The 57,671-nt window shown below is 37.7% G+C and carries 59 protein-coding genes, 1 pseudogene, 1 riboswitch and 1 other annotated feature; of the genes and pseudogenes, 42 read left to right on the forward strand and 18 right to left on the reverse strand.

All coding sequences use genetic code 11. From position 1 onward, the window contains the following. Positions 1-64: 64 nt before the first annotated feature. Positions 65-490 (reverse strand): hypothetical protein, encoded by a 426-nt coding sequence (locus TR08_RS02820; RefSeq protein WP_045515606.1) that lies wholly within the window; start codon positions 488-490, stop codon positions 65-67. Positions 491-655: 165 nt separating this feature from the next. Between TR08_RS02820 and coaW the strand changes: the two genes are divergently transcribed. Together coaW and selB are read left to right on the forward strand one after the other, a co-directional pair. Beyond that, complete coding sequence (gene coaW / locus TR08_RS02825) at positions 656-1,462, forward strand: type II pantothenate kinase (RefSeq protein ID WP_045515608.1); 807 nt, start codon at positions 656-658, stop codon at positions 1,460-1,462. Positions 1,463-1,533: 71 nt separating this feature from the next. Next, the gene (gene selB / locus TR08_RS02830; RefSeq protein WP_081954325.1) at positions 1,534-3,420 is read left to right on the forward strand and encodes a selenocysteine-specific translation elongation factor; all 1,887 of its coding nucleotides are present in this window, start codon (positions 1,534-1,536) and stop codon (positions 3,418-3,420) included. Positions 3,421-3,461: 41 nt separating this feature from the next. Here selB and TR08_RS02835 read toward each other — a convergent pair whose 3' ends face one another. Next, on the reverse strand, positions 3,462-4,934 hold the full coding sequence (locus TR08_RS02835) for a TerD family protein (protein WP_045515610.1): 1,473 nt from the start codon (positions 4,932-4,934) through the stop codon (positions 3,462-3,464). 304 nt (positions 4,935-5,238) lie between these two features. On the opposite strand from TR08_RS02835, the gene TR08_RS02840 reads away from it, so the two are divergent. The 14 genes from TR08_RS02840 to TR08_RS02905 all read left to right on the forward strand — a co-directional run bounded on the left by TR08_RS02840 (position 5,239) and on the right by TR08_RS02905 (position 20,741). Beyond that, a complete protein-coding gene (locus TR08_RS02840; protein WP_045515612.1) occupies positions 5,239-6,063 on the forward strand; it encodes a M55 family metallopeptidase in 825 nt (274 codons plus the stop codon). A 13-nt stretch (positions 6,064-6,076) separates the two neighbouring features. Beyond that, on the forward strand, positions 6,077-7,009 hold the full coding sequence (locus TR08_RS02845) for an ABC transporter permease (protein WP_045515614.1): 933 nt from the start codon (positions 6,077-6,079) through the stop codon (positions 7,007-7,009). Continuing rightward, on the forward strand, positions 7,009-7,962 hold the full coding sequence (locus TR08_RS02850; protein WP_045515616.1) for an ABC transporter permease: 954 nt from the start codon (positions 7,009-7,011) through the stop codon (positions 7,960-7,962). The genes TR08_RS02845 and TR08_RS02850 overlap by 1 nt, the downstream gene beginning before the upstream one ends. Before the next feature lie 4 nt (positions 7,963-7,966). Continuing rightward, positions 7,967-8,965 (forward strand): ABC transporter ATP-binding protein, encoded by a 999-nt coding sequence (locus tag TR08_RS02855; protein WP_045515617.1) that lies wholly within the window; start codon positions 7,967-7,969, stop codon positions 8,963-8,965. A gap of 28 nt (positions 8,966-8,993) precedes the next feature. Further along, positions 8,994-10,625 (forward strand): peptide ABC transporter substrate-binding protein, encoded by a 1,632-nt coding sequence (locus tag TR08_RS02860; RefSeq protein ID WP_045515619.1) that lies wholly within the window; start codon positions 8,994-8,996, stop codon positions 10,623-10,625. Between the two features lie 81 nt (positions 10,626-10,706). Continuing rightward, on the forward strand, positions 10,707-11,630 hold the full coding sequence (locus TR08_RS02865; protein WP_045515620.1) for a S66 peptidase family protein: 924 nt from the start codon (positions 10,707-10,709) through the stop codon (positions 11,628-11,630). Positions 11,631-11,643: 13 nt separating this feature from the next. Then, positions 11,644-12,744, forward strand: coding sequence for a mandelate racemase/muconate lactonizing enzyme family protein (locus tag TR08_RS02870; RefSeq protein ID WP_045515621.1), 1,101 nt, complete (start codon positions 11,644-11,646; stop codon positions 12,742-12,744). Further along, entirely contained in the window at positions 12,737-13,651 is a 915-nt protein-coding gene (locus tag TR08_RS02875) for a C40 family peptidase (protein WP_045515623.1), read from the forward strand. Before TR08_RS02870 ends, TR08_RS02875 begins: the two co-directional genes overlap by 8 nt. Before the next feature lies 1 nt (position 13,652). Beyond that, entirely contained in the window at positions 13,653-14,657 is a 1,005-nt protein-coding gene (locus TR08_RS02880; RefSeq protein WP_045515624.1) for an ABC transporter ATP-binding protein, read from the forward strand. A 3-nt stretch (positions 14,658-14,660) separates the two neighbouring features. Further along, the gene (locus TR08_RS02885) at positions 14,661-15,470 is read left to right on the forward strand and encodes a serine hydrolase (RefSeq protein ID WP_045515625.1); all 810 of its coding nucleotides are present in this window, start codon (positions 14,661-14,663) and stop codon (positions 15,468-15,470) included. 115 nt (positions 15,471-15,585) lie between these two features. Continuing rightward, complete coding sequence (locus TR08_RS02890) at positions 15,586-16,308, forward strand: sigma factor-like helix-turn-helix DNA-binding protein (RefSeq protein ID WP_045515627.1); 723 nt, start codon at positions 15,586-15,588, stop codon at positions 16,306-16,308. A gap of 30 nt (positions 16,309-16,338) precedes the next feature. Next, a complete protein-coding gene (gene clpP / locus TR08_RS02895; protein ID WP_045515628.1) occupies positions 16,339-16,923 on the forward strand; it encodes an ATP-dependent Clp endopeptidase proteolytic subunit ClpP in 585 nt (194 codons plus the stop codon). A gap of 201 nt (positions 16,924-17,124) precedes the next feature. Continuing rightward, positions 17,125-17,592: a MarR family winged helix-turn-helix transcriptional regulator gene (locus tag TR08_RS02900; RefSeq protein WP_045515630.1), complete on the forward strand. Its 468-nt coding sequence runs from the start codon at positions 17,125-17,127 to the stop codon at positions 17,590-17,592. Then, complete coding sequence (locus TR08_RS02905) at positions 17,589-20,741, forward strand: MMPL family transporter (RefSeq protein ID WP_045515631.1); 3,153 nt, start codon at positions 17,589-17,591, stop codon at positions 20,739-20,741. Before TR08_RS02900 ends, TR08_RS02905 begins: the two co-directional genes overlap by 4 nt. A gap of 44 nt (positions 20,742-20,785) precedes the next feature. Here the strand turns inward: TR08_RS02905 and TR08_RS30140 are convergent, their stop codons facing one another. Both TR08_RS30140 and TR08_RS33520 read right to left on the reverse strand, forming a co-directional pair. Continuing rightward, positions 20,786-21,673: a cupredoxin domain-containing protein gene (locus tag TR08_RS30140; protein WP_052427324.1), complete on the reverse strand. Its 888-nt coding sequence runs from the start codon at positions 21,671-21,673 to the stop codon at positions 20,786-20,788. A 160-nt stretch (positions 21,674-21,833) separates the two neighbouring features. After that, entirely contained in the window at positions 21,834-21,968 is a 135-nt protein-coding gene (locus tag TR08_RS33520) for a hypothetical protein (protein ID WP_274520989.1), read from the reverse strand. A gap of 151 nt (positions 21,969-22,119) precedes the next feature. After that, positions 22,120-22,336, forward strand: a binding site (T-box leader). 47 nt (positions 22,337-22,383) lie between these two features. Here TR08_RS33520 and proS point away from each other — a divergent pair. The 7 genes from proS (at position 22,384) to TR08_RS02945 (ending at position 29,528) form a co-directional block, all read left to right on the forward strand. Then, complete coding sequence (gene proS, locus TR08_RS02915) at positions 22,384-23,814, forward strand: proline--tRNA ligase (protein ID WP_202964958.1); 1,431 nt, start codon at positions 22,384-22,386, stop codon at positions 23,812-23,814. Positions 23,815-24,014: 200 nt separating this feature from the next. Further along, positions 24,015-24,587 (forward strand): GNAT family N-acetyltransferase, encoded by a 573-nt coding sequence (locus TR08_RS02920; RefSeq protein ID WP_045515632.1) that lies wholly within the window; start codon positions 24,015-24,017, stop codon positions 24,585-24,587. Between the two features lie 276 nt (positions 24,588-24,863). Further along, positions 24,864-25,286, forward strand: coding sequence for a hypothetical protein (locus tag TR08_RS02925; RefSeq protein ID WP_045515633.1), 423 nt, complete (start codon positions 24,864-24,866; stop codon positions 25,284-25,286). Between the two features lie 232 nt (positions 25,287-25,518). Continuing rightward, positions 25,519-26,760, forward strand: a complete 1,242-nt coding sequence (gene hmpA, locus TR08_RS02930; protein ID WP_045515634.1) for an NO-inducible flavohemoprotein — start codon at positions 25,519-25,521, stop codon at positions 26,758-26,760. Between the two features lie 93 nt (positions 26,761-26,853). Continuing rightward, positions 26,854-27,630: an SGNH/GDSL hydrolase family protein gene (locus TR08_RS02935; RefSeq protein WP_045515635.1), complete on the forward strand. Its 777-nt coding sequence runs from the start codon at positions 26,854-26,856 to the stop codon at positions 27,628-27,630. 13 nt (positions 27,631-27,643) lie between these two features. Continuing rightward, entirely contained in the window at positions 27,644-28,555 is a 912-nt protein-coding gene (locus TR08_RS02940) for an ABC transporter ATP-binding protein (protein ID WP_045515636.1), read from the forward strand. Further along, a complete protein-coding gene (locus TR08_RS02945; RefSeq protein WP_045515637.1) occupies positions 28,548-29,528 on the forward strand; it encodes an ABC transporter permease in 981 nt (326 codons plus the stop codon). Before TR08_RS02940 ends, TR08_RS02945 begins: the two co-directional genes overlap by 8 nt. A gap of 154 nt (positions 29,529-29,682) precedes the next feature. Here the strand turns inward: TR08_RS02945 and TR08_RS02950 are convergent, their stop codons facing one another. Further along, the gene (locus TR08_RS02950; protein ID WP_045515638.1) at positions 29,683-30,906 is read right to left on the reverse strand and encodes an NAD(P)/FAD-dependent oxidoreductase; all 1,224 of its coding nucleotides are present in this window, start codon (positions 30,904-30,906) and stop codon (positions 29,683-29,685) included. A gap of 291 nt (positions 30,907-31,197) precedes the next feature. Between TR08_RS02950 and TR08_RS02955 the strand changes: the two genes are divergently transcribed. Further along, positions 31,198-31,794 carry a hypothetical protein gene (locus tag TR08_RS02955; RefSeq protein WP_045515639.1) on the forward strand — a complete coding sequence of 199 codons (597 nt, stop codon included), beginning with the start codon at positions 31,198-31,200 and terminating at the stop codon, positions 31,792-31,794. A gap of 29 nt (positions 31,795-31,823) precedes the next feature. Here the strand turns inward: TR08_RS02955 and TR08_RS02960 are convergent, their stop codons facing one another. Beyond that, positions 31,824-32,249 carry a hypothetical protein gene (locus TR08_RS02960; RefSeq protein WP_045515640.1) on the reverse strand — a complete coding sequence of 142 codons (426 nt, stop codon included), beginning with the start codon at positions 32,247-32,249 and terminating at the stop codon, positions 31,824-31,826. Positions 32,250-32,444: 195 nt separating this feature from the next. On the opposite strand from TR08_RS02960, the gene TR08_RS33525 reads away from it, so the two are divergent. Further along, the gene (locus tag TR08_RS33525; RefSeq protein WP_274520990.1) at positions 32,445-32,570 is read left to right on the forward strand and encodes a hypothetical protein; all 126 of its coding nucleotides are present in this window, start codon (positions 32,445-32,447) and stop codon (positions 32,568-32,570) included. A gap of 31 nt (positions 32,571-32,601) precedes the next feature. On the opposite strand, the gene tatA is transcribed toward TR08_RS33525, so the two are convergent. Together tatA and TR08_RS02970 are read right to left on the reverse strand one after the other, a co-directional pair. Beyond that, positions 32,602-32,817, reverse strand: a complete 216-nt coding sequence (tatA, locus tag TR08_RS02965; protein ID WP_045515641.1) for a twin-arginine translocase TatA/TatE family subunit — start codon at positions 32,815-32,817, stop codon at positions 32,602-32,604. A 29-nt stretch (positions 32,818-32,846) separates the two neighbouring features. Beyond that, positions 32,847-33,869, reverse strand: a complete 1,023-nt coding sequence (locus TR08_RS02970) for a M42 family metallopeptidase (protein ID WP_045515875.1) — start codon at positions 33,867-33,869, stop codon at positions 32,847-32,849. 236 nt (positions 33,870-34,105) lie between these two features. Between TR08_RS02970 and TR08_RS02975 the strand changes: the two genes are divergently transcribed. After that, positions 34,106-34,417 carry a hypothetical protein gene (locus TR08_RS02975; protein ID WP_045515642.1) on the forward strand — a complete coding sequence of 104 codons (312 nt, stop codon included), beginning with the start codon at positions 34,106-34,108 and terminating at the stop codon, positions 34,415-34,417. Positions 34,418-34,585: 168 nt separating this feature from the next. Here the strand turns inward: TR08_RS02975 and corA are convergent, their stop codons facing one another. Together corA and TR08_RS02985 are read right to left on the reverse strand one after the other, a co-directional pair. Then, a complete protein-coding gene (gene corA / locus TR08_RS02980) occupies positions 34,586-35,536 on the reverse strand; it encodes a magnesium/cobalt transporter CorA (RefSeq protein ID WP_045515644.1) in 951 nt (316 codons plus the stop codon). Positions 35,537-35,813: 277 nt separating this feature from the next. Beyond that, positions 35,814-36,992, reverse strand: coding sequence for a TIGR04053 family radical SAM/SPASM domain-containing protein (locus tag TR08_RS02985; protein ID WP_045515645.1), 1,179 nt, complete (start codon positions 36,990-36,992; stop codon positions 35,814-35,816). 349 nt (positions 36,993-37,341) lie between these two features. Here TR08_RS02985 and TR08_RS02990 point away from each other — a divergent pair, with 349 nt between their 5' ends. Then, entirely contained in the window at positions 37,342-38,124 is a 783-nt protein-coding gene (locus TR08_RS02990) for a C40 family peptidase (RefSeq protein ID WP_045515646.1), read from the forward strand. 145 nt (positions 38,125-38,269) lie between these two features. Next, positions 38,270-38,899, forward strand: a complete 630-nt coding sequence (locus TR08_RS02995; RefSeq protein WP_045515648.1) for a TVP38/TMEM64 family protein — start codon at positions 38,270-38,272, stop codon at positions 38,897-38,899. Here the strand turns inward: TR08_RS02995 and TR08_RS03000 are convergent. Beyond that, positions 38,896-39,243: a hypothetical protein gene (locus TR08_RS03000; RefSeq protein ID WP_045515652.1), complete on the reverse strand. Its 348-nt coding sequence runs from the start codon at positions 39,241-39,243 to the stop codon at positions 38,896-38,898. The genes TR08_RS02995 and TR08_RS03000 overlap by 4 nt on opposite strands. A gap of 107 nt (positions 39,244-39,350) precedes the next feature. Here TR08_RS03000 and TR08_RS03005 point away from each other — a divergent pair, with 107 nt between their 5' ends. The 3 genes from TR08_RS03005 (at position 39,351) to trhA (ending at position 41,575) form a co-directional block, all read left to right on the forward strand. Beyond that, positions 39,351-39,794 (forward strand): GNAT family N-acetyltransferase, encoded by a 444-nt coding sequence (locus tag TR08_RS03005; RefSeq protein ID WP_045515654.1) that lies wholly within the window; start codon positions 39,351-39,353, stop codon positions 39,792-39,794. Between the two features lie 171 nt (positions 39,795-39,965). After that, positions 39,966-40,571, forward strand: a complete 606-nt coding sequence (locus tag TR08_RS03010; protein WP_045515655.1) for a LysE/ArgO family amino acid transporter — start codon at positions 39,966-39,968, stop codon at positions 40,569-40,571. Between the two features lie 356 nt (positions 40,572-40,927). Then, entirely contained in the window at positions 40,928-41,575 is a 648-nt protein-coding gene (trhA, locus tag TR08_RS03015) for a PAQR family membrane homeostasis protein TrhA (protein WP_045515656.1), read from the forward strand. A 48-nt stretch (positions 41,576-41,623) separates the two neighbouring features. Here the strand turns inward: trhA and TR08_RS03020 are convergent, their stop codons facing one another. Further along, positions 41,624-43,693 (reverse strand): peptidoglycan D,D-transpeptidase FtsI family protein, encoded by a 2,070-nt coding sequence (locus TR08_RS03020; RefSeq protein WP_045515657.1) that lies wholly within the window; start codon positions 43,691-43,693, stop codon positions 41,624-41,626. Between the two features lie 227 nt (positions 43,694-43,920). Here TR08_RS03020 and TR08_RS03025 point away from each other — a divergent pair, with 227 nt between their 5' ends. The 4 genes from TR08_RS03025 to TR08_RS03040 all read left to right on the forward strand — a co-directional run bounded on the left by TR08_RS03025 (position 43,921) and on the right by TR08_RS03040 (position 48,430). Continuing rightward, positions 43,921-45,453: a carboxypeptidase M32 gene (locus TR08_RS03025; protein WP_152597323.1), complete on the forward strand. Its 1,533-nt coding sequence runs from the start codon at positions 43,921-43,923 to the stop codon at positions 45,451-45,453. 302 nt (positions 45,454-45,755) lie between these two features. Then, complete coding sequence (locus tag TR08_RS03030; RefSeq protein WP_045515658.1) at positions 45,756-46,544, forward strand: TerC family protein; 789 nt, start codon at positions 45,756-45,758, stop codon at positions 46,542-46,544. A 166-nt stretch (positions 46,545-46,710) separates the two neighbouring features. Next, the gene (locus TR08_RS03035) at positions 46,711-48,033 is read left to right on the forward strand and encodes a hemolysin family protein (protein ID WP_045515661.1); all 1,323 of its coding nucleotides are present in this window, start codon (positions 46,711-46,713) and stop codon (positions 48,031-48,033) included. A 136-nt stretch (positions 48,034-48,169) separates the two neighbouring features. Next, positions 48,170-48,430 carry a hypothetical protein gene (locus TR08_RS03040; protein WP_045515663.1) on the forward strand — a complete coding sequence of 87 codons (261 nt, stop codon included), beginning with the start codon at positions 48,170-48,172 and terminating at the stop codon, positions 48,428-48,430. A 28-nt stretch (positions 48,431-48,458) separates the two neighbouring features. On the opposite strand, the gene qoxD is transcribed toward TR08_RS03040, so the two are convergent. From qoxD to qoxA, 4 genes are read right to left on the reverse strand one after another with little or no spacing between them, the layout of a single operon-like run. Next, positions 48,459-48,740 (reverse strand): cytochrome aa3 quinol oxidase subunit IV, encoded by a 282-nt coding sequence (gene qoxD, locus TR08_RS03045; protein ID WP_045515664.1) that lies wholly within the window; start codon positions 48,738-48,740, stop codon positions 48,459-48,461. A gap of 1 nt (position 48,741) precedes the next feature. Continuing rightward, entirely contained in the window at positions 48,742-49,338 is a 597-nt protein-coding gene (qoxC, locus tag TR08_RS03050; protein ID WP_045515665.1) for a cytochrome aa3 quinol oxidase subunit III, read from the reverse strand. 3 nt (positions 49,339-49,341) lie between these two features. Next, entirely contained in the window at positions 49,342-51,285 is a 1,944-nt protein-coding gene (gene qoxB / locus TR08_RS03055; protein WP_045515666.1) for a cytochrome aa3 quinol oxidase subunit I, read from the reverse strand. 40 nt (positions 51,286-51,325) lie between these two features. Next, on the reverse strand, positions 51,326-52,243 hold the full coding sequence (qoxA, locus tag TR08_RS03060) for a cytochrome aa3 quinol oxidase subunit II (protein WP_045515667.1): 918 nt from the start codon (positions 52,241-52,243) through the stop codon (positions 51,326-51,328). 314 nt (positions 52,244-52,557) lie between these two features. Here qoxA and TR08_RS03065 point away from each other — a divergent pair, with 314 nt between their 5' ends. From TR08_RS03065 to TR08_RS03075, 3 genes are all read left to right on the forward strand, one after another. Next, the gene (locus tag TR08_RS03065; RefSeq protein WP_045515668.1) at positions 52,558-52,863 is read left to right on the forward strand and encodes a hypothetical protein; all 306 of its coding nucleotides are present in this window, start codon (positions 52,558-52,560) and stop codon (positions 52,861-52,863) included. Between the two features lie 101 nt (positions 52,864-52,964). After that, complete coding sequence (locus tag TR08_RS03070) at positions 52,965-53,714, forward strand: Cof-type HAD-IIB family hydrolase (protein ID WP_045515669.1); 750 nt, start codon at positions 52,965-52,967, stop codon at positions 53,712-53,714. A gap of 195 nt (positions 53,715-53,909) precedes the next feature. After that, positions 53,910-54,110, forward strand: a complete 201-nt coding sequence (locus TR08_RS03075) for a cold-shock protein (RefSeq protein WP_045515670.1) — start codon at positions 53,910-53,912, stop codon at positions 54,108-54,110. A gap of 156 nt (positions 54,111-54,266) precedes the next feature. Here TR08_RS03075 and TR08_RS03080 read toward each other — a convergent pair whose 3' ends face one another. After that, a complete protein-coding gene (locus TR08_RS03080; protein ID WP_045515671.1) occupies positions 54,267-54,467 on the reverse strand; it encodes a YwbE family protein in 201 nt (66 codons plus the stop codon). Then, positions 54,467-54,670 carry a hypothetical protein gene (locus tag TR08_RS03085; RefSeq protein ID WP_045515672.1) on the reverse strand — a complete coding sequence of 68 codons (204 nt, stop codon included), beginning with the start codon at positions 54,668-54,670 and terminating at the stop codon, positions 54,467-54,469. Before TR08_RS03085 ends, TR08_RS03080 begins: the two co-directional genes overlap by 1 nt. A gap of 181 nt (positions 54,671-54,851) precedes the next feature. Between TR08_RS03085 and TR08_RS30690 the strand changes: the two are divergent. The 4 genes and pseudogenes from TR08_RS30690 to ribE form a co-directional block, all read left to right on the forward strand. Further along, positions 54,852-54,971 (forward strand): annotated as a pseudogene (locus tag TR08_RS30690) (catalase-related domain-containing protein); the annotation flags it as partial. Between the two features lie 181 nt (positions 54,972-55,152). After that, on the forward strand, positions 55,153-56,001 hold the full coding sequence (locus TR08_RS03090) for an oxidoreductase (protein WP_045515673.1): 849 nt from the start codon (positions 55,153-55,155) through the stop codon (positions 55,999-56,001). A 115-nt stretch (positions 56,002-56,116) separates the two neighbouring features. Further along, the gene (locus TR08_RS03095; protein WP_045515675.1) at positions 56,117-56,587 is read left to right on the forward strand and encodes a GyrI-like domain-containing protein; all 471 of its coding nucleotides are present in this window, start codon (positions 56,117-56,119) and stop codon (positions 56,585-56,587) included. Positions 56,588-56,677: 90 nt separating this feature from the next. Continuing rightward, positions 56,678-56,824, forward strand: a riboswitch (FMN riboswitch). A 175-nt stretch (positions 56,825-56,999) separates the two neighbouring features. Further along, a complete protein-coding gene (gene ribE, locus TR08_RS03105; protein WP_045515678.1) occupies positions 57,000-57,659 on the forward strand; it encodes a riboflavin synthase in 660 nt (219 codons plus the stop codon). Positions 57,660-57,671: the final 12 nt, after the last annotated feature.

Genomic DNA, 57,671 nt, shown 5'->3' on the forward strand with positions numbered 1-57,671 from the left:
TAAACGTGGAGGAGCCGTATGCGATGACCCGCACGTACGGAACTGTGAGAGGCGCATGAATTTTTCATGCGCCTACTCTATTTGAATTATTTTTTTCTAGATAAGTTGTTAACTCTTTAAGATTCTTTCCTTGAAAAGCAACCCCAGCTTGGTCAAATAGGATATAAGCCGGTTCTGTCTTAATTTTAAGCTCTGGATATGCCTTCTGAGCCATTTCGAGCTCAGGTAGACTCAAAATATCATTCACTTTTTCAATGATCTTTTTGTTATCTTCAATTGGATTTTCATTATCCCCGATAACTAGAAGTGAATAGGATTTTTTACTATCAGATAATAGATTAGGATAAGGAAAAGTAGTATTCGTTTCCGTTTTTGTTGATGCCTTCTGTTGATTTTGTTCAGTTGGTTTTGATTCTTCTTTAGTTTCAGTGTTTTGACATCCGACTAACAGGATCAGTCCGAAAACAATAGTCCAAGCGATTCTCTTCATTTGAAATCTTCCTTTGTTGTAATAGAATTCTTTTCTACAACATAGCACAAAATTAGTGCCTTTGTACCGTCTGAATATGGAGGATTGATGAAAAGAAAAGCAGGATAAAATCGTTTCATGTCAAATTAGTAATGAAACTAGCACTTTTGAAGGAGTGGGGAAGATATGAAACAGAGTACTGCAGGAATTGATGCTGGAGGTTCGTTAATCAAAATTGTTTATCAGGAAAATGAGAGAATGCATTTTAAAAAGTTTTCAATTAACCAATTGGATTCAGCCATTTCGTGGATAAATATATCTGCTCCTTCCTTAAAGGTCTCTTTAACTGGTGGAAAAGCAAGTGTGATACAAAAAAAGCATTTTCAAGGAAGTATCGTTATTCCTGAATTTCAAGCAACCTGTGAGGGTGCACGCTTTTTACTGGCACGTGAGAATAAAAGTATCGAAGAAAACTATTTAATCGTAAATATTGGAACAGGGACTTCGTGGCATATAGTGAATGGGGAAAAGGTGGAGCGAATTCTAGGCAGTGGTATAGGTGGAGGCACATTTACCGGTCTTGGTTCATTTTTAACACAAGCACAGGGCTATCAACAGCTTACAATCCTCGCCAATGAAGGAAATAAAGGAAATGTCGATTTGCTTGTTAAGGATATTTATGAATCGTCTGAGAGTCCCATTAATGGTGACTTAACAGCGGCGAACTTTGCAAAAGGTAAAAAACTGAACCATACAGAAGCAGATCGATTGGCATCACTATCTAATATGATAGCTGAAACCATTGTATTGTTAACCTCACAGGCAGCTGCTATTCATCAGGTAAAAAGTGCTGTGATTGTTGGTAGTGCAGTTGTTGGCAATCCTTCATTAAGAATATCTCTAGATTTTTATATGAAAATGGTAGGTTTAACCCCTGTATTTTTAGAAAAGGGAGAATATTCCGGTGCGATTGGGGCCTATTTAACTGTCTAAAAATGTTCTCTTGAACTATGAGATCTTTAAAGATAAAGTAAGAAGGAAGACCCAAAAAAGTAGGTGTAACGGTGGAAAAACGATATTTTACAATTGGCATGGCTGGACATATAGATCATGGTAAAACCTCATTGACGAAAGCATTGACCAATGTGGATACTGATCGATTAAAAGAAGAAAAAGAACGACAAATCTCGATTGAACTCGGATTTGCCCCATTATATGAGGATCAGGAAATTCAAATTTCAGTTATCGATGTACCAGGACATGAGCGCTTTATCCGGCAAATGATTGCTGGAGTTGCTGGAATTGACCTTGTTGTACTGGTTGTTGCAGCAGATGAAGGCGTAATGCCGCAAACAAGAGAGCACCTAGACATCCTAAAATTCTTAGGTGTAAAAAACGGGCTGGTTGCGATTTCTAAAATTGACCGGGTCGATGAAGAATTTATTGAGCTTGTAAAAGATGATATCTTAGAAGAACTAACAGGCAGCGTCTTTGAGTGTGCCCCGTTTGTACTTGTGGACAGCCTATCAAAAAAGGGTATAGAGGAATTAAAAGATTTAATTATCAAAAAGCTCAAAGAACAAGAAATGAGAGATGCAAAAGGGGCTTTCCGCCTCCCCATTGACCAGGTATTTACCGTAAAGGGTCAAGGGACAGTTGTTCGTGGAACGGTTTATGAAGGAACTGTGGAAGAGGGAAAAACGCTTAAGATCATGCCAAAAGGTCTGGAAGTTAAAGCGAGACAGATTCAGGTTCATCATAAGCAAGCACAAAAGGCTTTTGCGGGGCAGCGTACTGCCATCAATCTTGCGGGAGTCTCGAAGGAAGACCTAGAACGCGGAGATGTTTTGGTTTCGTCGGAGCACTTTATTGTTACTAAAACAGTGGATGTAGCGATAAGAGTTGTTGAAGATCTCGATTATTTGGTTAAACAAAGAATGCCAATTAAGCTCCATATTGGAACCACAGAAGTAATGGGACGTATTGTCTTTTTTGATAGAAACGAGATTAAGGAAGAAAACGGTGAAATACTATGTCAGCTTCGTTTGGAGGAAGAAATTCTTACTAAACGAGGTGATCGCTTTATTTTACGACGTCCGAGCCCACAAGAAACGATTGGTGGCGGCTGGGTTATCGATCCGAGAGGAAATAAATATCGATTTGGTAATCAAACGATTGAAGATTTGGAAAAGAAAAAGGTTGGATCACCAAAGGAACGGATTACCGCTGCCATTTTTGAAACAAAAAGCTTAACCTTAGGGGAATTAATAAAACGCACTGCGCTGGATGAAGAAACATTGAATGAGTTTTTGAAAGATGACGATTTTGTTTTATTTAATACGAAAGAGTTTACACTCAAAATGTTAATTAACTCGATCGAAGAAGACATCTATGACCGCCTGCAAGAGTTCCATAAAACACACTCAATGAAACAAGGTATTAATAAGGCTGAGCTATTGCAATCCATGCAAAGGAGGTTCCCAAAATCGCTACTTGATTTCGTTGTTGAAAATGGGATCGCAAATGGGGTATTTAATCGAAAAGAACAGTTTGTTTCGTTACCAAGCTTTGTTCCGGAAGTACCGAAAAGCTGGCAAAAACGGGCTGAAAACATGCTTATGGAATTAAATAAGGACGCGCTAAAGGTTCGTTATTATAAGGACTATTTTTCGGATTCAGGAATACCAGACCATTTAGAGGCGGACCTGAGACGTTTTCTTGAAGAGCAAGAATTAGTAGTCCATTTGGATGAACAATTTGCATATCACGGCGAGGTCTTTAAAGAAGCTGTCGAGAAACTTCGAAGTGGTACCGGAGAAGAGTTTGAGGTGGGCGCTGCGAAAGAAATTCTAGACCTTTCGCGCAAATATATGATTCCATTTTTAGAAAGATTGGATTCTAAGGGGATTACCAAACGAGTTGAAAATAAACGAGTCTGGCAAAATAAGTAAGAAAAACCTCAATCCCGAGAATGGATTGAGGCTTTTTTCTTTTATGAAAGGAACTCCCCAGGATTTAATCCTAGCTCGCGGCAAATATCACTGACCATTTGCATTTCATTGTGGTCAAAATTGCCGTCTGCATACCCAATGGCAATACAGTAGCGAGCAACTAAACGGGCTATTTCTGGTTTTGATCTTATTTTTCCTAATGCTCTGAAGGCTTCCGCTCTGCCAATCATCCGATCTGCTTCGATACGTGAAACAAAGTAATTAAATCTTTGGATGACTTTGGTACTATCAAATACGCGTAGCTCTTCACTGGAATTTACAAATTCAATCATTTTTTGTCGTTCCGTAGCGTCCAGGTACCCGTCTGCCATGGAGACCAATGCACATGCTGCTACCACTGCCTCTAAAACATCCTGGCTCTTGTAACGATTAAACAATTCCTGAGCTTTTCTTTTTGATTGATTTGCCCATTCCGCATAGTCTGTTTGATTTGGGGACCATGTGTTTCCACAGCTGTTACAAGTAAGTTTTAATTGGTTTTTACCAATAAATCCACCTAGCAAACCGACAGGTCCAAGAATTAAACCACCAATTGCTGCTTTACCCAAACCAAATCCCTTTTGCCCTGTTCGGATATTTGATGAGCTACAGCGAGGGCAATGAATATCGTCCCCATATGTACGATTGGTGTTCGGCGCTGAGGTTTGTGTTGGATATCCAAAAGCTGGCTGCGAATAGGAAGATTCCGGCTGTAAATGAATTCGCTGAGGCTGTTGGTTTTGCTGGTATGGGTTAGCACTGTATTGATTTTGATTAAATGAATTTTGGTTGTTAATTTGGTTCTGATTGTTAAATTGATTTTGATTGTTATTTAGTTGGTTCTGATTGTTGTTAAATAAATTTTGTTGAACAGGCGGTGGTGTTGGTATTGGAGTTGGATCATCAACGCTTACCCCAAAATTGCGGCACAAAGCTGCCAGTCCACCTTGAAAACCACTGGCAATCGCATTAAATTTCCATTCTCCGTTATGACGGTAAAGTTCTGCCGCTACAATAGCTGTTTCAACAGTAAAATCTTTGCCAAGGTTAAAACGAAGTAGTTCCTCATTTGTTTGTTCATTAAAGATGCGCACGTATGAATTAGAGATTTGTCCAAAGTTTTGCTGCTTCACTTGTGCGTCATGAATCGTAATCGTAAAAGCAATCCGATGGATGTGGCTAGGAACACTTTGTAAATTAATTCGGATTTGTTCGTCATCCCGTTCGCCCTCACCATTTCGGTTATCCCCACTGTAATTAATCGAGCCATTGCCTCCAGATGGATTATTATAAAAAATAAAATCTTGATCACTTTGAACCTTACCGGTTTGCCCTAATAAAAAGGTGGAGGCATCTAAATCAAAGTTAGAACCATTATGTGCAATATCCCATCCTAAACCAACGACAACATTTTGCAGACCAGGATGTGACTTTGTTAAATCAACTTTTTGTCCTTTACTAAGCGTAACTCCCAAATTTTCCACTCCTTATCATGTTTATTATTCCTATATTCATTTATAAACCTAATTATGTAGAAGATTGAAATTACTTTCAATTATTTCTCTTACTATAACACTACGAGGTAAGTGATGATAAAGTTTCAAAATTAATATTTTTTCATTCCATCTATATTGCAAGTCCTGAAACAGGAAACTAGATCATCCAAGTTTTCTTTAGCGAGAACCATTTTGAAATTATATTTTAAAAATAATTTGAAAAAAGTAGAATAATAATTTATAATTTTAAGAAAATTAAGAATTTCTTAATAGGGGGTTAATTATGAAGTTATATGTATCCGTAGATATGGAAGGAATAACAGGTCTAGTCGACCACACCCATGTCGATTCCAACAAGCATAATTATGAACGGAGCCGAATCATTATGACAGATGAGGCAAACCATGTTGTAACAACAGCTTTTGAGCAAGAGTGGAAGGAGGTAGTTGTTAATGACAGCCATTCCAAAATGAATAATCTGTTAATCGAAAGGCTGCATCCTGAAACACAACTTATTACGGGTGATGTGAAGCCTTTTTCGATGGTTCAGGGCTTGGATGAATCTTTTGATGGAGCCATCTTTGTTGGCTATCATGCCCGTGCTTCTTTAAAAGGAGTAATGTCCCATTCAATGATATTTGGAGTCCGAAATATGTACATTAATGATGCGGCAGTTGGAGAATTAGGGTTTAATGCCTATGTTGCAGGATATTTTGATGTACCTGTGTTAATGGTAGCAGGTGATGATGGCGCTGCAAATGAGGCCAAAAAACTTATTCCCAATGTCACAACAGCTGTAGTAAAAGAGTCTATTTCACGGTCTGCTGCAAAATCTTTAACACCCATAAAAGCAGGACAACTCGTTCGTGAAAAGACCGCTTACGCATTAAGAAATAAAGGAACTGTAAAGCCGCTTACCCCTCCTGATCGTCCCTTGGTAGGAATTGAATTTGCAAACTATGGACAAGCAGAGTGGGCCAACCTAATGCCAGGAACAGAAATCGTACCTGGAACAACGATTGTCCGTTTTCAAGCCAAAAATATTTTAGAAGCGTATCAAGCAATGCTTGTTATGACTGAATTAGCGATGAGAACAACATTCTGTTAGGAAAGGACAAAGCATGAATACATATTTTATCAAACGATTTATTGCCATGATTATTACTCTATGGCTCATTATAACCGGGACATTCTTCTTAATGCACTCAGTACCTGGATCACCTTTTAATGAAGAAAGAACAACCAATGAAGCTATCCAAAAAAACCTCGAAGCTTATTATCACCTAGACGAACCTCTCTTAGTCCAATATGGAAACTACTTAACAGCACTCCTGCACCTAGACCTTGGTCCATCAATTAAAAAATCTTCACAGACTGTAAATGAAATGCTTGGAAGGGGATTTCCGGTTAGTTTTGAACTTGGATTTTATACCCTTATCCTTGCGGTCATCTCTGGAATTACGCTCGGGATTATTGCCGCATTGCGTCATAATGGAGTGATTGACTATCTTTCGATGAGTATTGCTGTCCTAGGGATTTCGATACCAAACTTTGTAATGGCTACGTTTTTAATTGAACAATTAGCGGTTAATTTTCCGATTTTTCCAGTAGCCACCTGGACAAGCCCGAAACATATGGTGCTGCCAACGTTAGCTTTGGCAACAGGCCCAATGGCGATTATTGCGAGGTTAACACGTACGAGTATGCTTGAGGTACTAACACAGGATTATATTAGGACTGCAAAAGCCAAAGGATTATCACCAGTAAAGATTGTTTTCAAACATGCCTTAAGAAATGCTCTTCTGCCAGTTGTGACGGTCTTAGGCTCATTAGCTGCAAGTATTTTAACTGGGACGTTCGTAATCGAAAAAATCTTTGCGATTCCGGGGATGGGAAAATACTTTGTTGATAGTATTAATAACCGGGATTTTCCAGTCATTATGGGTACTACCGTTTTTTATAGTGCAATTTTGATTCTCATGCTTTTTTTAGTCGATCTCGCATACGGAGTATTGGACCCAAGAATCAAACTCCACAAAAAGGAGGCGAAGTAATGGAACTACGTAAACAGGAAGAACGGAATATTTCGCCTGGTGTTCCAGATGAATGGTTTGTCAGGAAGGTACAAAATCAATCAGAAGCAGAAGCTGTCGTAAGACCCAGTCTGTCATACTGGAAGGATTCCTGGTACCGGCTTTTAAAAAATAAACTAGCAATGTCAGGGATGGCTTTCTTGGTTCTGCTAGCTTTATTCGCTATTTTTGGTCCAATTATTTCACCTCATTCGGTAGAAACCCAAAAATTGACCTTACAAAATCTGCCACCATCCAGTGAATTTTGGTTTGGGACGGATGATTTAGGAAGAGATGTGTTTACAAGAACGGCCTATGGTGCCCGTATTTCTCTATTTGTTGGTTTAGTTGCGGCACTCATTGACTTTATTATTGGTGTTGTTTATGGAGGAATCTCTGGTTACAAAGGAGGTAAAACCGATAACCTGATGATGAGATTCGTAGAGATCTTATATGGTCTCCCTTATTTACTTGTTGTTATTTTAGTCATGGTAGTAATTGGACCTGGATTAACAACGATTATCCTCGCGCTGTCGATAACAGGATGGGTTGGAATGGCAAGAATTGTCCGGGGACAAGTCTTGCAAATTAAAAACTATGAATTTGTATTGGCATCCAAAACATTTGGGACAAAAACAGCCCGGATTATTCGTAAAAATCTTTTACCAAATACAATGGGCCCAATCATTGTTCAAATGACCCTTACAATTCCGTCCGCCATTTTTGCGGAAGCTTTTTTAAGCTTCATCGGACTTGGAATCCAGGCGCCGCATGCAAGCTGGGGTGTTATGGCGAATGATGGCTTGTCTACGATTCTATCAGGCTACTGGTGGCGATTGTTTTTCCCAACACTTTTTATATCATTAACAATGTTTGCATTTAATGTTTTGGGTGATGGGCTGCAGGATGCCCTTGATCCGAAACTGAGGAGGTAACATCATGGAAAAAATTCTTCAGGTTAAGGACCTTCAAGTATCCTTTTCAACGTACGGCGGTGAGGTAAAGGCCGTACGCGGGGTCAGCTTTGATTTACATAAGGGGGAAACGCTCGCAATAGTCGGTGAATCCGGTTGTGGGAAAAGTGTAACCTCCCAAAGTATCATGAGACTGATTCCTGATCCGCCAGGGAGAATCACATACGGGGAAATCCTTTTTAATAATATGGACCTAATCAAGTTAAAAGAACCTGAACTGCGGAAAATTCGCGGTGCTAAAATATCAATGATTTTTCAGGATCCAATGACTGCTTTAAATCCAACACTTACCATTGGTGAGCAAATTATGGAAGGAATCATGGAACATGAAAAGATAACAAGGGCCGAGGCTAAAAAGGCTGCTGTTGAAATGCTCCAACTTGTTGGTATTCCTAGTCCCGAAGCACGATTAAAGCAGTACCCCCATCAGTTTAGCGGAGGGATGCGCCAGCGGATTGTGATTGCGATGGCGCTCGTGTGCAGTCCTGACGTGTTAATTGCCGATGAACCGACTACTGCTCTGGATGTAACGATACAAGCACAAATTTTGGAGTTGTTCCGTGATATTCAGAAAAAAACAGGTGTCTCGATTATTCTAATCACTCATGACTTAGGGGTAGTTGCCCAAGTTGCTGATCGAGTTGCAGTTATGTATGCCGGTAAGATTGTGGAAATAGGGAGCAGGAGGGAAATCTTTTATCGCCCTCAGCATCCGTATACGATGGGGCTGCTTCAATCTGTACCACGTTTAGATATTGAAAAAGCTGAATTAGTCCCAATCCCAGGAACACCGCCTGACTTATTTTCACCTCCAATAGGCTGCGCCTTTGCAGCACGCTGTAAGTATTCAATGGAAGTTTGTGAAAGAGTCTACCCGGTTCAATCCTCTCTTAGTAACAATCACCATGTTGATTGCTGGCTGCAGGATGAACGGGCCAAAAAATTGGTTTCAACGTTTGTTTAAATAAAAAACATTTACTAGGGGGAAAAAGATGAAAAAGTTTATTACGATGTTGGTCTCAATTTTGTTGTTATTTTCTTTAGCAGCATGTACAGCAAATAGCGATGCTGGAAGCGAGCCAAAGGATGATGGAAAAGGTGATTCTAAGGAAAAAGCTGAAAAAGTCCTATATCTTAACAACGGACAAGAGCCTACATCCTTTGACCCGCCAATCGGTTTTGATGCTGTATCATGGAATGCTTTAAACAATATCATGGAAGGTTTAACCCGTTTAGACGAAAATCACCAGCCAAAAGCAGCAACTGCAGAAAAATGGGATGTATCAGAGGATGGGAAAACCTATACCTTCCACATCCGTGAAGATGCAAAATGGTCCAATGGTGATGATTTAACTGCAGGTGACTTTGTATTTGCATGGAAACGGCTTTTGAATCCAAAAACAGGGTCTGGAGCAGCATTTTTAGGCTATTTTATTGAAGGTGGAGAAGCCTTTAATACAGAAAAAGGAACAGCAGACGATGTTAAAGTAAATGCTGTTGATACGAAAACGTTTGAAGTAACGCTTACAAGTCCACAGGCTTATTTCTTAAGTGTTATTGCTAATCCGGCGTTTTTCCCAATCAACGAAAAAGTAGCAACTGCCAATCCAGAATGGTTTTCTGAAGCGGACTCGTTCGTAGGTAATGGTCCATTTACATTAGCGGAATGGAACCATGATAGTGATTTCACAATGGTAAAGAACGACAAATATTGGGATGCCAAAAATGTAAAATTGGATAAAATCCATTGGGCGATGGTTGATGATACCAATACGGAATATCAAATGTTCAAGACAGGTGAGCTTGATACTTCGGACGTTCCTGCAGATTTAGCCGATTCTTTATTTAAAGAAGGCGACGTGAAAGTAGAGGATCAAGCAGGTGAGTATTTCTATCGTTTTAATGTAAATTTGGAACCTTTCCAAAATGTTAATATCCGTAAGGCATTTGCAATGGCGGTTGACCAGAAGCAGATTGTAGAACTAGTTACAAAAAATAAAGAAAAGCCTGCTTATGGTTTTGTTTCCTACGGCTTTAAGGACGCATCAGGCAAAGACTTCCGTGAAAAAAATGGTGATTTAATTAAAACGAATGTAGAACAAGCGAAAGAGCTTTTGAAAAAGGGAATGGAAGAGGAAGGATATACAACACTTCCTGAAGTTACCTTAACCTATAACACTCTTGATTCACATAAGAAAATAGCTGAGGCTCTTCAGCAAATGTTTAAAGAAAATTTAGCTGTTGATGTTAAGTTGGCAAATATGGAATCAAATGTATTTGCAACAGACCAAAAAGCATTAAAGTTCCAATTGTCACGCAGTTCATTCCTAGCAGATTATGCAGACCCTATCAACTTTGTGGAAAACTTCCAAACGGGACATTCTATGAATCGTACAGGATGGAGCAATGCAGAATTTGACCAATTGGTTAAGGATGCAAAAAATGAAGCGGATGAAAAGAAGCGTTTTGAATTAATGTACCAAGCTGAAAAGATACTCTTTGAAGAAGCACCGATTATTCCAATTCACTTCTATAACCAAGTGTATTTACAAAATAAAGCTGTAACAGGAATCGTCCGTCATCCAGTTGGATACTTAGAATTAAAGTCCGCGGATAAAAAGTAAATCAAGGAAAAGGGATGTTCGCTTGAACATCCCTTTTATCCTAATAATCTAGACTGATAGAAAGGCAGAAAGGGTGTTTTGATGAGATTACTAAAGCCAAACCGTCTAATCAAAGGGGATACAGTTGGAGTCATTGCTCCGGCTAGCCCGCCAAACAAAAAAAATCTCGAAAGCGGAATAGAGTTTTTAAAGGGATTAGGGCTGCGGGTAAAGGTTGGCAAGAGTGTAGAAAAAATCTATGGCTATTTAGCAGGATCCGATCAAGAAAGGCTAGATGATTTACATGCTATGTTTCTCGATTCTGAAGTGGAGGCCATTTTTTGTGCATGTGGTGGCTATGGAACTGCGAGATTGGCAGCAAATATAGAATACGAAATGATTAAAGCAAACCCCAAAATTTTCTGGGGTTATAGTGATATTACTTTTTTACATACTGCTATTAGGCAAGAAACAGGTCTGATAACCTTTCATGGACCAATGCTGGGATCGGATATTGGTAAGGAGGACGTACATCCATTATCAAAAGAAGGTTTTCAGCAATTATTTGAGCCAACTGACGTAGTTTATTCCAAACTTTTTTCTTCTTTGGAAACATTGGTTGAGGGTGTTGCTAGTGGTGAGCTAATTGGCGGGAATTTATCGCTATTAGTCAGCACCCTTGGAACTCCATATGAAATAGATACGAAAGAGAAACTCTTATTTATTGAAGATGTGAATGAAGAACCGAGATCGGTAGACCGGATGCTGAATCAACTCAAAATGGCTGGAAAGCTAGATGATGTAAATGGCATCGTTATTGGTGATTTTTGTGATTGTACATCAAAAAGGGATCCTTCTTTAACACTCGAAGAAGTCATTAACCATTATGTCCTGTCGGCCAATAAACCGGCATTAAAAGGATTCTTGATGGGACATTGTAATCCACATGTATCCATTCCCTTGGGAGTTCAGGCTACCTTAAATACGAATGAGAAAAGATTAATAGTTGAAAGTGGAATTGTCTAAAGGGGGAAAAAAGATGATTATTAAGGAAATTGAAACATTTCGTGCAGCCGTTCCGCTCATCAAACCTTTTAAAACGGCATTAAGAACGGTAACAACAGCAGAAGCGATTTTTGTGAAAGTAAAATGTGATAATGGAATTACTGGCTGGGGAGAGGCACCACCGACCGTGGTCATTACGGGTGATAGTCTGTTAGGTATTGAATCAGCGATTATCCAGATCATTAAACCTTTTCTAGAAAATAAAAGTCTCCTAAACTATGAATTAATTTTTCAAGGACTAAAAACAATCATGGTAGGAAATACAAGTGCGAAAGCAGCGATTGATATGGCTATATATGATTGTTTATCCCAGTTTTGCAGACTTCCGCTTTACCAGTTCCTTGGCGGGCACAAGAAAGAGCTGGAGACAGATTTTACCGTTAGTGTGAATGGTCCTGAAGAAATGGGTGACGATGCTGTATCCTATATTCAAAAAGGGTTTAATGTTCTAAAGGTAAAGGTTGGGAAAGATGATATCTCCAAGGATTTAGAGCGAATCAAGGAAATTAGAAAAAGAGTGGGCAATGCTATAAAAATACGGTTGGACGCCAATCAAGGCTGGACCGCAAAGGATGCGATTCGGACCATTCGCAAAATGGAGGATAGTGATTTACGAATAGAATTAGTCGAACAACCTGTGAAAGCGGACGATCTGGAGGGGCTTAAACAAGTTACCGATTCGGTTGATACGATGATTATGGCAGATGAAAGTGTATTTACACCCAAACAGGCATTCCAAGTTTTAAAGACGAGAAGTGCAGATTTAATTAACATTAAGCTGATGAAAGCGGGAGGAATCTATCAAGCTCAGATTATCAACCAGTTAGCTGAAACTTGTGGTGTAGAGTGCATGGTTGGCAGCATGATTGAAACACGCCTTGGGATTACGGCTGCCGCTCATTTTGCGGCAAGCAAACAAAATATAACTCGATTTGATTTTGATGCACCACTCATGCTGGCGAAGGAAATAGTTGATGGAGGTATTCATTATAATAATAGATTCATCACACTTCCAGATTGTCCAGGCCTTGGAATAAAGCATGTAACGATAGAAGGAGGGGTAACGGTTGGATAAACGACTTGTAAACGTCCCGGTAGCTACTGTCTGGACATCTCATAATTCTGCACGAGAATTGGATGTGGCAGCTATCAGCAATCCGGTCGATATCGATCGATGGTTAGAAGGTTTAACATTTGAAACAAGACTTGGTTTGTGCGAACAAAACCTCGTCCAAACCCAGCTTTTATATGGCGAAGAGGTCGTCGTAATCGAAGAGATTGAGAATTGGGTCCATGTTATCATCCCGGATCAACCAACATCAAAAAATGTAAAAGGCTATCCTGGCTGGGTTCCCTCATCTCAATTGGTAAAATGTCCATTGGACTGGAATATAAAAGAAGGTCCAGTTGTTGTAGTAACGAATCCGAAAACAGTTTTATATAAAGAAACAAAAATGGAACTTTCTTATCAAACCATCCTCCCACTAATAAAAGAGGCGGATGGGAAGGTTATTGTAAAAACTCCTGATGGGACAGGTTTACTGAGCTCAGAACATGTTACCCTTTCTGAATCTCTAACCAATCGCTTTAAAGGCAATGGAACTGAAATCGTTTCCGATGGTGAAAAATTTCTTAATCTTCCATACTTATGGGGTGGAATGAGCAGCTACGGATATGATTGCTCAGGTTTCAGCTATACCATGTGTAAAGCAAATGGGTATATCATTCCCCGTGATGCACATGACCAAGCAAATGCAGGGGAACAAGTCAGTACAGAAGAAATAAAACCAGGTGATTTGCTCTTTTTTGCCTATGAAGAAGGAAAGGGTAGGATTCATCATGTTGGAATTTATTATGGTGACGGAAAATTACTCCATTCCCCAAATACAGGAAAGACGGTTGAAATTATTTCATTAGCAGGAACAATCTATGAACGAGAACTTTGTGCAGCAAGGCGCTATTGGGTTGAGACGGAGGCATAGAATGGTGAAATTATTACAAGTAAACAATTTGAAAAAACATTTTCATTTAGGAAAAAATGAAATCTTAAAAGCGGTGGATGGTGTTTCCTTCCATATCAACAAAGGGGAAACCTTTGGGATTGTGGGTGAATCAGGTTGTGGGAAGTCTACTGCTGGGAGAACCATTATTGGACTCTATGACCAAACCGAAGGAGAAGTTATTTTTAATGGAAAAAACATTCATACTTTGAAGTCCAAGGAAAGACATAACTTTCACCGGCAAATGCAGATGATTTTTCAAGATCCGTATGCATCATTAAATCCTAGATCAACAGTAAGAGAAATCATATCCGAGCCCATGGAAGTTCATGGCTTGTACCCTAATAAACAAGACCGACTAAAACGTGTCTATCAATTACTAGAGGATGTTGGGTTAAATCGCAATCATGCCGATCGCTATCCACACGAATTCAGCGGTGGGCAGCGTCAGAGGATTGGCATAGCCCGTGCTCTCGCATTAGATCCAGAGTTTATTATCGCAGATGAACCGATATCTGCTCTTGATGTGTCAGTCCAGGCACAAGTTGTGAATTTATTAAAACGTCTTCAGAAGGAAAAAGGGTTAACATATCTATTTATCGCCCATGACCTTTCAATGGTGAAACAAATAAGTGATCGAATTGGGGTTATGTATTTAGGGCATTTAGTTGAGTTAACAGATAGCAGTGAGTTGTATAAGAAACCGATGCATCCATATACTCAGGCGTTGTTGTCTGCGATTCCGATTCCAGATCCTGACATTGAGGATCAGCGAGAACGGATTATTTTAATGGGAGAGCTGCCAAGCCCAATTAATCCACCAAGCGGCTGTGTCTTCCAAACACGCTGCCCTATGGCGATGGAGGTTTGCTCTGTTGAAAAACCAAACTGGAAGGAAGTAGAAGTAAACCATTTCCTAGCATGTCATTTATATGATAAAAACAAAACTGGTGACCATGATTATTCACAGGTTGCAGTTACTAGGTAGACTATGGAGATATTAAAAGAAAAAATTCGTGAAGAACTCAATGAATTTGAAGGGAGGATCGGCTTAGCAATAGAAATTGAAGACGCTGGTAATTTCTATATCGATAACGAAAAAGTATTTCGTTCGGCAAGTTTAATAAAGATTCCCATTTTACTAGCAGGGCTCGGGAGGCATAAGATAGGCGAACTAGACTTAGAACAACTGATTCACATTTCAAAGGAAAATAGAGCAGGCGGATCAGGGATATTATATGCACTATCTGATCAGTTATCATTGACAGTGAAAGACTTAATGACCTTGATGATTATCGTTTCAGATAACACAGCCACCAATATTCTGATTGATTTATTGGGGATGGATGAAATCAATGCTTTTATAAAAGAAATCGGATTTGAACACACTAAGTTAAACAGAAAAATGATGGATTTTGCTGCAATTGAAAAAGGAATGGACAACTTTACAAATCCGAGAGAAATGATTCATTTCCTTAAATTGTTGAATGAAATAAACGATATTATTGGAATCACAGGACCTCCAATTGCGTATCATGCATTAAGACATCAGCAATTTAGGGATAAGCTCCCGGCAATGGTGAACCTAGAAAAGATCACTGTAGTAAATAAAACCGGGGAACTTCCGAGTGTTGAGCACGATTGTGCTATATTTGAATATCAGGGCAGAAAAGGCTATGTCGCTGTTTTGACGGACAGTTTCATCGATCAAAATGCTGTAAAACAAATCATCAGGAACATTGGAAAACATATTTCTGATTTTTTCATTCGACACACAAAGATTTGCTGGAATAGTAAGTAATGATACTGATTTGGGTGCACCGAATCAGTTTTTTAATAAAAGAAATGTTTTACCCCGTATCTTTTTTCCATTTTGAAACGTTTATAGGTTAGAGAGTGTTAAAGGAGTGAATAAAATGTCTAATGGTTTTAGTCAGATCACAAGGGAAGACCAACAACAGGAAAATAAGACAGGTGATTTTTTTTGGATAGAGTATTATCCAAAACTACAGCGATATTGTCACTTTTTAGCCCAAAATAAATGGGATGGCGAAGATATCGCTCAAGAAGTTTATTTGAAAGCTAAGAAATATTCCACTGCCAAGCATAAGATGACCTCAGCTTTGGTAAATAAGATCGCTTACAATCATTGGATTGATGTGGTTCGAAAAAGAAAAAACGAATCAACCCATATAAATCATGATTTTTCTAGTCATTTAGCAGCAAGTCAGCTGGATGATAGGTTGAATTCGGTCGAATTATTGCTAAAGCATTTCACACCAAAGCAAGCCGTCATTTTTATGCTCAAAGAAGCATTTCAATACCAATCAAAGGAAATTGCAGCTATTCTTGGGACAACAGAAATGGCTATAAAGTCCAATTTGAATCGTTCTAAAAAACGTCTTGAAAAAATAAATGAAACGGATCGCTGCTTCCCTATGGAATTATTTTGGGATGAAGATGAACGCGAGAAATTAGCTGATTTATTTAATGAATCGTTAAAAGTCCAAGATCCTAGCGTTTTAATTGATTCACTTTCATCATTCAAAAGTGTTATGGATATTCCACAGCTTGTTTCAAGGAATATTGGATCGTTTAAAACTCACACTCCTTCAAGCACTCTCTGTATGGCTGCTTAGCCAATATCTGCTTTCAAGGAGGATTTATCAATGAGTACAATTCCTTATGTAATAGAACAATCTAATCGTGGTGAACGTTCCTACGATATTTATTCACGATTATTAAAAGATCGGATCATTATTATCGGTGATGAAATTAATGATCACACGGCGAACAGTGTGGTTGCTCAATTATTATTTTTAGCAGCTGACGCACCTGATAAAGAAATTTCACTTTATATTAATAGTCCCGGAGGCTCCACATCAGCCGGTTTTGCCATTTATGATACCATGCAATACATTAAGCCGGATGTTCGAACGATTTGTACAGGGATGGCAGCATCATTTGGGGCGATGTTACTGCTTGCTGGAACGAAAGGGAAACGGTATGCCTTGCCAAATAGTGAAATTATGATTCACCAGCCACTTGGAGGCGTAAGGGGGCAGGCAACTGAAATCGAAATATCTGCAAGGCGTATCTTAAAGCTAAGAGAACATATTAATCAAATAATTTCCCAGAGGACGGGGCAGACTGTTGAGAAGGTAGCAAACGATACAGATCGAGATTACTTTATGAGTGCCGAAGAAGCAAAAGCGTATGGAATTATTGATGAAATTCTATACCCGAAAGCATAAATTTGAAAAAAGTTAAGCAAAATAACAGGAAAAAGGTTAGCGAACTGTAAGAATATCCCTTTTGAGTATTCAAAAGGGATATTCTTACAGAAAAAACAGCTGACCTTTTTTATATTGACACCTTTTATAACATGCAATATAGTTAAACAAGTGAATAGTTTAACAGTTTAACTAATTTTACAAAGTGAGGTGAAATGGACAATGGATAAAAAGACCATTCAGGAACTAATAGACCGGTATGTGTCCGTTTCTTTTGTTGTCAATAAGAAAGCAGAGTCTTTACTTAAGTGTCAGATAGGAGAGGATTTAACCACTGACCAGCACTATATTTTAAGTTACATTCAACAATCTCATGAGTGCACCTCATCAGAATTGGCAGAGGCATTTGATGTGAATAAAAGTGCGATTACGGCTATTATCAACAGAATAGCTGACAGAGGTCTAATTGAAAGAACGCGTGATGAAAACGATAGGAGGGTTGTTTATTTAACATTGAGTGATAAAGGAAAAAAACTGCACCAAAAAACCCAAGAAAAGGTGCACCTTTTGGTAGAGTCATTTATTACTCAATTTGATGAAACAGAAATTACAAACTTTATTAATACGTATGAAAAATTAGCCCTAATATTAACCAACATGAAAAAGGACGAAGAGGGGGATAACTCGTGAGATCGATTATAAAAGGAAAATGGTTTGTCCTTACTGCATGGGTAGCAATTATTGCGGTGCTCTTTATGGTAGCACCAAATATGGAAAAGCTTGTCCGGGAAAAGGGACAAATCAGCGTTCCGGAAGGTTATTCTTCCACTCTAGCCGAGGAAATTTTAAATGATGTCCAGTCAAGTGAAAATAGCGGGAATGATTTACAAACAGCATTAGTTTTCCATAGTGACAAAAAATTAACGGAAGATGACTTTTCAAAGGCAGAAATAGCTATTACTCAGCTGGAAAAGAATAAGAGTGAACTGGGTATAACCTCTATTCTTACTCATTTTAATCAAGAGGAATTAAAGGAACAACTTGTATCAGAGGACGGAAAAACGATCCTTGTTTCCTTGAATGTAACCGCAGATGGTCGTGAAGGAAAAGAAATTACGAATGATTTGTATGAAGCACTAGATAATGTGGAATTAGCCCACTATTATACTGGTAACTGGTTGATCTCAGAGGATCTTGTAACAAACTCTCAAGAAGGTCTAAAGAAGACCGAAGGAATTACTGTTGTTTTTATATTGGTTGTGCTATTACTTGTGTTTAAATCAGCTGTGGCTCCTATAATTCCATTAGTAACGGTAGGCTTCAGCTATTTAGCTGCGCAGTCAATTGTTGCTATTTTAGTAGATAAGGTCAATTTCCCCTTATCAACCTTTACACAAATATTCTTGGTTGCTGTATTGTTTGGGATTGGAACCGATTATTGTATTTTGCTGCTTAGTCGTTTTAAAGAGGAAATGTCTAAGAATGATAGTGTAGTAGAGGCTATTGTTATTACTTACAGTAATGCCGGAAAAACAGTTTTCTTTAGCGGATTAGCGGTTATGATTGGTTTTGCTTCCATCGGTTTTTCAACCTTTGTGCTTTATCAGTCAGCAGCTGCCGTAGCGATCGGAGTAGCTTTATTGCTTGTAGGATTGTTTACAATTGTCCCGTTTTTTATGGCTGTGTTAGGCAAGAAACTATTCTGGCCATCAAAAGGGAAGCTGGAGCATGGTGAAAGTAAATTTTGGGGATTTGTTGGCAGTTTTGCTTTAGCACGTCCTTTAATTGCGCTGATCATTGTTGCTGCTATTTCAGTTCCAGCATTATTTACGTATGATGGAGATTTATCGTTTAACTCACTTGAAGAAATCGGTGATGAATTCAATTCGATTAAAGGATTCAATATTATTTCTGACGGATTCGGACCTGGTGAATCCATGCCTACACAAATTGTCATTAAAAATGATGACAAAATGAATACGTCAGAATACATTGCTCTCACAGAAAAAATTAGTCAAGAGCTTAATAAAATCAGCGATGTGGATGCGGTCCGCTCCGTTACACGTCCGACTGGTGAAACCATTGACAATTTCTATATATCGGAGCAAGTAAAAAGTCTAGAGGACGGTCTTGGTCAGGGGAATGATGGAATTCAAAAGATTAGTAGTGGTCTTGCCGAGGCAGGCAGCCAGCTCGCAGCTAATCAACCCAAAATGGGAGAGGCTACCGATGGAATCAGTCAATTGATTACCGGCACAAGCCAGTTACAAACGGGAATGGGAACCATCCAAGATAACCTTGCAAAAATTGAAGGTGGATTAAAACAAGGTGCAGCAGGTACCACGCAAGTGAAAGAAGGACTAGAGGTTATAAAGACTAAATCTGCCGAAGTATTGGCTGGCAGTAAACAGTTGCTTGAAGGATACAAACAGGCAGCTGGGGGATTAAATACACTTGCAGGAAACTACGATCAAGTTGCGAATGGCGTTAGTGGATTACAAGATACATTAGCGGCAACAAATCAATATTTTACTAATCTAGAAAGTGATTATAGTGATATTGGGCAAAATAAAAACTATCAAGCTATTAAAATGACCATTCAAGGTTCTCAGGCAGCAACTGCAGAATTAGCAGGAAGCTTGAATCAATTGAATTCAGGTTTAAAAGGTGCTCAGGATGGTATCAGTTTTGCTAATAGTAAATTCTCAGAAGCCATCGTTGGTCAGGAAGCACTCGTGAAAGGAATGGAGGATCTCTTAAAAGGTCTAACAGAGATTGAATCAGGACTTTACACGATGGGAAATGGCCAAGGACAAATTGTTGATGGACTTCCTCAATTTTCAAATGGTCTAAGTGGATTGAATAACGGTCAGCAGCAGATTTTAACAGGCTTTCAGGACATGAGCGGTCAAATCACTCAGCTGACAGATGGGTTAACGCAAAGTGCGGATGGATTAAATCAAGTCTCTGATGGTTTGGAGTCAGCACAGGAGTACCTAGCTGGAGTATCTAAGCAAGAGCAAAATGGTTTTTATATTCAACAGGATGTACTTGATGGCAAAGACTTTGAGCAAGTATTAAATACCTATATGTCAAAAGATCGTAAAGTAATGACGATTGACGTGGTCTTTAATAAGAACCCGTATTCCAATGAAGCTCTTAATACAGTTCCTGAAATTAAGGAAACAGTTGAGCGGGTGGTAAAGGATACAAAGCTTGAGAATGCAGAAATAGCAGTAGGCGGAGTATCAAGTATGCACCATGACCTTGATAATATATCAGAGGCCGATTATTCACGAACTGTGGTGCTTATGCTGATTGGGATTACGATCATTCTAATCATTCTGTTCCGTTCCATTATTATGCCTTTATATCTGATTGGTTCATTAATCTTAACGTATTTTACTTCTATGGCACTTGCAGAAGTATTGTTTGTAAATGTGTTAGGCTATTCAGGCATAAGCTGGGCAGTTCCGTTTTTTGCGTTTGTTATTTTAATAGCACTCGGAATTGACTATAGTATTTTCTTAATGGACCGATTCAATGAGTTTAAACATATGCCAGTAGAAACAGCGATACTCATTTCGATGAAGAAAATGGGAACAGTTATTATCTCTGCAGCAGTCATTTTAGGCGGCACTTTTGCTGCGATGATGCCAGCTGGTGTTTTATCATTGCTTCAAATTGCGGCCATTCTATTAATCGGACTTTCACTCTATGCCCTCGTGATTCTGCCGTTGTTTGTCCCAGTCATGGTTAAAACATTTGGAGAAGCCAACTGGTGGCCGTTTAAAAAGAATAACGATACAGTTGTAAATGATCATTCAACTCATATGTAAAAAAAGCAGCATGCTGAAGTTTCGGCGTGCTGCTTTTTATTAGATTACTCAACAATAACCGTTCCTTTAAACATATTCATACCACAAGTAAACGTGTATTCTCCTGCTTTATCAGGGGTAAAGCTTAATTTTTTTGTTCCAGCCTTAAGGTTTACATTATTCAGATTGAAATCCGGCATCATAAACGTTGAAAAACAGCTGTTATCACCTGAATTTGTAATATTTAATTCAACTGGTACACCTTTTTTGACGCGAATAATATTTGGAGAGTAGCCTGTCGGTGTAACCATCATCTCAATTTTAGGATTGGTTTCCTTAGTAATATCAAGTTCTGTTGGTGCCGGAGGGGTACTTGGATTATTATTCTCTTGCGCTTGAGCTGCTTCGCTCTCACCAGGTATTTTAACAATGTCACTGCTGTATAAAAATAAAAATAAGGCAATGAGAACTAATCCTGCTGATAAAATATTAAATGGTGAAATTCCTTGAGTATCAAGCGATAATTTCCCATTTGTGTCTACGATAATAAATATAATAACAAGTCCAAGAATAATAACATACAAGCCTAGTAAAATCCCAAGCATGATCACAGGGTTATCGAACTGAAGGATTGCACCTAGGAGGGCACCGATGATTCCACTTATGATTCCTGAAACGGAGCCACTTAAAATGGCCAATATCCCAATTGGCTGACCAGCAATAAATCCAAGCGTAAATCCAATTAGCGTGCCCAATCCAACAGGGAGGAATAGCTCTCCTGATAGGATACCGCTTATATAACCAGATAAGAGGCTTCCCATCATTGTCAGTACGATTACGACAATCGTTCCAGATAGGTTGGATAGTTTATTTTTCTTGCGATGTAAAAGGAAAATAGAATTTCCAGTCAACAAACTCATTATTACTATTGTGAAAATCGATAATATATACATTTGATAATCCCCTCTAAAATTAATAAACAATATATGTACATTATAATTGCATTAATATGATAATAAATTGTCTATTTGGTGGCTTTTATGAACGTTTAATGAAACTTATGGGGAAAATAAAAAAGACGTTATAAACGTCCGTAGGGTGTAGCTATGGGGTTTAATCCTTTTTTACATTATCAATTGTGTTTTTATAAATTCTTTTTAAGGCTTCATTTTGCATTTTCATAAGGTCCAGTAAGTATCGTTTTTCTTCTTCTTCCTTTTCTTCCTCATTCATTTCTTCATTTTTCATTGACATCACCTCATTTAGACTAATTGTAACCTAATTTGAAATTAGAATAAATATATGATTAAATTTAGTATAACAGGTGAAAATAAGAATTATATTCCAAAAATAGTGTTTGACATTTAGGGATTGGAAATATATAATTTTCAAAAATACTATTGAAACGTTGATGGGGATTAGTAAAATGTTAGTTGTCTTACAAAGAGAGGAAACCGCTGGTGGAAGGTTTCTTAAGACAGACATTTGAACCTGCCTCGGAGTTCTGTATCGGATTCTTTTGAAGATACATGCGGATAAAGTCCGTTATCATGTCGAGAGTATAAAGCATTTGCTTTATGAATTTAGGGTGGTATCGCCAGGTCTTGGTCCCTTTTTGGGACCAAGGCCTTTTTATATTCAAAAAAATAATGAGGTGTCAAAAATGGCAAAGGAATTTGTAAAAGATGTTACCAGTATGGATGAGGATTTCGCCCAATGGTATACCGATGTTGTAACAAAAGCAGACTTAATTGATTATTCAAGTGTACGCGGATCGATGATTATTCGCCCTTATGGGTATGCCCTTTGGGATAATATAAAAAATGAACTAGATCGCCGCATTAAAGAAACAGGGCATGAAAATGTCTATATGCCACTGTTTATTCCGGAAAGCTTACTGCAAAAAGAAAAAGATCATGTCGAAGGCTTTGCACCTGAAGTGGCATGGGTTACACATGGCGGTTCTGAAGAATTGGCAGAACGATTAGTGGTTCGTCCAACATCTGAAGTTCTTTTTTGCGAGCATTATAGTAACATCATCCATTCCTATAGAGATTTACCAAAGCTTTACAATCAGTGGGCAAACGTTGTACGCTGGGAAAAAACAACTCGTCCATTCTTACGGACTTTAGAGTTTTTATGGCAGGAAGGCCATACGGCACATGCTACTGATGAAGATGCGATGGAAGAAACAATCAAAATGCTGAATGTATATGCAGCGATTTGTGAAGAGATTCTTGCAATTCCTGTAGTAAAAGGACAGAAGACGGAAAAAGAAAAATTTGCTGGTGCGAAAGCTACTTTTACAATTGAAAGCTTAATGCATGATGGTAAAGCTCTGCAGTCAGGGACTTCTCACCACTTTGGAACAGGCTTTGCGGAAGCTTTCAATATCCAATATACCGATAAAGAAGGAAAGCTTCAGTATGTACACCAAACATCATGGGGCTTTACAACTAGAATAATTGGGGCTTTAATAATGGTGCATGGTGATGACCGTGGTTTAGTCATTCCTCCAAAAGCGGCGCCAACTCAGGTTATGATTGTGCCAATCGCACAGCATAAAGAAGGAGTTCTTGATTTCGCTTATGAGTTGAAAAAGTCGCTTTCAAGCGTAGCTCGTGTGGATATCGATGCTAGCGATAAAAAGCCAGGCTGGAAATTCAATGAATACGAAATGAAGGGAATTCCAGTTCGTTTGGAAGTTGGACCAAAAGATATTGAAAACAAGCAGGTTGTTTTAGTAAGAAGGGATACATTGGAAAAGGTATTCGTTCCTTTGGATCAATTAGAAACGAAGCTGGTTGAATTACTCGATGAAATTCAATCCAATTTATATAATAAAGCTTTGACGCATCGTGAAGAGAGAACATCCGTTGCTTTAACACTTCCTGAATTAAAGGAAAAGCTTGAAGCAAAACCAGGCTTCATTAAAGCAATGTGGTGCGGCGAACTCGCGTGTGAGGAGAAAATCAAAGAGGAAACAACAGCAACTTCAAGATGTATTCCATTTGAACAAGAACAGGTGTCTAATACTTGTGTGTGCTGTGGTAAAGAAGCCGATAAAATGGTTTATTGGGCAAAAGCATACTAATAAGATTTATAAGACTCCTCCTATTCGGAGGAGTCTTTTTAAAAATTAAAAAAGTGGTAACCAAGAAGAGTTCATGAAGCCCAAAATAATTAGAAATCTGAAAAAGTGGTCCTCATGAAGGGTTTATGAAGACCAAAGTCGAAAAAGAAAAGAGAAAATGGACTTCATGAAGATCCAAAGTTTCAAAAGGGGGAGACAAAATGAATCCAAGTTTAATAGAGTTTCCAGAAGAGTTCACGACAGAGAGATTGTTAATCCGCAAGCCCTTGCCAGGAGATGGAAAAGCAGTTTATGACGCCATACAGGCTTCATTAAATGAACTAAAGCCTTGGATGGTTTGGGCTCATACCAATCAATCCGAGCAGGATGTAGAAGCGAATATTCGTGATAGTATTGCTAAATTTATTACCCGTGAGGATTTACGACTACATCTATTCAATAAAGAAACTGGTGAATTTATCGGTTCATCAGGACTGCACAGAATTAATTGGGATGTACCTAAGTTTGAAATTGGCTATTGGATTGATACTCGACATACCGGTAGGGGCTATATAACGGAGGCAACCGAAGCTATTACCGAATTTGCATTTAACGAACTGAATGCTAAGCGTGTAGAAATCCGATGCGATTCCCTGAATATCAAAAGCCGCGCCATTCCAGAAAAATTAGGTTTTAAATTAGAGGGTATTTTAAAAAATAATAGCCTCTCAGTTGAAAGTAAGGAACCAAAAGATACATGTGTTTTTGCGAAAACAATTTCAAAGAGTACTTAATTAATTAGGAATGGGTCCGTTCCCTATCGCTAACAAAGAAAATGCAGGGTAAAATGTCTATCAAATTATATGATATTTTGATAGGCATTTTTTTGTTGGTTTTGTCTATAAGAAACAATCTCTACACCAATATCAGTCTAGGTGAATAGTATAGAAAAGACCGAATAAGAAAAGAGATGATTTTATTCGTTCATCTTACTGATTAATTTAATGTAAAGTAATTCTGAAAATCACTTTACGAACCTTTAAATCCTTGTTTAGCTATAGAGGGAGTTTATGAATAAGGATCAAAGGTCTAATGTTTTCGCTGCTGTTGCCAAAAAAAATGGTAATAATTCGGCCTCCAATTCAACATTAAGTAATTTTAAATATAAGCCACCTAATAATACTGGGGCAATTATTGGAATAATTGGCGATGTCTTGGCTACTGTGGATGACGCTTTGGCGACGATTGGAGCAATTATTGAGCTTAATACAGATGTTTCTAATGACTTTCAATCACAAGTGGATGATTTTAAGTCAGATCAAGAGAAGGATAAGATGCAGGAAGAGATTGATGATCTCAAGGAAAAGGTGAAACAGCTTGAAAAATTAATTAGAGTAACCTCTAATTTTGGTTGCTTTGCATGTTTGTATGAATTGAATGAAGATTTCGAATTTAGGGTGCGATGTTTTACAGGGCATCGCTTTTTTGTTTGAGCAAACGAAGTAGATTTCGAAGTATTATGTTAAAGTAATAAGGACCATTAATTAATAACAATTCCTTCTTCAATTTGATACATAATTTGGATTGCTTGTAAATGAACAGGTACTTAAGGCTTGGTTCTAATTATTCAAAAACATTGGTGTGTGATTTGCATCACTTACTCTTCGTGTGATTTATCATATAATCCCTATATAAATAGTGATAACCACAAAAGGAGTGATTGTTATGTTAAATCAAAAAACAATTGAAATCATTAAATCAACGGTACCTGTTTTAGAAAAACACGGAGAAACCATTACAACACGGTTTTATCAATTGATGTTTGGGAATCATCCTGAATTATTAAATATCTTTAATCATGCAAACCAAAAACAGGGAAGACAACAAAAAGCCCTTGCTGGGACTGTCTATGCTGCTGCTCAATATATTGATAACCTAGAAGCAATTCTTCCGGTTGTTAAACAAATTGCGCATAAACATAGAAGTCTTGGAATTAAAGCAGAACATTATCCGATTGTTGGAAAGCACCTTTTATTAGCGATTAAAGATGTACTTGGCGATGCTGCATCAGATGAAATTATCAATGCCTGGGGAGAGGCTTATGGAGTAATTGCAGATGCCTTTATCAGTGTTGAAGCAGAAATGTATGTAGAAGCTGAAAAACAACAAGGTGGATGGGACGGTTTCCGTAGTTTTGTTGTTGATCGTAAAGTAAAAGAAAGTGATGTTATAACATCTTTTTACCTAAAACCTACAGACCATAAAGAAATTGCACACTTCCTTCCAGGACAGTATATCAGTATTAAACTTGAAATCGATGGCGAGGAGTTTACACATATCCGCCAATATAGCTTGTCTGATGCTCCTGGTAAAGATTATTACCGTATTAGTGTAAAACGTGAAGCTGGAACAGCAAACCCAAATGGAATGGTATCTAATTACCTCCATGATGTTGTAACAGAAGGCGAAATTCTAAAGGTAAGTGCTCCAGCAGGGGATTTTGTTCTTGATACTGAAAAAACTACACCTGTTGTGTTATTAAGCGGTGGCGTGGGATTAACGCCGATGTTAAGTATGTTAAAAACAGTGGTTGAGGTCCAACCGCAAAGAAAAGTAACATTCATTCATGCAGCAGCAAATGGTACTGTCCATGCATTAAGAGAGGAAGTAGAAACTCTAACTTCACTTGAACATGTAAACTCATTTTTCTTTTATGATTCACCAACAGAAGATGATCGTAAAAACAATTCCTTTGATGTTGAAGGATACGTGACTCAGGAATGGCTTGTTAAGAACATACCTACTGTAGAAGCAGACTTCTATTTCTGTGGTCCACTGCCATTTATGAAATCGATAAATCGTTCATTAAAGGATTTAGGAGTAAATGAAGACAGAATTCACTTTGAATTTTTTGGACCAAAAGACAGCTTAGAAGAAAGTGTGACGAAAGAACCGGTTTCCGTTTAGGAAATCGGTTTTTTTTTCTGTGTTCAAAAGTTTGATTCATCCAGTAATTGTGATTAAATAAAAGGTAGAAATAGCCAGAAAGGATGAAGCATTTTGAATAAGAACGTCATACGGTCAGTAACAATTGTCTCGCTATTTTTTTGTATCCTCTGGCTGGTCGGGCTTGGCTTGGCAGTAGGCGAATATTATGCGGGTAAGCCGGATAAAATCCCTGTGAAAACCAATGTTGAAAAGCAAGTGAAAAAAAAGGAAGGTCTACATATTGTTGCTTTAGGTGATTCCTTAACAAGAGGAACTGGTGATGAAACAGGTAAGGGTTATATTGGTGTTCTAATGGACGAAATCAAGGAGAAATCAAAGCAGGACGTGCAGCTAACCAATCTTGGCATAAGCGGTCAACGGTCCGATTCACTTAAGCAGCAAATTCAGCAAACCGAAGTCAAACGACAGCTGCAAACAGCAGATATGATTTTAGTAACAATGGGTGGCAATGATTTGTTCAGAGGTGGACAAGCTTTACTGGAGTTTGAAACAGAAGATATTGCGGATATTGAGAAAAAATTCTTGGAGAATATGAATTTTATTTTTCAGCAGATTCGTGCGAGTAATCCAAAGGCAAACGTTTTTTTCATTGGTTTATATAACCCCTTTATTGATTTAGAGCAGGGAAAAGAGATGTCCCAAGTTGTTCGTCACTGGAATTATCAAAGTGCAGAATTAAGTGCTTCCTTCCCCAATATTGTGTTTGTGCCAACCTTTGATCTCTTTGAGTTGAAGGTTAATGATTATCTTTATACTGACAAGTTCCATCCGAATACAAAAGGGTACCGTTTAATTGCTGAACGAGTAGCTTCATTGCTTACCTGGTAAGGAGACCGGAAAAATGGAGAAAATAACTTTATCTGTACATAATTTAAAGAAAGTAATCGGCAAAAAAGAAATCATTAAAGGGATTAGTTTTGACTTAAAAGAAGGAGAGGTATTTGGTTTCTTAGGTCCAAATGGTGCGGGTAAAACCACAACCATCCGGATGCTGGTCGGATTAATCAAACCTACTTCAGGAAGTATTCAAATTGGCGGTTATAATATTGTAGACAACTTTGAGGAAGCAATGAAACATCTCGGCTGTATTGTAGAAAATCCTGAATTATATCCGTATTTGTCCGGTTATGACAATCTGCGGCATTTTGCAAATATGCTTGATGGAATTGGTAAAGAGCGAATCAGAGAAGTGACGGAACTGGTGGGTCTAAAAGATCGAATACATGATAGAGTAAAAACCTATTCGCTTGGAATGAGACAGCGACTCGGGATTGCCCAGGCTCTATTAGGCAGACCAAAAGTATTAATTCTTGATGAACCAACGAATGGTTTAGATCCTGCAGGAATAAGAGAAATGCGGGAATTTATCCGGTTCCTTGCCGAAGATGAGGGACTAAGTGTTCTTGTTTCCAGCCATCTATTAAGTGAAATTCAATTATTATGCGATCGAGTGGCGATTATTTCAAGAGGAGCCGTGATTCGAACCGATACGGTCCTAAACTTGTTATCCAATCGAGAACGTGTAATTTGGCGTTTCCATCCGTTTGAAATGGGGAAAGAGGTGTTACGTTCCGTCACAACCATTGACGAAAGAGAGGATGGTTCTATTTCAACGGAATACGATGAAATTACAACACCAGAGTGGAATAAAATGCTGGTAGAAGCAGGCGTATCTGTGACTGAAATGTATCGCAAAATGCCTGTATTGGAAGATTTGTTCCTGGAGCTAACCGGGGGTGATTCCATTGAATAAACTGATTCATAATGAAATGATGAAGCTTATTGCCAAAAAGCGTTTAGTTGTGATTGCGATTATCATTGGTTTCTTGGTTGCAATGTTTACCTATGCCCAATATAAAGAGGTTGAACGACAAAGAGAAAAATTAGGAACCGACGATTGGCGGACGATGATACAACAAACCATCATTGACCAGCAAAACCGGATTAGCAGTGCCCGTATTTCGGATGAATGGAAAAAACAACTGCAAATTTCCTTGCAGCAAAATCAATATTATTTGGATCATGATATTAACCCTTCAGAGCCAGGCGCTCCGACGTTTATGAGAATCTTTTTAGAGAATTCCATTGAATTATTTATTCCTTTAATGGTGATGGTGATTGCCAGTGATATCGTGTCTTCTGAACATAGTCAAGGCTCCATAAAGTTGCTTTTGACGAGACCAGTTAAGAGGTGGAAGGTCCTCCTGAGTAAGTATATAACCCTAAGCCTTGCCATCTCGTTAATTGTTGCCATCGCTGGACTGCTGTCCTATAGTATTTCAGGTTTGGTTTTTGGTTATAAAGGCTGGGGAGCACCGGTATTAACTGGTTTTACTGTTAGTGATGCCGGCCTGAATACAGCTAGTGTAAAGTTAATCGATCAGTGGCAGTTTTTATTAATGGATTTTGGTCTTGTTTGGCTAGTTGCCATTGTCGTAGGGACACTTTCTTTCATGTTATCTGTTCTCATCCGAAGTACGGCTGCTGGTATGGGTGTCATGTTAGCAGCTCTAATTTCAGGAGCGATTCTTAGTAATATGGTTTCATCCTGGGAGTCAGCTAAATATTTCTTTATGGTGAATTTAAAGTTAACAAACTACATGAATGGCAACCCACCCCCAATTGAAGGGATGACGCTGTCGTTTTCGATGATGGTCCTTCTCGTGTGGTGGGCGGCTGGATTATTTGTTTCCTTTTTTGTATTTACCAAAAAGGATGTGTTTTAATAACAAAAAGAATTCTTGTACAGAAAAAACCACCTTTCGAGTAGAAAGGTGGTTATGCTGCCTTACATTGGGGGATAAAGGCAACTGTATAAAAAGGGATATTCTAATCAATGGGCAGAAAGGGAGGGAGTCCTTACTCCATTGGTTTACCTAATTACTGATTAGCAGTTATTTTAACTGGTTCTTTACTAAATCCAAAGTGCTGTTTAATGATAAGGGAAGGACCACCAAGGTTTAATAAATAGCGAGCTTCAATTATTTGTTTCATAAAGGCACCAAATAATCCAGATAGTCTAAAATTACCAACTTTCCCTACAGCAGCAAAGTTTCCAATAGATGCTACAGAACCTTTGTGATGATATTCAAAAGCTTTCAAGTTGACTCCTCTTAGTGATGCGACAATATTTTTCGCACAAACATCAGCTTCCTGCAGGGCTACTTGTGCAGTTGGCGGCAGCGCATTTTTTTCATCCTTCATGAATAAGGAACAGTCACCAATACTAAAGATGTTTTTCATATCTTTAACGCGAAGGAATGAATCCACAGGAAGTTTACCTTTTACAACCGGTAATCCACAGTTTTGAACAATTGGATTACCTTTCACACCACATGACCAGATTAATGTACGTGTTGGAATCTCGATATCATTTTCGAGTACAACCTTCTCAGGTGTACACTCTAATATTTTTGTTGACATAAACATTTTGATATTAAACTTATCTAAAACTTCAGTTGTATATTGGATGGATTCCTTAGGGAAAAACGGAATAACGGATGGTGCAGCCTCGACAGCGACAATTTTTACATCTTCAAATGGGACATCATACTTTTTACAAAGCTTTGGAAGTCCTTCTGCTAATTCACCTAGCATTTCTACTCCTGTAAATCCGCCGCCAGCTACCACAAAGGTTAGGCGTGATGGATCCTTGTCCTCTTTATAAAGAGTTAATTGTCTTATGATTTGATTGTAGATGGCTTTCGTGCTCCTAAAGCTGCGAATAGCAAAGGCATGTTCCTTAATACCAGGGATTCCAAAGGTTTCAATATCAAAACCTAACGCGATTAATAGGTAGTCATATTTTACAGTTTCCCCGACCTCGAGGTGTACCGCTTGATTTGTTACATCTACCCCAGTAACACTGCCTTTAATAAAATTTGTTTTTTGCGGATTAATCAACTCTGGAATCTCCATAGCAATTTGACGATCAGCTGCAGTACCTGCTCCAGTTTTATGGAGTTGAGTTGTAATATAGTGGTATTCATGTTTATTGATTAAAGTAACGTCAGCTTCACCAGATTTTAGTAACTTCTCTAGTTTCTTACTAGTGATGATGCCGCCGTATCCGGCTCCTAAGATTACGATTTTTGGTTTGTTCATATTAACCTCTCCTAATAATAAGTAAATTTATCTACGATTTAATATTGTGAAGCAATTCACAATGAGATTTAAAAAAATATAGAGCTTTTTACTCTGTTTTATTGTGAATCTTTTCACATATCTTCTATATTCATAGATTACGATAACTCTAATGATTAAACAAGAGGGTTTATTAACAAAAATTTGTCGAAATGGTAAATTTTTTTTGACATTCAGGGAATGATAAATTCGTGCCAATTGTATAACTGGTTAAATTTTGAACGAATATAGCGAAGAAAGAAGGAGATTGAAATGAAATTTAGAATGTTGATCATTATGCTTGGATTATTACTCGCCATGCCAGGTATTACATCAGCGAATGTTCAGACACCTGATGGAAGTGAGAAACCAGCTGAAAAAAGAACATTACCAGGCTCCCAGGATAAAGAAGGAGACAAGGATACAGAAGAGTTTGATAGTGAAAAACAGGAGCATAGTCATAAAGACTGGCAGGCAAAAATGGCTGAGCGTGAACAAAAACTGCTAGCATGGGTGGATCAATATACTCCTGATAAAAAAGCAGAATGGACAAAGGTATTAGCCGATAAAAAGGAATTAAGAAATAAGTGGCTAAGCCCTGAAAATGCCGAGAAGCGCGAAAAGTGGAAGCAAGAGAAAATGGCCAAAATCCAAGAGTTAAAGAAACAATTAGATGAAGGAAAAATCACAAAAGAGGAATTTGTTCAAAAAGCACACGGCGGCAAAGCAATGGGTAATTGGAAAACCTTCCATGACCTAAAGGCGGCAGTTGAAGCGAAAAATGATAAGCAGGCAGCAGAGTTATTAAATCAATTGCTAGAACAATCCAAACAACATAACGAAAAGATAAAGGCAATGTTAGCGGAATAACTATACAAAGTAAAAAGACACCAATCTCTTTATGGTATTGGTGTCTTTTCGATTTCCTCCACATTAACAAGGATATAATCTTTATAATACACTATTAATTCATTAGAAGAGTGAGAAGCTTTTTGAATAACGTTAGCATTTCTACAAAAGAGTGGGATTTCGATAGAACCATCGTGAAAAACCATAAACGTGAATTCATCTGAAAGTGGAGATTCTTCTTCCTTAATCATTAGAAATTTACCTTTGAAGGAAGAGAGAGTTAAAATGTTTTCGTTTTCCGCTTCTTTTGCTTGAATAAGTAATTTGTTATTAACATGTAGGAATAGCTCTTTTAGAAAGATCAGTATAGCAATAAAACCAGAGAGTATTAATGCCACCATATAGGTTTCTGGAATAGCAGGTATGGAAATGGAAATGGTAAAAAATAAGAGGGCAGCAAGTAAATGAAAATACAACTAAAAACACCTTCCTTATATGGAGATGGAATAGATGAGGGGTCTAGTTGTTATTTTTACAATTATCTATATATTTAGAATACAGCAAATGATTGGTGTCGTAAATCGAAATTAACCTAGATGATAAATGTTACTGTTAAAAAGTTTATTCTAAGGGAACATTTAAGTAGTAATGAATTAAAGGAGGGTATTCCCATGGCGAGAAATCGATTATTAATGACCACAGCTGCATTAGGGGCAGCATATTTACTTAGAAATGATAAGGCAAGGAAGAAGTTAGTAAATCAACTTCAATCATTTACGGATAAGTCGCGGAGATAAAAAAATGCAAGCTGCCCATGCAGCTTGCAATTTATTTTTTAAAGTCAATTCTTTCCTTTTGTGCCTCTTTCAGGTCATCCTTAAACTCTTCTTTAATGTCATTTGTTATTCCATCTGTCGCACGCTTGAATTCACGAAGAGACTTACCGAAAGCACGGCCAATCTCAGGAAGTTTATTCGGTCCAAAGACAATTAAGGCAAGGACTAGAATTAAGATTAATCCGGGTACGCCAATGTTTGAAAACATAACGAAGCCTCCTTTTGGTAAAACGTCTTTTATATAACTAAATTAGATTGTACGTAATGTAATAAAAGTTTTGCCGTATTTTCAATCGATGATTCGTGTGTCCGTTCAAAAGCATGGGAGGAATCGATTCCAGGACCTATTAACCCATGTACGATGTCGTGGCCAGCGCGAATCGCTGCTGAGGCATCAGAGCCATAAAATGGATAAATATCGAGTTTGTATTCAATATTGTTTTCTTCTGCAAGCCGCACTAAATTCTTACGAAGTGCATAATGGTACGGTCCGCTTGCGTCCTTCACACAAATCGATACTGTATACTCATCGGTTGACTGTCCATCGCCCATTGCGCCCATATCAACAGCTAAATACTCAACTGTTTCAGAGGTAATATTGGAATTACCACCGTAACCAATTTCCTCATTGTTAGAAATTAAGAAATGGGTGGTGTAAGGTAACTGAATGTTTTCATTTTTTAATTGCTTAATTAACTGAAGTAAGATGGCAACACTCGCTTTATCATCTAAATGACGGGATTTAATAAATCCGCTTGAAGTAACTTCTACCCTTGGGTCAAAAGAAACAAAATCGCCAACCTCAATCCCAAGTGCTCTAACGTCCTCAGCATTATGTACTTTTTCATCAATTCTGATTTCCATATTTTCTTGATTGCGCTCCGCTTTTCCTGCGTCCTTATAAACATGGACAGAAGTCTGGTGCATAAGAATCGTACCTGTTATTTTTTTACCGCTGCTTGTTTCGATTTGGCAATATTCACCTTCAATCGAGTTATATTTAAAACCACCAATTAAATCAATTCGTAGTCTTCCGTTTGATTTTATTTCCTTAACCATGGCCCCGAGTGTATCCACGTGGGCAGTAAGCATGCGGTGCTTACTTGCATCCTTTCCTTCTAATGTTGCGATAAGACCTCCTTTACGGTTTCTGCTTGTTTCAACTTTTAATTCTGCAAGGTATTTCTCCACGTAGGAAATGACTTCATTGGTATTCCCTGATGGACTCGGGATCGAAACTAAATCTACAAGTAATTTCATTGTTTCCTCTGTGTTTTTGTTTTCCAAAGCTTAATCCCCTTTCTAAATAGCATTCTTTCCTATTATAACATCTTATAGAAAAATCACTCTCAAACAAAACTCGTCAACTTTTTTGGTGTTCCTGCATAGTTTAGGAAGTGTGGATTTTTCCTATTGTTGGATAAAAGGTCTGAAATATGGAAATAAAAGGAATAATTCAAATTATCAAATAATTAAAAGGCTAATGGAGGAGAAAAATGACCAGATTTGAACTATATCACCAAAAACCGAAGCAATTTTCTTGGAAGGGACCATTTTTTTTCATACTAACTTTTATCATATTGACAGTGGGTTTCTTGGTATTTCGATATTATTATCAAAGTACAATAAATATTGAATCTCCTGAAGAAAATCTAGGTTCCCAAGTTGTTATCCATCTTCCAGACGGAAAAGAGGTATTTACCTATGAAAATTATATTTTTGAAAAGGATGGAAGGACCTACTATAAGGGTGAGCGGAATACCATTGATTTAACAGGCGGAACGGTTACTTATGAAAATTGGGAGTAGCATTGAAAAAGACTAGCTGAACTAGTCTTTTTTTACTTTATTCATTCTCTAGCTTCAGCGCCTAGCCCCTCGAGGTCGCTTCGGCCCTGTGGATGAAGTCGAAAAGCATGACTTCATCCACAGGGCCTCCAGCGCTTGTCGGGGCTGGACAAAGCGCTTCAGCTTTTCTTATTTAAACCATCCTTTTTTCTTAAACCAGTATGTCATACCAACTACAACTAGAAACATGAGGAAAAGGGTAAAAAAGTAACCGTATTTCCATGTTAACTCTGGCATGTGTTCAAAATTCATCCCATAAATACCTGCAATGAAGGTGAGAGGCATAAAAAGGGTAGTAATAACAGTAAGGACCTTCATCACATGGTTTGTTTGATGTGAATTTAAAGAAATATAGCTATCACGTATGTCCGTTGCTAATTCTCGGTTGGCTTCAATCATTTCTGTCAGCTTAAGCAAATGGTCATGGATATCAGAGAAATATTCAGTTTTTATCTGGATTCCAGTTAGCCGCTGTGAATTTATTATTCGGTATAAAAGATCTCTCATTGGTGTAATTGTTTGTCTCAATGAAAGGAGGTCGTGTCTCGTGTCAAAAAGAATCTCAAGTAAAGACTCCATTGACCTGCCCTTTGAATTCTCATCTATTTCATTTAGTGTATCTTCAAAGTGATAGACGAGCGGAAAGTAATTGTCTACCATACTGTCTAGAGTATGGTATAACACTTGATATGGATTCCACTTTTTTACCTTTTTTGAAAGAGAAAATTTGTTCCACACCTCTTGAATCTCAATAGATGGCTGGTGGTGAAAGGTAATAACGAAGTGTTCCGAAATAAAAAAGTTAATCTCCTCTTTTGTAATGGTAACTTGATTTAGGGCTTGTGTTACAAAAAAGGTATAATCCTCATAATAATCGAGTTTTGGGCGCTGCAGGGTATTGATACAATCCTCGATTGCTAAAGGGTGGAAGTGAAGAGGTTCACTTAGGAGTTCCATCTCACTTTGGGTTGGTTGCCCGAAATCAATCCAGTACCATAAATAATTGCCTTGGACTAACTCTGAAACTTGCAAATCATGAATCAATTGGTAATTTTGATTTACCGCAATTGTTCTAATCATAAATACACCTTATTTCATTCTCTTAGTTTTTAAAAAAATATATATGACTTAATCATAACGATATCTAGTGTTTTTTTCAAAAATGTACATTTGATTCCTTATAGCTCTAATTGGTTTAGGTTTGAATGATCGTCACGCATTTTGAAAAAGATGATTGGAAATCCTCTCAGCGTTTATACCCTGAGTTTAAATTTTAGGTAAATGTGAAAATTAATATTTCAGACACAGGTAAGTGGAATAAAAAAGGCATTCCATTTGTTGGAATGCCTGAGTTTGACTATACTGACAGTTTTGCTTTCATTCGCATTGCTTGTGGGACATACACACAGAAAGGCTCGCTCTCCATATAATCACCGGTTACTGCATACGATCTTGAACGGGAACCGCCACAAATTTTGTTGAATTCACACACACCACATTTTCCTTTATAGTTATCAGGCTGTCTAAGGTCTATAAATACTTTTGCTTCACGGTAGATTTCTGCTAAAGGGGTTTCACGGATATTACCGCCAACGATCGGAAGCAAACCGCTTGGCATTACATCTCCAATATGGTTTACGAATACAAAACCATTTCCGTCATTTACACCCTTTGGTGCACGCTTTAAGCCATCATGCATGGAAGCAAAGTCTGTTGTGATGGAATCTTCATAGCGAATTTCACCTTTTTCAATCAAATGGTCACGAGCTTTTTCTTGTAATACGACACGACGGTAGTGTTGAGAAGCAGTTGTTTTGATGTCATAAGGTGCTGTTTTACTTAATTGATACAGCCAGCGGAATACTTTTTCATGCTCTGCAGGTGTGATACAAGCATCCATTTGACCTCGTCCTGTTGGAACGAGTAAGAAAATATACCACATGACCGCCCCAAGTTCTTCTACGAGCTTAGACATTTCTTCAAGATGGTCATAATTATAGCGGGAAATAACCGTATTGATTTGCAAAGGCATTTTTAAATCATTTAAGTATTTAATTTTTTCAAGCGTCAGGTCGAAAGAACCAGGTACTCCACGAAATTTATCGTGTATTTCCGCAGTAGGTGCGTCGAGACTAAAGCCCCAGCGTGAAAGACCGACTTCTTTTGCACGTTCCATTCTTTCCTTCGTAACATTTGGTGTTGCACTTGGTGTCATCGAAACACGCATGCCTTTCTTTACTGCATAATCAGCAAGTTCAAAAAGGTCTTCTCGCATCATACAATCTCCGCCAGAGAAGACAAGCATTGGATTGTCCATTTCGTAAATTTGATCAATTAAATTAATTCCCTCTTCATGGGTTAACTCTCGAGGATCAGGAGTTAGCTGGGCATCAGCGCGGCAGTGTACACACTTCAACTCACATGCTCGTGTTACTTCCCAAATTACAATAAACGGGTTCACATTATAATCAATTCCCTTGCTTACACCATGCGGATGTCCCATTGCATGTGGGTGTCCTTTACCTATTCCTTGCATTGTCATCACCAAGATTCATTAAATTTTTTAAGAACAATTAAAATTATTTAAAATGTTTCTATAGGTTTATTATAATTTTCTCGGTATGTTGTGCATGAAAGGTTTGTTACAATATTTCTACATTCCTTTATCAAAAAATACTAAACAACTAATATTTATCGTATTTTAATAGATAAAGTGAACGAAAACCCTTTGTGTACAAGGGATGGAAGCACTGCTATAGTTTGTTACTAGAGGGCTTTCATTACCACTCTAGGAAATCCTTTCCTGAATACCCAAAAGTTTAGAATATAAACAAATAGGGTTTCTCCTTTATGATGAATGTATCAACGAATGAAGGAGAGCAACTATGAAAAAACATTTACTGACAGTCGCGGCTGCTGCCGGCATATTGTTTACAACTTTTGGTGGATCTGTAAGTGCACATGAAAATGTATATACCGTTAAATCAGGGGACACGCTTTGGAGAATCTCGCAAAATAATAATATATCAGTTGCAAATTTAAAAGCTTGGAATTACCTGTCAAGCGATAGTATCTATGCCAATCAAAGACTATCATTATTGGCACCCCACACGCATGAAACTCAATCTGGTTCCACTTACACCGTACAAAAAGGGGATACATTATGGTTGATTTCAACACTACATAAACTTACAGTTGCACAGCTTAAATCCTTGAATAACATGACCACGGATATGATTTATGTGGGACAAGTCCTTAAAGTATCAGGTTCGGCTGCAACTCCAGCTCCAGCACCAATTTCTACTGTTTCAAAAGCGCAAATGGTGATAACAGAAGCCAAGAAATATATCGGCACTCCTTACTTATGGGGTGGAAATACTCCAACGGGTTTTGATTGCAGCGGCTTCTCAAAATACGTTTTTGAAAAAGTAGGAATCTCTCTTCCTAGAACAGCAGCAACACAGTATTCTGGCTTAAAAGCTGTTAGCAGCCCAAGTCCTGGTGATCTTGTTTTCTTTGAAACCTATGCACCTGGTCCAACTCATTTAGGAATTTACATTGGAGATAACAAATTCATTCATGCGGGTACATCAACAGGTGTAACCATTACCGATATGAATAATCCGTATTGGAAACCTAGATATCTAGGTGCTAGAACAGCATTTTAATAGAACGAAAAACAACCTTTATCGAACGATAAAGGTCTTTTTTGTTCAAAATATCTGAAAATTTATAGTTTATGAAAGGGGCATTTCCCTTTATACTTAAGTATGAAGAGTAATTTACTCTAAAAGTTTAGATTAGGAGAAAGTAATGGTAAAAAGAATCCTTAGCATTTCCCTTTTAATCACCATTATAGGAATTGGCTTTTTTCAGAAAGATGAATTACTTTCCTTAATTAAAGCTGGAGGAATCCTATCTATATGCATGAGCATGCTGTTTGTAGCCATTTGTGTCTTTTTTCCAGTCATTCCTTTTCCTGTCCTAGCAGGTGTCATCGGCGGTGTATCTGGAACTACCCAAGGAGTAATCGTTTCCTTGACGGGAGCCATGGCTGGAACAATGGGATTCTTCTTTTTATGCAGGTACGGTTTTCGGGATTATGCACAATCAAAGTTAATGAACTATTCCAAAGTCCAGGAATACGAAGAGTTTCTTTATCGCAATTCCTTTATGGCTATCTTAACCTGCCGTTTGATTCCAATTATCCCAGCGCCTGTAGTCAATATCATTTGCGGCTTAAGTAAAGTGAAGTGGTTCACATTTTTTACCGCCTCCACGATTGGAAAAATTCCAAATATTCTAATCCTTTCATATGCAGGTGCTTCTTTTAGCAGCAATAAGCTATTTTCTTTTGGTTTATATGGCGGGTATATTCTAATTATTTTCATCATTAATTTTGTCATCATGTATCGTAAAATGGCTAAGGAATCTGCGGACTAAACAATGTGCTTTACAGGAAGGTCTTTTTCTTCAATCGTAATGACTTCTTTAAAGAAGCTTTTTAAAATGAACCATCGTGCTGGATAGGAATTTATAAAATCTTCCATTACGAGGGGAGAGTACTGAATAAAACAATCTAGATATATTCTCTGCTTTTTTAGATCATGTAATAGGGCATGCGGGATGGTGTAGTAGTCATAAATTTGGTACGGATTTAACTTTACCACCTCGATTTTATGCATTTGAATGTAGGGTAATATCGTTTGTTCTTGAAGTTTAATGCTGTCTTCCTTAGAAAGCCCATTTAATCTTATCCTATCATTTATTAAGTAAATTCCCTTCATACCATGACACCTCTTTCTACTATTGTTTGGTATTGTTATTGACAGGGAGGGAAGGAAGTATACTTCTGTATATTTTGATTATCAAAATTTTTGGAAGGTGATGAAGCATGTCTAGTTGGGAAAAGGCTGGTTTTACTATTAGTACGGATAAGCGATATCTTGATATCAATGTAATTCACCATTTTTTGAGTGTTGAATCTTACTGGGCTAAAGGTATATCGATGGAAAAAGTAAAGAAATCAATCGAGAAATCCTCGATTTGCTTTGGGATGTACGAGGGAAATCCTGCAAAGGGGGAAGCAAAGCAAATTGGTTTTGTCCGGGCGGTAACAGACTTTGTAAGATTCGCTTGGATTATGGATGTATTTGTCCTTCCTGAATATAGAGGAAGGGGCTTATCAAAATGGATGATGGAAACGATGGTGGAGGAATCAGAACTAAAAGATGTTCGAAAAATGATGTTATGCACCTACGACGCACACGGATTATATGAACAATACGGTTTTCAAGCCATTGATGACCCAGAGATTTTTATGGAAAGAAAAATATAGTATATTGTGCAAATAGGCTGTCTGCTAATTAGTAGACAGCCAGTATTTATTTGTTTAAAAGTCAGATGTGCGCTCTGATTCCCATTGTTTAGGTTATTATTGCTTTATGGGAATCAAAAGCAGACACTTGTGCCCATTCCTTATAAAATAAACGTTTAATGGAGAGTAAATATGTTATCTGCTGCTATACATGGATTTATTTTAGCCTTTGGGTTGATTTTACCTTTAGGTGTACAAAATGTTTTTGTATTTAATCAGGGAGCCTTACAGCCAAAATGGACAAACGCATTACCAGTGGTCTTAACTGCTGCACTTTGTGATACACTCTTAATTTCGTTGGCTGTTTTAGGAATTTCAGCCGTTGTGTTAGAAATCAGCTTTTTAAAAGTAGCTTTGAGTTTGATTGGTATTGCTTTTTTATTATATATGGGGTATATGACATGGAAAAGTAAACCTAGTACAGAGGAAAATAATGTTCAATTATTTTCTGCGCGGAAACAAATTACCTTTGCTGCATCTGTTTCACTCTTAAATCCACATGCGATTATGGATACAATTGGTGTAATCGGAACAAGTTCATTAACATACACAGGAATAGAAAAGGCAGTTTTTACGATTGTCTGTATTCTCGTATCGTGGTTATGGTTTTTTGGATTATCCATCGTTGGTAGGTTGGTAGGAAAACTTGATCAGACGGGTCAATTCCTTAACACGTTAAACAAAATATCCGCTGTAATCATGTGGGGAACTGCGGTGTACCTAGTATTTTCGTTTTAAAAAAATTACCCGGCAAACTGCCGGGTCTTAAAATGGAATCTATAAAATAAAGGGGGGGAGGATGGTTCCTGTTATAGAACCTATAACTATAATAGAGGGAAAATATGAACAAACTATGAAAAAATAATTAATAGATTGGTAAATCTCTGGAGGAGAAAATAATGAAGGATTTCCATTTCTGTGCCACCTGCAGACATTTTAAAGCTGAAAGAAAATCAGATCGAATGGTTTATTACTGTAGCCGTTTAGGGTATGAAACCAAAACCAATTATAAATTTAACTGCTGGAGTCCAAAAAAGAGCATAATAGATTTAATGGAGAAATTGAAGGAGAGTTGAAAAAAGGAGTTTTGAGAAATGGCAAATACACATGTATTTTCACGGAAAGAGGAGGTTGCCAATTCGATTACCCACGGGATTGGTGCAATTCTTAGTATTGGTGCTCTGGTAATATTAATTGTGTTTTCTACCATTTATGGGAATACTTGGCACATTGTAAGCTTTACAATCTATGGAGCCTCCATGTTCATATTGTATATGTCCTCGACGTTGGTACATAGTTTTCCAGAAGGAAAAGCCAAGGACATTTTTGAAATCTTTGACCATTCATCTATCTACTTTTTTATTGCTGGAACCTATACACCATTCCTCCTCGTTGTGATTAGAGGTCCTTTAGGCTGGTCATTGTTCGGAGTGGTTTGGGGCTTGGCAATTGCCGGAACAGTTTTTAAGTGCTATTTTGCAAAAAAATATCTATTTACCTCGACTATTCTCTATGTTGTGATGGGCTGGATGATGGTTTTCGTGTGGAATCCAATAGCAGATAGGCTTCCTTCTGAAGGGATGACCTATTTAATGATTGGCGGTCTCCTTTATACGTTTGGTGCAATTTTTTATGTATGGCGTGGGTTCCACTATCACCATGCAATATGGCATTTATTTGTCATCGCGGGAACAGTTCTTCACTTTTTCTGTGTATTGCTTTATGTATTGCCAATTAAATAGTGAATCCAAAAAGGCGTCTGGTTAAAATGTACCAGACGCCTTTTCTAATTAATTTTTCTTCATTTCAAAGTAGGTATCCATGACTCTTTTGCCGATAAGGAAGTTTGCTCCATTATCGGTAGTTCCTTGGTAGGCCCAAGGGACAATCACTGCCATTGCCACTTCAGGATTGGTACTTGGAGCGTATGTGACTAAGCTTAGATTCATTACAGGAGGTGGCTCCTTACCGAACTTAGCGCGTTCTGGACCATCGTAAAATGCCTCAGCCGTACCAGTTTTCCCTGCAGGAGAGTAGGGGGCGCCGGCAAACCGTCTATACGCTGTTCCTCCTGGTTCCTGGAAAACTTTTTTGAAGCCTAATTGTACCCGGTCCATCCATGCAGGTTCGGCATCAATCGTATTAAGTACAGTAGGTTTAATCTCTTGAAAGACTGGTCCTATTTCGTCTGTATTATTATCGATAGGCTCACGTATTTCCTTTACAATATGCGGTTTCATCCTTTTTCCGCCATTTGCAATCGTTGAAATATATTGCGCTAATTGCATAGGGGAATAGGTGTCATACTGTCCAATGACTAAGTCCATAATATGTCCTGGCAGCTTGCTGGTTCCCTTTAAACCACTAGATTCGTTTGGAAGGTCAATTCCTGTTCTCGATCCAAGACCGAAGCTGGCAAAAGAATTTCTAATAATTTCACCCGTGTTTGGAGCGAGACCTAACGGTTTATCATATTGGTAATTTCCTTTACCAATTCTAATTGCCGTATGGAACATATAAACGTTTGAAGATAATTTTAAGGCATCTACATCATTTAAGGTGCCTAAATAAGCATAAGACTTTTTAAGCGGGGTATCCGCTATTTTTATCCCTTGGTCATTAATTCTAGTACCTGGACTAATTACCCCAGTCTTGAAACCTGTCAAAATCGTTGCACCTTTTACTGCTGAGCCGACATTATATGAAGTAGTAATCGAACCTAGAGCATCATCTTGCATTTCTAGCTGACCAGTTTCTGGATTTTTAACGATTCTTTTACCAGCCATTGTTAAGACGGCACCATTATTCGGATCCATTAAAACGACATAGGCGCGATCCAAAAGAGAGGTATTAGGTGTTTGTTTCAACCCCCAAAGCTCTTCTTCAATGATTTTCTCCACAGCTATTTGTAAATCCATATCAACTGAAAGGACAAGATCCTTACCTCTTTCTCCATTAGAAACCACTTCAGTTTCAATGACATTCCCTTGCTTATCTGTTACCGTTTTAACCTTTGATTTGTGTCCATGAAGTACATCTTCATATTGTAGTTCTAGCTGACTTTTTCCAACTCTGTCATTGCGGTTGTATCCTAATGATAAAAAATGATCTAACCGGTCAGCAGGTAGTCCTTCTTCGGTTTTTGTTACGTTCCCAAGGATTGATTTTAATGTTTGATCAAAAGCATAAGATCGATCCCAGTCTGTAGTTGTGTCAACTCCGGGGAGGGATTGTAGATTTTCACTAACAATCGCAAACTCCTCAGGTGTAACATCTTCATTTTTGACAATTTGCGGGGTGAATTTATAACCGCTTGAAAACTTAAGATAAATGGCCCAGACTTCGAGCTCTTCTGGAGTTAACTGACTTATTTCTTCCTCTGTTGTCCGATCAATCTTTAATTTATATAGATCATTATCTTTTAATTCTTTCGCTTTAAATAACTCTAGTTCTTTTTGGGAAATTTTTGCATCAGCTTTTTCTGGATTCTTGAGGATCCAAAGATCTTTTTTTTCTCTTTTTGTTATCTTATCTGAATTTTCAACAATTAATTTTGCTAATTTTTCTGCAGTATCCAGCATCTCTTTCTGGCTGGCTCCCATATTTGTGTATGTAATCGCACGTTTCGGCACATTGTCAACGATGACTCTGTAATTACTGTCTAACATTTTCCCACGGGGTACAGGGTTATTTATAGTAATATCTTCTTTTCTCTCCAATTCACGTTTAAAATTTTCTCCATACACAATTTGAACAAATCCCAAGCGCAAGATTAGGATGGAAAATAACAAAAAAACACTGAAAAATAATAGGTTCAAACGAATCGGGAAATGTGATTTTTTCTTTTTCTTTTTCTCCAAATGCTGACACATCCTTTTCAATTAACAGGCGAGGGACAGTTCCTTCGTTAGTATGCCTTTGAAATATTGGTAATTATTTATTATTTTACGTTTACATTTGCAGAAATGTAAAGTATTTCCTACTACTAACAATTTGTAACATTTATGTAATTTTTTATGGAGGTATTGATGTTACTATTTATTATGTTAGAGGATTTTAAATAAACAAAAAATAGGGAGGTCTACATATGCAACATAAAGTGGTGGATCAAACAGTAAAAGCTGCTTTAGAAAAATTTAATGCATTAGATGAGAAAATTACTCATTTTTCAAGTATACTTGGGTTGACTGATTGGGACTCGAAGGTAATGGCACCGAAAAAAGGCAGAAGTGTGTTTGCGAAGGCTACGGGAACATTAAAGACGGAAGTTTTTAAGCTCCAAGTTTCTGAGGAAATGGGCAGCTTACTTGCCGTATTAACATCATCAGAAAATTCCTCCATACTAGATGAAATAACCAAAGCAAAGGTAAGAGAGTACAATGAGTTTTATCAAAAATCAAAAAGTATTCCGGCTGAACTTTATCAAGAATATGCAGTGTTAACAGCACAGGCAAATGATGCATGGGTAGAAGCGAGAGAGAATAATGAATTTGCTAAATTCCTTCCATACCTCGAAAAAATCGTAGATTACAAAAGAAAATTTGCTGAAATTTATGGCTACGAGGAGCATCCTTATGACGCTTTATTAGAGGAGTTTGAACCTGGTTTAACAGTAAAGAGGTTAGATCCTTTATTTGCAAAACTTAGACAATCAAGTGTCAATCTTTTAGAGCGGATTCAAAAATCAGGAAATCTAACATCTGATGAAGTGTTTGAACAATCTTATGACATCGAGCTGCAAAAAGAATTTAATCGGTTTATCCTCCCAATCATAGGTTTTGATATGGAGGCTGGCAGACTCGATGTAACTGTGCATCCATTTGCACAAACAGTAAATATTGGCGATGTAAGGTTAACAACACGATATTTAGAAAATAATGTCCGCTCTGCGCTATTTGGAACGATCCATGAAGCGGGTCATGGCATTTATGAGCAGCATGTAAATCCAGCGTATGAAGAAAGTGTCTTGCAGAGTGGTGCCTCATTTGGCATTCATGAATCTCAATCAAGATTTTTGGAAAACATGGTTGGCAGAAGCAAGGAGTTTTGGCACTATTTTTACCCGCATTTGGTAACGTATTTTCCAGAACAACTTAAGAATGTGTCAGTTGATGAATTTTACCGGGCTGTTAATACTGTAAAGCCTTCATTTATTCGGGTTGAAGCAGATGAATTGACCTATAATCTTCATATTATGCTTCGTTATGAAATTGAAAAAGCGTTAATTGGCGGTGAAATTGAAGCTAAGGAGTTGCCTGAAGTATGGAATCAAAAAATGCAGGACTATCTAGGCATTACACCAAGTACTGACAGTGAGGGCGTACTTCAAGATGTACACTGGTCATTTGGCGGAATTGGCTATTTCCCATCCTATTCATTAGGTAATCTTTATGCAGCTCAAATACTTCGTAAAATTCAAAAGGAGATTCCAGATTTCTATGCCCATATTGAAAATGGAAGGTTCGGTCTGATACAAGAATGGCTACGAGAAAATATCCATCAATATGGAAAACTGTACACGCCAAATGAATTAATTGTTAAAGTAACAGGTGAAGAATTGAATGCTGATTACCTAGTGGAATACCTTGAGAAAAAATATTCTGAGGTTTATGGACTATAGACAATTTTGTTATTGACTCATTTGCGTTTTTATCATATATTGTTAGTAATAAAATATTTCCTTATTAAAGGGGAGTAGCTGGACAATAAAGTCGTCATTCCGAGAAACCTGTTTCTCCGGCTTTATTGGCAACGTGACGTTGTTAGCAAGACCTTTACTGCACAAACGGTAAAGGTCTTTTTGTATTTTTATGGCCTTTACCGGGGTAAAAGCGAATTGCAGCTTTTACCTAGGGTAAAGGCTTTTTTATTGCAGCAAAGGGATATTTTAGAAAGAAACTTACTTATTAGGAGGATTTATTTATGGACTTTTCTCTATTGCTGGAATATGGATGGGTATTGTTGGTGTTAGTGGCACTGGAAGGATTATTAGCAGCAGACAATGCCTTAGTACTAGCCATTATGGTTAAGCATTTACCGGAAGAAGATCGAAAGAAAGCCTTGTTTTATGGATTAGCTGGTGCGTTTGTGTTCCGCTTTGCTTCACTTTTTATCATTTCTTTCCTTGTCGATGTATGGCAGGTTCAAGCCATCGGAGCACTTTATCTATTATTTATGGCAATTAATCATATTGTCCGAAAAGTGGCTAATAAAGGAAAATCGGAAAATAACCAGAAGGAGAAACCTGTTAAGAAAAGTGGATTTTGGGCGACAGTTTTTAAGGTAGAATTAGCAGATATTGCCTTTGCAGTTGATTCCATTTTAGCTGCTGTAGCACTTGCAGTAGTTCTACCAGATACTCCACTTCCTAATATCGGTGGTCTAGACGGCGGGAAATTCTTGGTTATTTTTGCCGGGGGAATCATTGGTCTTGTGATTATGCGATTTGCAGCAAATCAATTTGTTAAGCTCCTAGAAAGAAGACCAGGTCTTGAAATAGCGGCATTTGGTATTGTTGGCTGGGTAGGTGTTAAGCTAGCGGTTTACACACTTTCACATCCATCGCTTGGAGTATTAAGTGAAGAATTTGCCCATTCAACAGAATGGAAATTAACGTTTTACGCAGTGTTAGTTGGAATTGCTGCAGCTGGTTGGTTCTTCTCAAAAGATCAAGTTGTAGAAAAGGCGAAATTAGATACAAAAGCCTCATAATTTACTTTCAATAAAGGAAAACTTAGAATAGTAAGATTTGAAGGGAAGCTGCATTCAATCGAAATGCAGCTTCTTTTCAGTAAAAAATCTGATTATGGGTATGAATAATAACGTGTACATACATTTATTATGGAGGTGTAAGCCTTACACAATGTAAGGTCAGCTATTGACAATCATAAATCTTTTATTAATCGCAATACTTATCGCGTTAACAGGATTTTTTGTTGCAACTGAATTTGCCATCGTAAAAGTAAGGGGTTCAAGAATTGAACAATTAATCGCAGAGGGTAAAAAAGGAGCAGAAGCGGCTAAACATGTGACTACCCACTTGGATGAATATTTATCAGCCTGCCAGCTTGGAATCACGGTTACAGCTTTAGGACTTGGCTGGCTGGGCGAACCAACGGTTGAAAGTTTATTGTTTCCATTATTTAAAAGAATGGAGTTAAATGAGGCATTATCCCATATTTTATCATTTGGTCTCGCATTTGCTTCTGTAACGTTTTTACACGTTGTAATCGGAGAACTGGCTCCTAAAACAGTTGCAATCCAGAAGGCTGAACAAATTACACTTGCCACATCTAAACCATTGATTTTGTTTTATAAAATCATGTATCCATTTATTTGGGTATTAAATAATTCTGCTAGAGTGCTTGTCGGATGGTTTGGGTTCAAAGCAGTATCTGAGAATGAATTAGGACTATCAGAGGAGGAGCTGCGAATACTACTTTCAGAAAGCTATGAAAGTGGAGAAATAAACAAAAGCGAACTGGAGTTTGTAAATAATATTTTTGAATTTGATGAAAGAATTGCAAAAGAAATCATGGTTCCCAGGACGGAAATGGTTACCTTGAATATGAATGATAGTGTTGAAACGGTTAGGGATGTAATAAAGAGAGAAAAATATACACGTTACCCTGTTGTGGTGGATGGGGATAAGGATAATATAGTAGGACTTATTAATATTAAGGAAATTTTAACCGAAGAGATTAAAAAAGAAGAAATCCTGAAGGATACTACCTTACAACCCATGTTAAAACCAGTTATTCGAGTGATTGAATCGATTCCAATTCATGACTTGTTGGTAAAAATGCAAAAGGAACGTTCCCACATGGCAATTCTGCTTGATGAATATGGCGGGACTTCCGGATTGGTGACCGTTGAGGATATTTTAGAGGAAATTGTCGGTGAGATTCGAGATGAATACGACACAGATGAGGTAGCAGAAATTAGGAAACTAGGTACAGATCATTATTGTTTCAATGCAAAAGTTTTGGTGAATGAAGTGAATGATCTTTTAGGTACCAATTTATCAGATGATGAAATGGATACGATAGGCGGCTGGTTTTTGACCCGGAACTTTGATGCTAAAAAGGGAGACGAAATCGAGGAGGAAGGGGTCATCTTTACCGTCAAGGATATTCAAGGTCATCATATATTATTAATAGAAGCGAAGAAGGTTTTTATTAGTAAAGAAAAAGAAACGTGAACAACCAATTCCGCCTAACTGGGGAATTGGTTGTTTTAATAATGTCAAGAATAGTTGAGTGATTTTTTAAAAAAAGTTTGACAATTTTGTGAACAAGGTGAATAATTAATAATATATAGAAAGGGGATACGTTGTTATGAGGAGTAGAGAGAAATTACTAAATGCAGTGACGTATGTTGGATTAACAGTCCTAACAACTGGAGTTATCGCTTTTATTTTAGGTGTAATTGTAACCGATTTCAGTATTTTGGTTCCAATTGGAATTGGAACATCTGTGGGTGCGGTATTTATTTTTCTAATTGGTGTTTTTTTGGTAGTGACAGAAGAAATGTTGGAGAAATCTTATATAGGAACAAAAGTAGTTTCAATCAAAACAAAAAAAGGAGCACCTTTGTAGAAGGTACTCCTTTTCATTTTGTATTGAATTACATATCCCAAACCATTGCGAGTAATGTTCCGAAAACCGTAACGAGGGCAATGATTAGTCCATAAAAAACATTTGTATAAATAGCACCTTTGTCCTTAGTCTCCCCAGCGTGCATAAAAACAACTAACTGGAGTCCGGCTTGGATGAATGCTGTAACAAGCAGGATTGTCATGCCTACAGCAAAAGACATATCAAGAAAGTAAACAGCTAATGCAATGATTGTCAGGAGTATAGAGAATACAAAACCAAGTACTTGTTTCATCGGAAATAATTGGCTCATATTACATCATTCCTTTCAAATAGATGAAGCTGAAGATGAAAATCCAAACAACATCTAGGAAATGCCAATAAAGCGAAAAGATAAATGCTTTATTAGTGGTTTGTGGAGTTAATCCACGTTTTTTTATCTGCAGAATAATGAACAATCCCCAGAAAAAGCCAAGTGTAACGTGTGCTCCATGTGTTCCAAGGGTTGTTAAAAGAGCAGATGTAAATGCACTAGTTTGTATTCCGGCACCTTCATGTACATAAGTAACAAACTCAAATATCTCCACTCCTAAAAAGGCAAGACCGAGAAGAAGTGTGATGGAAAAGAAAGAAATCATCGCTTTTTGTTTCCCAATACGCATCGCATGAATCCCAAGTCCAACAGTAAAACTACTTGTTAAGAGTAAGATTGTTTCAAATAGAACAGGAGTGATTTGGAAAATCTCTGCTCCAGTTGGTCCGCTTCCAGTTCTATTCTCTAAAGTGAAATAGGTTGCGAACAGGGTAGCGAAAAGCATAATCTCGGCCCCAAGGAAGATCCAAAATCCTAAGATTTTTAAACTGTTTTCTTCAGTACTATATTCTAATGGAAGCGAGTTATCTATTTTCATTTTTTAAGCACCTCGCAAATTTGTTTCTGTTTCTTCAATTTCTTTAACTGAGATATATCTGCCATGATCCTGTTCAAATGAACGAAGTGCCATACAAGCAAATATCCCTATCGTTGTAAGGATTACAGGAATCCATAAACTGAAAATAAATGAGAATCCCCAAACAAAGAAGATACAGCTCATGATAAATGGTATACCGCTATTATTAGGCATGTGAATTTTTTCGAATTCGCCTTTAAATAAAACATGACCATTTTTCTTCGCATCCCAGTAAGCCTCATTCGTACGTACATCTGGTAAAATCGCAAAATTGTATTCTGGTACTGGTGTATGTGTAGCCCACTCTAGCGTACGAGCATCCCATGGATCATTACTAATATCTCTTGATTCATATCGAGTACTATAGTAGATATTGTAGACGATTAACACAAAACCAATAGCCATTATCGCCGCTCCAACAAATGAAACCATATTCATTGGACCAAATCCAGCAGATTCAGAATATGTGTACATCCGGCGTGCCTGGCCATCTAATCCTGAAATATACATGGGCATAAAGGCTAAGACGAAGCCGATTGAAAGCAGCCATGCGGTCCATTTACCAATTCTCTCATTTAACATGAAACCAAACATCTTTGGCCAATAATAATGCAGTCCTGCAAGCATTGCATAGACGACACCAGGAATAATAACATTATGGAAATGAGCCACTAAGAACATTGTATTGTGATATTGATAGTCTGCCGCCGACATGGCTAGCATGACCCCAGTAACTCCACCTAATGTAAACAGCGGAATGAAAAGCATACTGTAAAGCATTGGTGTGGTAAAAACGATCTTTCCTTTCCTTAGCGTAAGCAGCCAGTTGAAAATCTTCACACCTGTAGGAACGGCAATTGCCATGGTTGTAATTGAGAAGATACTGTTTGTAAACGCTCCTTGCCCCATCGTAAAGAAATGGTGCGCCCATACTAAGAAGGATAGAAGTGAGATAATAACCATCGAGCCAACCATAGATGTATAGCCATATAGGTTACGACGTGCAAAGGTTGAGATAACTTCACTATAAATACCAAATGCCGGAAGTATTAAGATATAAACTTCAGGATGTCCCCAAACCCAGAAAATGTTAGCCCACAGCATATCCATACCGCCATTGTCCATGGCAAAGAAGTTTGTTCCAAATTGTCGATCTAAGGTTCCCATTGCAAGTAACACGGCTAATACTGGGAACGCAAAAACGATGATAACATTCGCAATTAATGCTGACCAAGTAAACATTGGCATTTTCATTAATGTCATTCCAGGTGCTCTCATTTTAAGAATAGTAGTGATAAAGTTAATTCCTGTCATTAATGTACCAATACCTGCAATCTGAATTGCAATCATATAATAGTTGTTACCAACAGATGCGCTGAATTCGGTACCTGCAAGCGGGAAATAAGAAGTCCAGCCTGCGTCAGGTGAACCACCGACAACGAATGAAATGTTGAATAACATCGCACCCATAAAGAATAACCAAAAGCTTAATGCATTCAAGCGTGGAAATGCTACGTCACGTGCTCCTATTTGTAAAGGAACAACAAAGTTCATAAAGAACATAATGAACGGCATTGCCATAAAGAGGATCATTACGATCCCGTGTGTGGTGAAAATTTCATTATAATGCTGTGCATCTAGCAGAGTATTATCTGGAACCGCAAGTTGTGCTCGCATCATAATTGCGTCAACGCCGCCACGAAATAGCATCAAGAGGGCAGATAGCAAATACATAATACCGATACGTTTGTGGTCAACAGTTGTTAACCATTCACGCCATAGATAGCCCCATTTTTTAAAATAAGTTAATCCTGCAATGACTGCGATGATTGTAAGTCCTATGGCAGCCATCGAGGCATAAATCGCAAAACTTGGATGAGGAACGGCAAATCGATCAAAGAAATCCATATATTTATATCTCCTTTCAAGGGAAGATTACTTTTTTTAATTAATGATTCATACTCTCATGGCCTGCATGGGAATCTGTGTGAGATTCTTTTTCATGTGTTTCTGATGATTCTTCGGTATGATTATGACCTGTTGGCGGCGGTGAAAAATCTAGATGAGTTCCAGTGTATGTTTGCTGCCCAAGATGACCGGGTTCTAATAAATCCTCGAATTTTTTCTCTGTAATCGGCTTTGCTGTTTCTTTTACTTCTTTTACCCAGTCGTCAAATTCTTCTTGAGACATTGCTGTCACATTGAATGTATTCTCAGCAAATCCTTTTCCCGAGAAGTTAGCGTTTCGTCCCATAAATTCACCAGGAACATCTGCAGCTAAATGCAAGGTGGTCACCATGTCTGCCATAGCATACTTTTGGCCGCCTAACTGCGGAATCCAGAAACTTGTTATTGGACCATATGAATAGAGCTTAAATTCAAGAGCTCTATCTGTTGGAATATATAAGTAGTTAACTGTTTCAATTCCTTCTTCTGGATAACTAAAATGCCACTTCCAGTTAGAGGATGAAGCGTAAACCACTAAAGGCTCTTTATCCTCGTACCCTTTTGGTGTTGCCTCAACGATATAGTTACTTTGAACGGATACATATGATAGAAAAGCAACGATTAATACAGGAATACCAACCATAATGACCTCAACCCAAAGGTTCCCTTCAATATGAGGTGGTTCATAATCGGCTCTTTGTTTAGAAGCGCGATATTTTACTAACATGTAGACTAGCAGTGCGAAAACGACAATGACAATCACAGACATAATTCCTATCGATAATAAGATGTCGCTTGCCTGCCTTGCTGCTTGAGGACCTTTAGGATCTAAGACAAGTAATGGCTCACATCCAGTTAATACGGTGATAATCGTAAAAATTACTGAATATATAGCCCATTTTGTACCCTTTTTGTGCATGTTTTTAACTCCTCTCATTAAATATCATTGTGGTTGTTCGTGAATTCGTTCGCAATCTTAAATGGTACTTATCTGAATTAATTACAACCTAATAATGATTACATAATTAGTGTTATTATTTCAATATCACAATATTAACAATATAGAAGTGATGTTTATATACGTTTTTTGAAAAAGTTGTGACAAATTTGTTAAGGTTTATTATTCCTGTTTTGATATCCTATGGGAGGAACAACCAAAGATAAAAAAATTGTCTATTTTTGCATATTAATGGGATAATGAATATGTATACCAATGGAATAGGAGAGACAAACATGAAAGTCAAAATAAATCGCCATGCAGCGAAAGCATTGAAAAAAATGTTAGAGGGGGATGAAGCAGAAGGGAAATTGTTCCGTGTGTATGTAACCAATATGCATGGCGACCATGCTCATTATGATTTAATGCTAGATACCCCAACCGAGCATGATGAAGTAGTTAAAACGGATAAAGATATTGATTTTATCCTTGATACACGAGATGAATTTTTGGATGGAGTATGGATTCAATTGTTCCACGTTCCAAAAGAAGAATGGCTGATTACCAATCCATCAAAAGGTGGACATCACCACCATCACTAATTAAATACATTGAAAAGATAACACCTGAATGATATTCAGGTGTAATTTTTTGATGGTTATTATCAAAATACTACAAACGAGGTTTTACAGGAGTGATTATTATGGAAAATTTCAAAAGTGATAACGAGATAAAATTAATTGCACTGGATATGGACGGTACTCTTTTGAATGATCAGCATGAGATATCAGAAGCAAATCGACAAGCGATTAAGGAAGCTCAGGAAAAAGGAATTTATGTAGTTCTTAGCACCGGCCGCTCCCTAAGAAAATGTGAGAAACATGCAGATTCACTTGCATTGTCCTCTTATTTAGTGACAGTAAACGGTAGTGAAATATTTGATGATAAAAGAGGATTAGTAGAAAGAAATCTTGTCAAATCGAAGTCTATTCAATGGATGGTAGAGCTAACCCAAAAGCATAAGATCCGTTTTTGGGCAATCAGCACGAATCGTAACTGGTTTGATGAAATGCCTGAGGATATCCATTCAGAGGAATGGTTGAAATTTGGATTTAACATTAAAGATGAACCTACAAGAGACAAAATATTAAAAGAGCTGCAGGCAAGAGGAGAGTTTGAATTAAGTAACTCGACTCCAACAAATATCGAAGTAAACCCGGCTGGGATTAATAAGGCAAAAGGACTTAAATTAGTCTGCGAGCGTCTTGGAATTGATATGAAGAATGTCATGGCTGTAGGGGATAGTCTTAATGATTTAGCAATGATTGAAGAAGCTGGTTTAGGCATTGCAATGGGAAATGCCCAAGAAATCGTAAAACTAGCGGCTGCTTGGGTTACCACATCAAATAATGAAGATGGTGTCGCAGTAGCAATCCGTAAGTGGGTGCTCTAGTACTATCATATACGTACACTTAAACATTATACTTTGAAGAAATTTTTTATTTTTCTAATATAAAATCGTAGCAATTGTGAAATACTTTATATACAAGAGGAAATTGTTTAAAAATAACTCCTCTTGGTTATAATAATCGGGCAAGACTATATTGCAATTTCATGTAATTGTTACATGCTAGGAGGAGCTACAAAAATGGAACATGGTAAAGTAAAATGGTTTAACGGTGAAAAAGGCTTTGGATTTATCGAGCGTGACGGTGGAGACGATGTATTCGTTCACTTCTCAGCTATTCAAGGCGAAGGCTACAAAACGTTAGATGAAGGTCAAGAAGTAACGTTTGAAATCGAGAATGGACAACGTGGTCCACAAGCGGTTAACGTTCGTAAAGCATAATTAACCTTCTAAATCAAAAACAGACTCCAACTTGTGAGTCTGTTTTTTTGTTGCCAAAAAAAAATCCTCCATGGAGAATGTGGAGGATCATTATGTGAGAAGTAAAATGGTTATTACTAGTATGTGTTAAATTTAGAAAATTCATACCCTGTTAAGTCACTTTGGGTTTATAATTTCCTGAACTCTTCCAACTTGACCATCCGTTAATCGTACTTTTATTCCATGAGGATGGAAGCTTGAATTCGTTAAGATATCCTTCACTACACCTCTTGTAAGTTTCCCAGTTCTTTGATCAGCCTTGAGAACAATATTAACCTCTGTACCGGCAGTGATGTCTTTTCTATTTTGTCCGTTCATTAAACACCCATTTTTCTACGTGTATTACTCACTTTTTTAGTCTGCTGACTTTTCATTTTTTTGCTATTTTGAAGACCGCTTTGGGGGTTATTCGCAGCTGCAGCTTTGTTCTTCTTATTCGCTAGCTGCTGCTTCATTGCTTCCTGCAGACTCATTTTCTTTTTTGGTTCTTCGTTTTGGTTTGTTTGATTGTTTTCTGACATTAGGAAATCCTCCTGAAAAATATGTACTATCTTTCCTACAGTATAATCTATTTACGCCTAAATTAACAATTTTATGAGAGAAAGATATTAGATGGAATTCACAGAAACCAGTTGGAGATAATCAAAATTCGATGACTGCTGGCTCTCGTGGACCAACATTAATCCAGGATGTACATTTACTTTGTCTAAGGAAGAGCGTACTCGTTTAGTTGAAACAGTGGTAGGTGCAATGGAGCCTGTTGAGAAAGATGATATAAAACTTCGTCAAATCCAACACTACTATAAAGCAGAACCTGAGTAGGGTGAGCAAGTAGCTAAAGGTTTAGGTTTAGCCATTCCTCAAAAAGTAAAATAAATAGCCAAAAGCAATAAGACTGTTCAAAAGGGAAGTCTTTTTTGCTGTTTTTATGAATAATTATTCGCTTTTTCAACTTCCCAATATTAAACTTATTCTTGCAAAAGGGAAAAGGAGATAAACTCATATGAAAAACAAAACAGCTGTTGTAACCGGTACATCAAGCGGATTTGGATTAAGTACCTCTATAGAATTAGCCCGAAAGGGTTTAACTGTTATTGCGGCAATGAGAAACATCAATAAAAATAGTGACCTCCTGCAACAGGCTAGGAAGCATGGTGTTGAATCCAAAATCTTTGTTCTTGAATTGGATGTTACGAATGAAAAGTCAATCCTAGCCTTCCAAACCAAGGTAATTGAGAATTTTGGAAGAGTAGACGTATTGATAAATAATGCTGGATATGCTGGCGCTGGGTTCGTGGAAGAAGTATCGATGGATGAATATCGTGAACAGTTTGAAACGAATGTATTTGGAGTTTTCGCCGTAACGAAGGCCTTTTTACCTTTAATGAGGAAGCAAAAGCAGGGGTATATTATCAATATTAGCAGTATAAGCGGCAAGGTAGCTTTTCCTGGTCTTTCACCCTACATTGCCTCAAAGCATGCCATCGAGGGCTGGAGTGAGAGTCTTCGCTTAGAAATGCAGCCATTTGGTGTGAAGGTGGTTTTGATTGAACCAGGTTCCTACAAAACAAATATCTGGTCAACAGGTAAACAGGTTGCAGCAGAATCATTGCAGTCTCACTCTCCGTATAAGGATTATATGCAGAGTATTGAGAGATACATTGCAGCAGGGGAAGACAACTTTGGAGACCCTCTGGAAGTGGCAATAAAAATAGCTGAGATTACAGTCATGGAAAACCCGGATATTAGGTACCCCATTGGTCGTGGAGTTAAAGCATCTATATTTTTGAAGAATTTTTTACCATGGAGGCTTTGGGAAAAAATTATCATAAGAAATTTGTTCGTGAAATAGTATTAATAAAGAAACAGCAATCCTAAAGTATTCACGATGTTGTCGTTTTAGGGAGGAATTTTGGGGATAAAGTGAGAATAATAGATATATAAGCAACATTAGAGGAGGGATATGTTTGGAGATTCAAGTACTTGAAAAAGAAGAAATAAAGGTAGTTGGAATTTCACGGAGCGGCACCTATTCTCAAATGCACATCATTCCAGATTTTTTTGATGAAATGAAAGAACGGTTAGTAGAAGTACCTTATCAAACAAATGATTCTATCTTAATTGCGCCTTTTCATAGCAGAGAAACAGAATTTACCTTTTATGTAACCACACCCGTTGAAAAGGTAGAAAATGTCCCTGATGGTATGGTCGGGTTTTCGATACCCCGCAAATATTATGTTTGTTCATCCCATAAACGGGGCATTGAAGAATTAGAAAATACATACCGCAAAATGTTAGTGTGGATGCAAGAGTATGGTTATGAGTTAGATGACCATGCCTTATGTTTAGAGGTTCTTAAACATAAAAATCTCGATAGGGAAGGCAGCATGCATTTTGAACTTTACCTACCTGTTAAAACGTATGGGAACGATTATTAATCATGCACGGAAGGAGAAGAATTACTCTTCTGCTTCTTTTTTTTAGCAATTCTTGCAAGTATAAGGTATACTAAAAATCATATAATTGAATAATTCCTTCGGGGTCAGGTGAAATTCCTAACCGGCGGTGATGAAGCATAGCTTCTAAGTCCGTGACCCGGTTAAACGAATGTTTAAGCGGTGGATCTGGTGTAAATCCAGAGCCGACAGTTAAAGTCTGGATGGGAGAAGGAAAAAAAAACGGTTTAGCCAAGGGAGTAGTCTATCCTTTTTTAAGCCCTATTTTCTTATTGCCTTTTCCAAGGACCCTGAAGTGTTTCATTTCTTCAGGGTCCTTTTTTATTCTTTTATGAGTATAGGTAAGAAAATTTTTGCAGTGCTTTGCAAAAAATAGGTAAGGAGAACAAAATCTATGTTTACCGGTATTATTGAAGAATTAGGAGCAGTAGCAAATATCCAGCGAAGTGGGGAATCATTTGTACTTACGATCGAAGCGAAAAAAATCTTAAATGATGTCCACCTTGGAGATAGCATTTCTGTTAACGGAGTGTGCTTAACCGTCACTAGCTTCTCTAGTAAGCAGTTTACGGTGGATGTTATGCCAGAAACCGTAAAAGCCTCTAGCTTACGCTCCCTCAAGCGTGGTGCCAAAGTGAATCTCGAAAGAGCCATGGCAGCAGGAGGTAGATTTGGGGGTCATTTCGTTTCTGGACATATTGATGGAACTGGGGTAATTAAAAGTAAAAAACAGGTGGAAAATGCAATTTATTACGAAATTGAAGCCTCACCAGAAATATTAAGATATGTAATTGAAAGAGGTTCGATTGCTGTAGACGGTACAAGCCTAACTGTATTTGGAGTCACAGATGAAACATTTACCTTATCACTCATCCCCCATACATTATCTGAAAGTATTATCGGTGTTAAGGAATCAGGTGATATTGTCAATTTAGAATGCGATATGATTGGAAAGTATGTTGGGCATTTTTTAATGAGTAGTCAAAATAATGGTAACAAAAAGAGTTCATCCGGTATTAGTGCGAGATTTTTAGAAGAGAATGGATTTGCTTAATAAATATCATCG

Source organism: Neobacillus niacini (assembly GCF_000759675.1).
GTDB lineage: Bacteria > Bacillota > Bacilli > Bacillales > Cytobacillaceae > Neobacillus > Neobacillus niacini_A.

Bases quoted from the DNA above. Each gene is read 5' to 3' on its own strand.
- TR08_RS02820 (WP_045515606.1), bottom strand. From the start codon at position 490: ATGAAGAGAATCGCTTGGACTATTGTTTTCGGACTGATCCTGTTAGTC.
- coaW (WP_045515608.1), top strand. From the start codon at position 656: ATGAAACAGAGTACTGCAGGAATTGATGCTGGAGGTTCGTTAATCAAA.
- TR08_RS02840 (WP_045515612.1), top strand. From the start codon at position 5,239: ATGAAGTTATATGTATCCGTAGATATGGAAGGAATAACAGGTCTAGTC.
- TR08_RS02845 (WP_045515614.1), top strand. From the start codon at position 6,077: ATGAATACATATTTTATCAAACGATTTATTGCCATGATTATTACTCTA.
- TR08_RS02850 (WP_045515616.1), top strand. From the start codon at position 7,009: ATGGAACTACGTAAACAGGAAGAACGGAATATTTCGCCTGGTGTTCCA.
- TR08_RS02855 (WP_045515617.1), top strand. From the start codon at position 7,967: ATGGAAAAAATTCTTCAGGTTAAGGACCTTCAAGTATCCTTTTCAACG.
- TR08_RS02860 (WP_045515619.1), top strand. From the start codon at position 8,994: ATGAAAAAGTTTATTACGATGTTGGTCTCAATTTTGTTGTTATTTTCT.
- TR08_RS02865 (WP_045515620.1), top strand. From the start codon at position 10,707: ATGAGATTACTAAAGCCAAACCGTCTAATCAAAGGGGATACAGTTGGA.
- TR08_RS02870 (WP_045515621.1), top strand. From the start codon at position 11,644: ATGATTATTAAGGAAATTGAAACATTTCGTGCAGCCGTTCCGCTCATC.
- TR08_RS02880 (WP_045515624.1), top strand. From the start codon at position 13,653: ATGGTGAAATTATTACAAGTAAACAATTTGAAAAAACATTTTCATTTA.
- TR08_RS02885 (WP_045515625.1), top strand. From the start codon at position 14,661: ATGGAGATATTAAAAGAAAAAATTCGTGAAGAACTCAATGAATTTGAA.
- TR08_RS02890 (WP_045515627.1), top strand. From the start codon at position 15,586: ATGTCTAATGGTTTTAGTCAGATCACAAGGGAAGACCAACAACAGGAA.
- clpP (WP_045515628.1), top strand. From the start codon at position 16,339: ATGAGTACAATTCCTTATGTAATAGAACAATCTAATCGTGGTGAACGT.
- TR08_RS02900 (WP_045515630.1), top strand. From the start codon at position 17,125: ATGGATAAAAAGACCATTCAGGAACTAATAGACCGGTATGTGTCCGTT.
- TR08_RS30140 (WP_052427324.1), bottom strand. From the start codon at position 21,673: ATGTATATATTATCGATTTTCACAATAGTAATAATGAGTTTGTTGACT.
- TR08_RS33520 (WP_274520989.1), bottom strand. From the start codon at position 21,968: ATGAAAAATGAAGAAATGAATGAGGAAGAAAAGGAAGAAGAAGAAAAA.
- proS (WP_202964958.1), top strand. From the start codon at position 22,384: ATGGCAAAGGAATTTGTAAAAGATGTTACCAGTATGGATGAGGATTTC.
- TR08_RS02920 (WP_045515632.1), top strand. From the start codon at position 24,015: ATGAATCCAAGTTTAATAGAGTTTCCAGAAGAGTTCACGACAGAGAGA.
- TR08_RS02925 (WP_045515633.1), top strand. From the start codon at position 24,864: ATGAATAAGGATCAAAGGTCTAATGTTTTCGCTGCTGTTGCCAAAAAA.
- hmpA (WP_045515634.1), top strand. From the start codon at position 25,519: ATGTTAAATCAAAAAACAATTGAAATCATTAAATCAACGGTACCTGTT.
- TR08_RS02940 (WP_045515636.1), top strand. From the start codon at position 27,644: ATGGAGAAAATAACTTTATCTGTACATAATTTAAAGAAAGTAATCGGC.
- TR08_RS02950 (WP_045515638.1), bottom strand. From the start codon at position 30,906: ATGAACAAACCAAAAATCGTAATCTTAGGAGCCGGATACGGCGGCATC.
- TR08_RS02955 (WP_045515639.1), top strand. From the start codon at position 31,198: ATGAAATTTAGAATGTTGATCATTATGCTTGGATTATTACTCGCCATG.
- TR08_RS33525 (WP_274520990.1), top strand. From the start codon at position 32,445: ATGGCGAGAAATCGATTATTAATGACCACAGCTGCATTAGGGGCAGCA.
- tatA (WP_045515641.1), bottom strand. From the start codon at position 32,817: ATGTTTTCAAACATTGGCGTACCCGGATTAATCTTAATTCTAGTCCTT.
- TR08_RS02970 (WP_045515875.1), bottom strand. From the start codon at position 33,869: ATGAAATTACTTGTAGATTTAGTTTCGATCCCGAGTCCATCAGGGAAT.
- TR08_RS02975 (WP_045515642.1), top strand. From the start codon at position 34,106: ATGACCAGATTTGAACTATATCACCAAAAACCGAAGCAATTTTCTTGG.
- corA (WP_045515644.1), bottom strand. From the start codon at position 35,536: ATGATTAGAACAATTGCGGTAAATCAAAATTACCAATTGATTCATGAT.
- TR08_RS02985 (WP_045515645.1), bottom strand. From the start codon at position 36,992: ATGCAAGGAATAGGTAAAGGACACCCACATGCAATGGGACATCCGCAT.
- TR08_RS02990 (WP_045515646.1), top strand. From the start codon at position 37,342: ATGAAAAAACATTTACTGACAGTCGCGGCTGCTGCCGGCATATTGTTT.
- TR08_RS02995 (WP_045515648.1), top strand. From the start codon at position 38,270: ATGGTAAAAAGAATCCTTAGCATTTCCCTTTTAATCACCATTATAGGA.
- TR08_RS03000 (WP_045515652.1), bottom strand. From the start codon at position 39,243: ATGAAGGGAATTTACTTAATAAATGATAGGATAAGATTAAATGGGCTT.
- TR08_RS03005 (WP_045515654.1), top strand. From the start codon at position 39,351: ATGTCTAGTTGGGAAAAGGCTGGTTTTACTATTAGTACGGATAAGCGA.
- TR08_RS03010 (WP_045515655.1), top strand. From the start codon at position 39,966: ATGTTATCTGCTGCTATACATGGATTTATTTTAGCCTTTGGGTTGATT.
- trhA (WP_045515656.1), top strand. From the start codon at position 40,928: ATGGCAAATACACATGTATTTTCACGGAAAGAGGAGGTTGCCAATTCG.
- TR08_RS03025 (WP_152597323.1), top strand. From the start codon at position 43,921: ATGCAACATAAAGTGGTGGATCAAACAGTAAAAGCTGCTTTAGAAAAA.
- TR08_RS03030 (WP_045515658.1), top strand. From the start codon at position 45,756: ATGGACTTTTCTCTATTGCTGGAATATGGATGGGTATTGTTGGTGTTA.
- TR08_RS03040 (WP_045515663.1), top strand. From the start codon at position 48,170: ATGAGGAGTAGAGAGAAATTACTAAATGCAGTGACGTATGTTGGATTA.
- qoxD (WP_045515664.1), bottom strand. From the start codon at position 48,740: ATGAGCCAATTATTTCCGATGAAACAAGTACTTGGTTTTGTATTCTCT.
- qoxC (WP_045515665.1), bottom strand. From the start codon at position 49,338: ATGAAAATAGATAACTCGCTTCCATTAGAATATAGTACTGAAGAAAAC.
- qoxB (WP_045515666.1), bottom strand. From the start codon at position 51,285: ATGGATTTCTTTGATCGATTTGCCGTTCCTCATCCAAGTTTTGCGATT.
- qoxA (WP_045515667.1), bottom strand. From the start codon at position 52,243: ATGCACAAAAAGGGTACAAAATGGGCTATATATTCAGTAATTTTTACG.
- TR08_RS03065 (WP_045515668.1), top strand. From the start codon at position 52,558: ATGAAAGTCAAAATAAATCGCCATGCAGCGAAAGCATTGAAAAAAATG.
- TR08_RS03070 (WP_045515669.1), top strand. From the start codon at position 52,965: ATGGAAAATTTCAAAAGTGATAACGAGATAAAATTAATTGCACTGGAT.
- TR08_RS03075 (WP_045515670.1), top strand. From the start codon at position 53,910: ATGGAACATGGTAAAGTAAAATGGTTTAACGGTGAAAAAGGCTTTGGA.
- TR08_RS03080 (WP_045515671.1), bottom strand. From the start codon at position 54,467: ATGAACGGACAAAATAGAAAAGACATCACTGCCGGTACAGAGGTTAAT.
- TR08_RS03085 (WP_045515672.1), bottom strand. From the start codon at position 54,670: ATGTCAGAAAACAATCAAACAAACCAAAACGAAGAACCAAAAAAGAAA.
- TR08_RS03090 (WP_045515673.1), top strand. From the start codon at position 55,153: ATGAAAAACAAAACAGCTGTTGTAACCGGTACATCAAGCGGATTTGGA.
- ribE (WP_045515678.1), top strand. From the start codon at position 57,000: ATGTTTACCGGTATTATTGAAGAATTAGGAGCAGTAGCAAATATCCAG.